Genomic DNA, 57,232 nt, shown 5'->3' on the forward strand with positions numbered 1-57,232 from the left:
CCTGCAAATCGAGCAAACTCCGCTAAGCGGAATTAGCCTCCTATTGATCCCAGCCCATGCCGGAGCCGCAGGTTGACCTGCGATCAACGCTTGTCAGGGCCATGGCTTTTTCGGATCATCGGGCGCAAGAAGACCTGCGCGGTTCGCTCACCAAGCGGGACGCGCCAACGGCAAAACACGGGGAACGCTGTGGCGGAGAGTGACAATATCGTCGTCGAGACCGCGGAGAAGATCTTCGCCGATCTCGCCGATCCGCAAACCATCAACAACGACAAGAAGAATGCCTGGCAGGCGCCGCTGTGGCGGGCGCTGAGCGAAGCCGGCCTGCCATTGTCCTGGGTACCCGATGATCTCGGCGGCTCCGGCGCGAGCCTTGCCGACGGCTTTACCCTGCTGAACGCCGCCGGCCGTTTCGCGGTCGCGGTTCCGCTCGCCGAGACCATGCTGGCCGGCTGGCTGCTGGCGCAGGCGAAGATCGCATCGCCCGAGGGCGAAATGACGGTGCTGCCGGCGTCGCCGAAGGACCGCATCACCCTCGATGCCGACGGTTCGCTCTCCGGCCGCGCCCGCGGCGTACCCTATGCCAAGGCGGCGAAGCATTTTGCGGTGCTGGCGCACGGCAAGGAGGGCGTCTCGATCGCCCTGGTCGATGCCGGCAAGGTCCGGATCGAGTCCGGGCTCAATGTCGGCTACGACCACAGCGACACCGTGACGCTCGACAAGGTCCAGCCCGTCACTCGCAAATCCGCGCCGAAGGCGTTTGACCAGACCACGATGATGCTGATGGGCGGCGTTGCGCGCAGCCTGCAGATCGCGGGCGCGCTGGAGTCCATGCTCGACATCTCCGTGCGCTATTCCAACGAGCGCGTCGCCTTCGAGAAGAAGATCTCGAAATTCCAGGCCGTGCAGCACAATCTCGCCCGTCTCGCCGGCGAATCCGCCGCGGCCCTTGCGGCCGCGACCTCAGCTGCCGACGCTATCGCCAATGCAACATCGTTCAACGACGAGGTCTATCTCGAAGCGGCCTCGGCAAAAATTCGTTGCGCGGAAGCGGCGGAAAAAGGCGGCGCCATCGCCCATCAGGTGCACGGCGCGATCGGCTTCACCCTCGAGCACATCCTTCACCGCTATTCGTTGCGAGCGCTGGCCTGGCGCGACGATTTCGGTTCGGAAAGCCACTGGGCCGTCGAGCTCGGCAAGCTGGTCGCAAACCGTGGCGCCGACGAATTGTGGCCGCTCGTGGCTTCGCGCTGATCAGGGAGAGAAACACATGACCGCTGCCCTCCGTTTCGACCCGATCCGCCTGCCCGAGAAGTGCGAGCAATTGCGCAAGGAAGTGCGCGCGTTCCTGGCCGAAGAGATCGCCGCCGGCACTTTCGACCCGCACAAGCCCAACCGCGAAGACACCGACGCACCGGAATTTTCCCGCCGCGTCGGCGCCAAGGGCTGGCTGGGGATGACCTGGCCGAAGAAATATGGTGGCCAGGAGCGCTCCTTCCTCGAACGCTACGTGGTGACCGAGGAGATGCGCGTCGCCAACGCGCCGACGCGGCGCTTCTTCGTCGCCGACCGCCAGAGCGGGCCGGTGCTGATCAAATACGCGCCTGAACATATCAAGATGGACATCCTGCCGCGCATTTGCCGCGGCGAGATCTGCTTCGCTATCGGCATGAGCGAGCCGAATTCCGGCTCCGACCTGTTCGCGGCGAAGACGCGTGCGACCAAGACCGACGGCGGCTATCTGATCAACGGCACCAAGATCTGGACCTCGTCGGCGCATATCGCCGACTACATGATCGCGATCTTCCGCACGTCACAGCCGACCAAGGAAAATCGTCGTCACGGTCTGACGCAGTTCCTGGTCAAGATGAAGCAGCCGGGTATCCAGGTGAACCCGATCGGCCAGATCACCGGCCAATACGAGTTCAACGAAGTCGTCTTCACCGACTTCTTCGTCCCCGACGATCACGTGCTCGGCGAAGTCGATGGCGCCTGGAAGCAGGCAACCAGCGAGCTCGCCTATGAGCGTTCGGGCCCCGAGCGCTTCCTCGAGACTTATTACGTGCTGACCGAGCTGGTCCGCGCTGTCGGCCCCAATCCAGATACGCGCAGCGCCGAAGGCATCGGCCGTCTCGTGGCTCAGCTCCATACCATGCGGCGCATGTCGGTCTCTGTTGCCGGCATGCTGCAGGCCGGCAAGGAGCCGGTGGTGGAAGCGTCGATCGTCAAGGACATCGGCACGGTCTGGGAGCAGCAGCTGCCGCATCGCGTGCGGGATCTCGCCGCCTTCGTCGAGGAGACCGCGACCAACCGCGAGACGCTGGAGCGGCAGCTCGACTTCGCCATCAAGACCGCGCCGAAACTCACCATCCAGGGCGGCACCACCGAAGTGCTGCGCGGCATCATCGCCCGCGGACTTGGTTTGCGCTAGTCGCGCGGCCTGGCCTGCGCTAATTTAATCGAGGATCACCATGAGCACCTATAAAGACATCGGCGTCGAGAGGGTCGGACATGTCGGCACCATCGAGATCCGCCGCCCGCCGCTGAACTTCTTCGACATTTCGCTGATCAACCAGATCGCGGATGCGCTCGACGAATTCGACCGCGACATCGAGATCCGCGCCTCGGTTCTGTCGGCGCAAGGCAAGGCTTTCTGTGCCGGCGCAAACTTTGGCGATCCGGCGCGGCAGGCGCAGGAAGCGCGTGAGGCCGAGAAGAAGGGTGACCCCGCCGACAATCTCGGCCCGATCAACCATCTCTACATCCAGGCCGTGCGCATCTTCCGCGCCAAGAAGCCGATCGTCGCCGCCGTGCAGGGCGCAGCCATCGGCGGTGGGCTCGGCCTTGCGGTGTCGGCAGACTTCCGCGTCACCTGCCCCGAAGCGCGCTTCTCCGCCAACTTCACCAAGCTCGGCTTCCATCCCGGCTTCGGCCTGACGACGACGCTGCCCGAGCTGATCGGCAAGAACAACGCCGAGCTGATGTTCTACACCAGCCGCCGCGTCACCGGCGAAGAGGCGTACAAATGGGGTCTCGCCAACGAGCTGGTGCCGCAGGACCAGGTCAAGGCCGCCGCGATGAAGCTCGCCGGCGAGATCGCCGAATGCTCGCCGCTCGGCCTGCTCTCGACCCGCGCCACGATGCGCGCGGGATTGGCCGACCGCGTCATGGCCGCGACCAACCACGAGCTGGGCGAGCAGACCCGGCTGCGCGCGACGGAAGATTTCAAGGAAGGCGTGAAGGCGACGGAAGAACGGCGCACCGCGAACTTCAAGGGGCGATAAGGCCAGAATGCCGTAGGGTGGGCAAAGGCGCGCGAGCGCCGTGCCCACCATCGTGCCTCCAGTGAAAAGAGCGTGGGCACGCTATGCTTTGCCCACCCTACTCTTCGCTCACTCAGCTCAGGCGAAACGTTACGCCGCCCAGTGCAAACGCGTTGCCTTCCACCGCAACCCCTCGCGCCTTCGCAGTAGCCAGCACGCGCGCGACGTCGGCTACGCGAAACTCCAGCGCGCTCATGATCTCGCTGGCACCGTTGACGAAGCGGAAGGTCGCATTGGGCAATTTTAGTTCGGTGCCTACAGGCTCGACACCGATGATCTTGCCCCAATGCTGCGCCAGCCCCTGCGGATCCGGGCTCTGCATCTCCACCACCGTCAGCGCCTGCGTCACGTCCTTGCGGATGAATTTCTGCCAGTCCGGCCCGGCCGGCGGGTACGGCCCCAAAATATCGTCGCTGCCTGCGGTGTGGTTGAACTCGATGAAGGCGGCGCGGCAGTCGCGGGGGTGGAGCTGCACGCCGTGATAGGGCACGTGGTCGATGACATTGGCGGTGCGCACGCCAAGCGCGTTGGCGGTGCGCCCGCGCTCGTCGGGATCGTTGCAGCAGAAGATCGCCATATAGCCGCCATGGCCGCCGGTCTTTTCGATGAAGCGGCCGGCCGTGGTACCGTCCTGGAAGGGCGCGACCACCTCCAGCAAGATCGTGTCGACCGGCAGCAGCGCGTTCTCCAGACCGTATTTCGCGACGTTGCCGTCACGATAGCAGACGGCGAGGCCCATGATCTCCGCGATGTCGGAGATGACGGGCGCGAGGTGCGGCGCGACCAGGCAGATCTGCCGCAACCGCAGATAGGGCGCCATGGTCATGCGCCCTTGAAGCTCGGCTTGCGCTTCTCCACGAAGGCCTTGGCGGCCTCCTTATGGTCCTCGGTATCGCTGCAGCGGGTGTGGTGGATCGCCTCGCCGTCGAAGCAATCCTCCAGCGGCAGATGCTCGGCGTTGTTGATGTTGCGCTTGATGAAGCCGAGCGCGATCGACGGGCCCTGCGCCAGCGACAGCGCGAGTTCACGGGCCGCAGTCTCGATCTCCGCGTCGGGCACGACCTTGGTCACCATGCCGATCGCGTGCGCCTCCTTCGCCGTCAGCACCGGCGACATCAGATAGAGCTCGCGCGCCCGCGCGCTGCCCAGCAACTGGGTCAAGAAGTAGGTGCCGCCGTAGTCGCCGGAGAAGCCGACCTTGGCGAAAGCGGTGGTGATCTTGCAGGATTCGGAGGCGATGCGCAGATCGCAGGACAGCGCCATCGAAAGACCGGCGCCGGCCGCGGCGCCGTCGAGCTGCGCCACGACGGGTTTCGGCATCTGGTGCAGGATGCGCGAGACCTCCATGCCGCGGCGCAGGTTCGCCATTTTCACCTCGAACGGCAGCGGCGCACGGCCTGCCGCCATCGACTTGACGTCGCCGCCGACACAGAACGAGCCGCCGGCCCCCTTGAACAGCACCGCGCGCACCTCCGGATCGTCGGCCGCCCGCCGCGCCGCCTCGACCAGCCCGGCCACCATCTCGGGGTTGAGCGCGTTCTTCCGCTCCGGGCGATTCATAGTGATGGTGAGCAGGCCGCCTTCGAGCTTTTGCAGAACCATGTCGTTCATGGGGCGTCTCCCTTGTTGTTGTTTTGCTCGGTCATTCCGGGGCGCGCCGCGTAGCGAGAGCTACGGGAGCCCCGGGATGACGATCTGTCGTGAGGCGCGCGCGTCGTCGCAACGACTCACGCCCTCATTTCTTCACGAGCGGACAGCGCGACTGCTCCAGCGGCTGGAACGCTTCGCTGCCGGGCACGGTGGCCAGCAGCTTGTAATCGTCCCACCGTCCCTTGGATTCCGACGGCTTCTTCACCTCGAACAGATACATATCGTGGATCATGCGGCCGTCCTCGCGGATCTTGCCACCCTTTGCAAAGAAGTCGTTGATCGGCGTTTCCTTCATCACCTTCATCACGGCGGCGGCGTCGGTTGTGCCGGCTGCCTTCACCGCCTTCAGGTAATGCGTGACGGAGGAATAGACGCCGGCCTGCGCCGAGGTCGGCACCCGCTTGGTTCGCTCCATGAAGCGCTTCGAGAACGCGCGCGTGTCGTCGTTGAGGTCCCAGTAGAACGCCTCGGCCAGCAGCAGGCCCTGCGCAGTCTCCAGCCCGATCGAGTCGATGTCCGACACGAAGGCCAGCAGCGGCGAGACCTTCTGGCCGCCCTTGGTGATGCCGAACTCGGCCGCCTGCTTGATGGCGTTGACGGTGTCGCCGCCAGCGTTGGCAAGGCCGATGACCTTGGCCTTGGAGGCCTGGGCCTGAAGCAGGAACGACGAGAAATCCGAGGTGTTGAGCGGATGACGCACGCTGCCGAGCACCTTGCCGCCGGTCTTAGTGACGACCGCGCTGGTGTCCTTCTCCAGATCCTGGCCGAAGGCGTAGTCGGCGGTGAGGAAGAACCAGCTGTCGAGGCCGGTTTTCACCGCTGCAAGGCCGGTCACGTTGGCCTGTCCGTAGGTGTCGAACACGTAATGGATGGTGTAGGGACCGCAGGCTTCGTTGGTGAGACGGATCGAGCCCGGACCGTTGAACATGATGATCTTGTTGCGCGCCTTTGCGATCTCGCCGGCGGCAAGCGCGGTTGCGGAAGCCGCGACGTCGTAGATCATCTCGACACCCTGGTTGTCGAGCATGTCGCGGGCGATGTTGGCGGAGAGATCGGCCTTGTTCTGATGGTCGGCCGCCAGCACCTGGATCTTGCGCCCCAGCACCTCGCCGCCGAAATCCTCCACCGCCATCTTGGCCGCGGTCTCGCTGCCGGGACCGGTGATGTCGGCATAGAGGCTCGACATGTCGAGGATGCCGCCGATCTTGAGAGGTGGCTTGTCCTGGGCCTGCACGGCGCTCGCACTGAGGGCGAACGCGGCGGCAAAAATGCCCGACAAAATTTGCTTCATGGAAAAAGATCTCCCTTATCGCGCCGTACTCTGATGGCGGCTTGGTTATTGCTCTTGGTTATAGTTGATGGCAATTGCTGTTGCCGCAATCATGCCGCATGCGCAAGAGGGCAGCAAGCGCGCGGCGCGATGCGCGCAGGGAATGCCGCGCATGTTTTCCGCAAAGCGGAATGGTGGAATGACGCAAGATGTTTCCGCGTCATTGCCAGCGTGTGAGGCAACAGCGCTCCACATTCGAAGGCCCCTTCGTCGTTGGCATCGTTTGAGTTATGATCGAAGCACAACGCAACCTCTCCGGGTCACGTGGCACGACTGCTTCATCTTATCGTCGCTTTCCTTCTCCTCGCGAACCACACCGCGCTCGCGACGCCGTGCCAGTTCGAATCGCAAGGCGAGGGCCGCGTCGTCGCGATCGTCGATGCCCGCAGTGTCCGTCTCGATGACGGCCGCGAAATCCGCCTCACCGGCATCGAGCCCACGGCGGCGACGAAGCAGGCGCTGGCCTCGCGGCTCGCGAGCCGCGACATCACACTCCGGGGCACCGACGACACACCCGACCGCTACGGCCGGCAGGGCGCGATGGTCTTCATCGGCGAGAGCGACACCCCGGTGCAGGCCATGCTGCTCGCCCAGGGCGACGCCATGGTCTCCGCCGAGATCAGCGACAAGGACTGCGCGGCTCTCCTGATGGCGTCGGAGGCCGCAGCACGGCGCCAAAAAATTGGCAGCTGGGCTGACCCGTCGGCCATAAAAAACGCGGAAAGTCCGGACGATATTTTGGCGGGGATCGGGCGTTTTGTGGTGGTCGAGGGTAAAGTCCTGTCGGTCCGGCAAGCTGGGGCAACGACCTACCTCAACTTCGGACGGAACTGGACACGTGGCTTTGCCGTGACTATTTCAAAGCGCACCCTACCGGCGTTCGAAAGCGCCGGCATCACCCTTAAGTCCTTGGAAAATAAACGTGTTCGAGTCCGGGGCTGGGTCGAGGGAAGTGTGGGGCCGCGGATCGATGTGCGGTTCGTGGGGCAGGTCGAGTTGCTGGGTGCAAACGAACCGACAGGGGTAAGGCCCTAAAGAGGGGCCAGGCACGGGTTAAACGACGTGAATGGGGTGCTAGAACGGCACGTACGGAACCAACGCCGCCGCCTGCGGGCGGCGCCGGCCGCGCTATGCCTCGTGCTGGGCACGTCGCTCGCGGGCTGCGGCGACATGGCCCGGTTCCAGACCGCCGCCGTCCCCGCCACCGTCGCGATGCCGAAGCCGAAGCCGGCCGTAGCCCAAACCCCGGCCACCGAGAAGGAGCACGAGCGGATCCTGGCAAGCTATGGCGGCACCTATGACGATCCCAGGCTCGAATCCCTCGTCAGCAAGACCGTCGACCGGTTGGTCGCCGCCTCGGATCGTCCCGACCAGGGCTACAAGGTCACCATCCTCAATTCCGGCGCGGTGAACGCCTTCGCGCTGCCGAACGGCCAGCTCTATGTCACGCGCGGACTTCTCGCGCTCGCCAGCGACACCTCGGAATTGTCGTCCGTGCTCAGCCACGAGATGGCGCATGTGCTGTCCAAGCACGCCGCGATGCGCGAGGACCAGGCGCGCCAGGCCGCGATCGTCACCCGTGTCGTTACCGACATGAGCAACGATCCGGATATCACCGCGCTGGCGCTGGCCAAGACCAAGCTCACCATGGCGAGCTTTTCGCGCAAGCAGGAGCTCGAGGCCGACGGCATCGGCGTCGGCATTTCCGCCAAGGCGCATTTCGATCCCTATGGTGCGGCACGCTTCCTCTCGGCGATGGAGCGCAATGCCGAGCTGAAAGCGGGCAAGAACTCGCTCGATCCGCGCGCGCAGGATTTCACCTCGTCGCATCCGGCGACCCCGGAGCGCGTGCAGAACGCGCAGACCATTGCGCGGCAATATACTGCGCCTGAAGGCGCCGAGCGCGACCGCGAGACCTATCTCGCGGCGATCGACAACCTCGTCTACGGCGAAGACCCCAGCGAAGGTTTCGTCCGCGGCCGCCGCTTCCTGCATCCGAAGCTGGGCTTCACCTTTCAGGCGCCGGACAATTTCACGCTCGACAACACCGCCCAGGCCGTGATCGGCGTACGCGAGGGCGGCGCACAGGCGATGCGTTTCGACGTGGTGCGCGTCCCGGCCGAGCAGTCGCTCGGCGACTACCTCAACTCCGGCTGGATGGAGGGCGTCGAGAAGGCGTCCACCGAAGACATCACCATCAACGGCTTTCCGGCTGCCTCCGCCGCCGCCAGGGGCGACCAGTGGCAGTTCAAGGTCTACGCGCTGCGCTTCGGCAGCGACGTCTACCGGTTCATCTTCGCGACCCGGCAGAAGTCGACCGAGAGCGAGCGCAACGCGCGCGAGACCGTCAATTCATTCCGCCGCCTGACGCTGGACGAGATCCAGGCCGCCCGTCCGCTGCGCATCAAGGTCATCACCGTGCAGCCCGGCGACACCGTGGAATCGCTCTCACACCGCATGGCCGGCGTCGATCATCCCGCCGAGCGCTTTCGCGTGCTGAACGGCCTCGATCGCACCGCGCAGGTGAAGGTGCGTGACCGCGTGAAGATCGTGGCGGATTGACGTGCGCTAAGAGCACGTCAATCCCGGGGCGCGCTTAGCGCGAACCCGGGATCTCGCTCCGCAAACTCCGCCGTTTGGATCTAACGCCCCGCGTCCATGTCGCCGGCCTCGCGCTGGCCGCTGAGCCAGAGCGCGAGCAGCGTCCAGAACGCGCCTGACAGCAGATACGCGCCCGAGGCGATGACGCCGAGATTGGTGGCGAGCAGCAGCGCGACCAGCGGAGCGAAACCGGCGCCGAACAGCCAGGCCATGTCCGACGTCAGCGCGGACGCCGTGTAGCGATAGGTCTGCTTGAAGTTCGAGGCGATCGCGCCCGAGGACTGGCCAAAGGACAGGCCGAGCAGGATGAAGCCGATCACCATGTAGATGGTCTCGCCGAACGCGCCGGCGTCGAGCAGCTGCGGGGCAAAGCCGCTGTAGATCGCAATCGCGATCGCCGATCCCATCAGCAGCGATTTGCGCCCCACCCGGTCGGCGATGATGCCGGAGGCCACGATTGCGCCGACGCCGAACACGGCAGCGACGATCTCGATGATCAGGAAGCGCACCGGGCTTTCGCGGGTGAACAGGAACACCCAGGACAGCGGAAACACCGTGACCATGTGGAACAGCGCGAAGCTCGCGAGCGGCGCGAACGCGCCCAGCATGATGTTCTGGCCTTCGCGTGCGACGGTCTCGGAAATGCGCGCGGGCTGCAATTCGCGGGTCTCGAACAACGAGGCATATTCCTCCGTCGTCACCATGCGCAGGCGGGCGAACAGCGCCACCACGTTGATGGCGAACGCGACGAAGAACGGATAGCGCCAGCCCCAGTCGAAGAAATCGTCGGCCGAGAGATTGCCGGCGAAATAGGCGAACAGCGCGCTCGCCACGATCAGCCCGAGCGGGGCCCCGAGCTGCGGCACCATCGCGTACCAGCCCCGCTTGGAAGGCGGCGCATTCAGCGCCAGCAGCGAAGCCATGCCGTCCCAGGCGCCGCCCCAGGCCAGACCCTGCGCGATGCGCGCCAGCGCCAGCAGCCAGATCGCCGCGGCGCCGATCTCGTGATAGCCGGGCAGGAACGCGAGCGCGACCGTGGCGGTGCCGAGCAGGAACAGCGCCGAGATCAGCTTGGCGGTCTTGCCGTAGGCACGGTCGACCGTCATGAAAATCACGGTGCCGATCGGCCGGGCCATGAAGGCCAGTGCGAACACCATGAAAGAATAAAAGGTGCCGTTTAGCTCACTCGCGAACGGGAACACCAGCCGCGGGAACACGATCACCGAGGCGATCGCGAAGACGAAGAAGTCGAAGAATTCCGAGGTACGACCGATGATGACGCCGATGGCGATCTCGCCGGGACTGGCCTGGTCGTGGCCGTGCTCGCCCGAGTGGAGATCTGCCATTGCGGGGGTCTGTGCCGTCGCCATGCGTGCGCCCTTAACGTCCTGAAAACCAAAGCCGACCGCCCGGCGGGGCGCCAGGCAATCCGGCTTTGTCTGACCCAACATTCCGCACTGCAACATTGGACAAATTGTCCAATGTCCGGATTGCTGCGCCGCAGCTACCCGTTGGCCCCGCAAAAGAAACTCATTCTCAAAGGCTCGGCCCGTGTCTCGTCTCAAGATCCTGGCGCTACTACCTCTGGCTGCCGCGCTCAGCGGCTGCGACTACGTCGTGCTGGCGCCAGCCGGCGATATCGCCGCGCAACAGCGCGACCTCGTCATCATCTCCACCGTCCTGATGCTGCTGATCGTCGTCCCCGTGATGGCGCTGACGGTGCTGTTCGCCTGGCGCTATCGCCAGTCCAACACGGCTGCTCGCTACGAGCCGGAATGGGATCACTCGACCGCGCTCGAGCTGGTGATCTGGTCCGCACCGCTGCTGATCATCGTCTGCCTGGGCGCGCTGACCTGGATGGGCACGCACCTGCTCGACCCCTATCGCACGCTCGGCCGCATCCATGCCGACCGCGCCGTGGACCAGTCCAAGGCTCCGCTCGAGGTCGACGTCGTCGCGCTCGACTGGAAGTGGCTCTTCATCTATCCGGACTACGGCATCGCCACCGTCAACGAGCTCGCCGCTCCGGTCGATCGTCCGATCAACTTCCGCATCACCGCGTCCTCGGTGATGAACTCGTTCTACATCCCCGCACTCGCCGGCCAGATCTACGCGATGCCGGGCATGGAGACCAAGCTCCACGCGGTGGTGAACCACGCCGGCAGCTACAGGGGCTTCTCGGCCAATTACAGCGGTGCCGGCTTCTCCGGCATGCACTTCAACTTTCAGGGCCTCGACGACAAGGGTTTCGACGCCTGGGTCGCCAGCGCCAAGTCGGCCGGCGGCTCGCTCGGCCGCGCCGAATATCTCCAGCTCGAGAAGCCCAGCCAGAACGAGCCGGTGCGGCGCTGGGGCACCGTCGATGCCGATCTCTATCGCCTGATCCTCAACATGTGCGTCGAGACCGGCAAGATGTGCCAGAGCGAGATGATGGCGATCGACGCCAAGGGCGGCAACGGCCATGAGGGCCTGAACAACACGCTGCCGCTGGCCTACGACAAATACGCCCGCCGCGGCACGGCGCTCGGGCCGGAGCCGAGCTTCGTGGCCGGCACCTGCACGCCCGATGCGCCGCAAGGCAAGACTACGGCGTCGATCACGGCTCCCGTCGACACGGCGCCGCTGCTCGGCGCCGGCCTGAAGCGGCCGGGCTTCACGCCGCTCAAGTCCTCGTCCTTCTTCCTCGGACTGCGTCCGAAGTCAGATTCCTAAAGAGATCCCCGCATGTCTCCTGATCTTCTCAAGCTCATCTTCGGCCGTCTCGGCATCGATTCGCTGCCGCTGCACGAGCCGATCCTCGTCGGCACCTTCGTGGTGGTCGCGCTCGGCGGTGCCGCGTTGCTCGGCGGCATCACCTATTTCCGCCTCTGGGGTTATCTCTGGCGCGAATGGTTCACCAGCGTGGACCACAAGCGCATCGGCGTCATGTACATGATCCTCGGCATCGTGATGCTGCTGCGCGGCTTCGCCGACGCCCTCATGATGCGTGCGCAACAGGCGATGGCGTTCGGCGGTTCCGAGGGCTTCCTCCCCTCCCATCACTACGACCAGGTCTTCACCGCCCACGGCGTGATCATGATCTTCTTCGTGGCGATGCCGCTGGTGACCGGCTTGATGAACTATGTGGTGCCGCTCCAGATCGGCGCGCGCGACGTGTCGTTTCCGTTCCTGAACAATTTCAGCTTCTGGATGACGGTCGGCGGCGCGGTGCTGGTGATGGCCTCGCTGTTCATCGGCGAGTTCGCCCGCACCGGCTGGCTGGCCTATCCGCCGCTGTCCAACATCGGCTACAGTCCTGACGTCGGCGTCGACTATTACATATGGGGTTTGCAGGTCGCCGGCGTCGGAACGACGCTGTCCGGCATCAACCTGATCTGCACCATCGTCAAGCTGCGGTGCCCCGGCATGACCATGATGAAGATGCCGGTGTTCACCTGGACCTCGCTCTGCACCAACGTCCTGATCGTCGCCTCCTTCCCCGTCCTGACCGTCGTGCTCGCGCTGCTCACGCTCGACCGCTACGTCGGCACCAACTTCTTCACGAACGATTTCGGCGGCAGCCCGATGATGTACGTGAACCTGATCTGGATCTGGGGCCATCCCGAGGTCTACATCCTGGTTCTCCCGGCGTTCGGCATCTTCTCTGAGGTGACCTCGACCTTCTCCGGCAAGCGGTTGTTCGGCTACACCTCGATGGTCTACGCCACGGTGGTCATCACCATCCTGTCGTACCTGGTCTGGCTGCATCACTTCTTCACGATGGGCTCGGGCGCCAGCGTCAACTCGTTCTTCGGCATCACCACGATGATCATCTCGATCCCGACGGGCGCGAAGATGTTCAACTGGCTGTTCACGATGTATCGCGGCCGTATCCGCTACGAGCTGCCGATGCTGTGGACGATCGCGTTCATGCTGACCTTCGTGATCGGCGGCATGACCGGCGTGCTGCTGGCGGTGCCGCCGGCCGACTTCGTGCTGCACAACAGCCTGTTCCTGATCGCGCACTTCCACAACGTCATCATCGGCGGCGTGGTGTTCGGCGCGTTCGCCGGCATCAACTACTGGTTCCCGAAGGCGTTCGGCTTCAAGCTCGATCCGTTCTGGGGCAAGATGTCGTTCTGGTTCTGGGTCACCGGCTTCTACCTCGCCTTCATGCCGCTCTATGTGCTCGGCCTGATGGGCGTCACCCGCCGGCTGCGCGTGTTCGACGATCCGAGCCTGCAGATCTGGTTCGTCATCGCCGCGTTCGGCGCTTTCCTCGTCTTCCTCGGCATCCTCTCGATGCTGATGCAGTTCGCGGTCTCCTTCCTCAAGCGCGAGCAGCTCAAGGACGTCACCGGCGATCCCTGGGACGCGCGCACGCTGGAATGGGCGACCTCCTCGCCCCCGCCGGACTACAACTTCGCCTTCACCCCCGTCGTTCACGACAATGACGCTTGGTGGGACATGAAGAAGCGCGGCTACCAGCGTCCGCTGACCGGGTTCAAGCCGATCCACATGCCCAGCAGCACCGGCACCGGCATCATCCTGGCCGGCCTCGCGACCGCGATGGGATTCGGCCTAATCTGGTACATCTGGTGGCTGGCCGCATTGAGCTTCGCAGGGCTGCTCGTCGTCGGCATCGGCCACACCTTCAACTATCACCGCGACTTCGACATTTCGGCTGACGACGTCATCCGGGCCGAGGACGCGCGCACCAAACTGCTCGCCGGAGCCAAGTAAATGACTGTCGCTGTCCATCCCACCCAATCCGGCGAGCCGGTCTTCTACCTCGCCGACGAACATCCGCATCCGGAAGGCTACAGCACCTCGCTCGGCTTCTGGATCTACTTGATGAGCGACTGTCTCATCTTCGCGATCCTGTTCGCCACCTTCGGCGTGCTCGGCGGCAATTACGCCGCCGGCCCCGCGCCGAAGGACCTGTTCGAGCTGCCCCTGGTGGCGGTGAACACCTCGATGCTGCTGCTGTCGTCGATCACGTATGGTTTTGCTATGCTGACGATGCAGCAGAACAAGGTCGCGCAGACGCAAGTCTGGCTCGCGATCACCGGCCTGTTCGGTCTCGCCTTCATCGGTATCGAGCTCTCCGAATTCGCCCACATGATCCATGAGGGCGCCACGCCGCAGCGCAGCGCTTTCCTCTCCGCCTTCTTCACCCTGGTCGGCACCCACGGCCTGCACGTCTCCTGCGGCCTGATCTGGCTGGTGACGCTGATGGTGCAAGTCCAGAAGTTCGGCCTGATCGAGGCCAATCGCCGCCGCCTGATGTGCCTGTCGATGTTCTGGCACTTCCTCGACGTGGTCTGGATCGGCGTCTTCACCTTCGTCTATCTCCTGGGAGTTCTGCGATGAACACCGATACCCACGCCGCCCACGCCGACGATCATCACCACGAAGACGGCCACGCCCACGGCACGTTCTCGACCTACATGCTCGGCTTCGTGCTCTCGGTCGTGCTGACCGCGATTCCGTTCTGGCTGGTGATGAGCGGGGCGCTGCCGAGCAAGCAGATCACTGCGCTGGTCATCATGGCCTTCGCCGTCGTGCAGATCGTCGTGCACATGATATACTTCCTGCACATGAACACGACGTCGGAGAACGGCTGGAGCATGATGGCGCTGATCTTCACCATCGTCATGGTGGTGATCGCGCTGTCGGGTTCGCTGTGGGTGATGAACCACCTCAACAGCAACATGATGCCGATGCACCAGATGAGTGGAATGAATTGAGCGAATTAGGGACCGTGACAAACATGGCAAGCGGGGCGCGCGGCAAGGCTGCACGTCCCTCCCTGTGGCTCACGGTCCTCTCGCTGACAGCCCTTGTTCTTCTCATCGCGCTCGGAATCTGGCAGATCGAGCGCCGCGCCTGGAAGCTGGCGCTGATCGACCGCGTCGAGCAGCGCGTCCACGCCCCGGCCCAGCCGATCCCCTCGTCCGCTTCATGGCCCGCGGTCAACGCCGCGAGTGACGAATACAGGCATGTCAGCCTCAAAGGCCGCTTCCTGCACGACCGCGAGACCCTCGTGCAGGCCGTCACCGAGGAGGGCCCGGGCTTTTGGGTGCTGACACCGCTCCAGCGCGACGACGACACGCAAGTCCTGATCAACCGCGGCTTCGTGCCATCGGAGCGGCGTGAGGCATCGACGCGCCTGGACGGCAATCCGGACGGCCAGGTCGAGATCACCGGCCTGCTCCGCATTTCGGAGCCGAAAGGCGGCTTCCTCCGGAACAACGTGCCTCAGCACAACCGCTGGTATTCGCGCGATGTCGCAGCGATTGCGACGGCCCGCGGCCTCCATGACGTCGCGCCGTTTTTCGTCGATGCCGACGCCGGATCACAATCCGCTGGCGGCCCGATCGGCGGATTGACCGTGGTCCGCTTTCCCAATAACCACCTGATCTACGCGCTGACGTGGTTTGCCCTCGCTTTCATGCTGGCCGGCAGGCTTTTCGTCCAGTTCGGCGGCGGGCTGTTCCGCCGCGAGCGCTTCGTCCACGAATCGGATGGCGGTCCAGATGCCGCCACCCGCAGGACGGGATCAAATGCTGGAACGATCGTCGAGCCGACCTGACGACGGGAAGACGCTTTCCCACACACTTGCGCATGATGGACCGGCCGTCACGCTGCAATCGCAGGCGGACGCGCGCAGCGAGCTGATCGGCGCCGCGCCGACCGACGATGAGACCAACCGCAAGAACATGGCGCTGCTGATCCAGCTGCGCTGGACCGCGGTGATCGGCCAGATCGTGACCATCGGCGGCGTGCATTTTGGGCTCGGCATTCCCCTGCCGCTGGAGCGGATGGGCGCAGTGATCGGCGCTCTGGTGCTGCTCAACGTCTCCAGTCTGGTCTGGGTGCGCCATCGCGCCGCGATCACCAACAACGAGCTGCTGGTCGCCTTGATGCTGGACGTCGCCGCGCTGACCGCGCAGCTCTACCTCTCTGGCGGTGCCACCAATCCCTTCACCTCGCTATTCCTGCTCCAGGTGACGCTCGGCGCGGTGCTGCTCGACGGCCGCTCGACCTGGTCGCTGGTCGCGCTGACATGCGCGAGTTTTGTCTGGCTGACGCTGGCATATCGCCCGCTGGAGCTGCCGCCCAACCCATTGAGCGAGACTTACACGCTCACGGTCGCCGGCATGCTGCTTGGGTTCGTGCTCAACGCCGTGCTGCTGGTCGTGTTCGTCACCCGCATCAACAGGAATTTGCGCGAGCGCGACGCGCATCTGGCCGCGCTCCGCCAGCATGCGGCCGAGCAGGACCACATCGTCCGCATGGGCCTGCTCGCCTCCGGTGCAGCCCATGAGCTCGGCACGCCGCTGGCCTCGCTCTCCGTCATCCTCAGCGATTGGCGCCGCATGCCGGATCTTGCCGCCGATCAGGAGCTCGCCGAGGACCTCGCGGAGATGGAAACCTCGCTGCAACGCTGCAAGTCGATCGTGACGGGCATCCTGGTCTCGGCGGGCGAAGCGCGCGGCGAAGGCTCGTCGCCGACGACGGTGACGGCGTTCGTCACCGCCCTGGTCGACGAGTGGCGCGACGCACGCTCGGCGCGGACGCTCTACTTCGTCAATACCTTTGGCGAAGACGTTGCCATCGTCTCGGATGTTGCTTTGAAACAGGTGATCTTCAACGTGCTCGACAATGCCTATGAGGTCTCGCGCGACTGGGTCGAGCTCGTGGCCGAGCGCGAGGGCGACAATCTCGTGCTGTCGATCAGTGACCGCGGCCCGGGCTTTGCGCCGGAGATGCTGGCGCAGCTCGGAAAGCCCTATCAATCGAGCAAGGGCCGCGCCGGCGGCGGGCTCGGCCTGTTCCTGGTGGTGAACGTGGTGCGCAAGCTGGGCGGCACCGTGACCGCCGAGAACCACAGGAAGCGCGGCGCCACCGTCCGCCTCACGCTGCCGCTCGCAACGCTCGCGATCGGAGGGAATTTTGACGCCTGACCGTTCGCTCATCGTCGTCGAGGACGACGCGGGTTTTGCACGCACGCTGAAGCGCTCGTTCGAGCGCCGCGGCTACGAGGTCGTGCTGGCGGCCTCGATCGAGGAGGTACGCACCGCTCTGGACGAGCGCTCCTTCGGCCATGCCGTGGTCGACCTCAAGCTCGGCGGCGCTTCGGGCCTTGCCTGCGTCGAGCTCTTGCACACGCATGACCCTGAAATGCTGATCGTGGTACTGACCGGCTTTGCCAGCATCTCGACCGCCGTGGAGGCGATCAAACTCGGCGCCTGCCACTATCTCGCAAAGCCCTCGAACACGGACGACATCGAAGCCGCATTCACCAAGGCCGCCGGGAATGCCGAGGTCGCCCTCGACGCACGGCCGACCTCGATCAAGACGCTGGAATGGGAGCGCATCCACCAGACCCTGATCGAGACCGATTTCAACATCTCGGAGGCGGCCCGGCGATTGGGCATGCACCGGCGCACGCTGGCACGGAAGCTCGAGAAGCGGCCGGTGAAGTGAACCGTCCGCAACTCTCAACGCCGTCTACCCCCCCCAAACAAAAAGCCCGGCCGAACGGCCGGGCTTTTGATCTATTGCGATCGACGCGACGAAAGCGCTTACGCAGCCTCGTCGGCAACGGTGGTGTCGTCGCCATCGGTGTCGTCGGTATCGCCCTCGGCATCCGCCTCGCCTTCGGCGGTTTCGGACTTGGCACCGCGGCGCGGGCTCTTGGCGAGCTGGGCCTCGATCTCCTTGACCGCTTCGGTCTCGGTCGAGTGCTGCACCACCGCGATCTCGCGGGACAGACGATCGAGCGCCGCTTCATAGAGCTGGCGTTCGCTGTAGGACTGCTCCGGCTGCGATTCCGAGCGGAAGAGATCGCGCACGACTTCCGCGATCGCGACGATGTCGCCAGAATTGATCTTGGCTTCGTATTCCTGGGCGCGGCGCGACCACATGGTGCGCTTGACGCGGGCGCGGCCCTTGAGCGTCTCCAGCGCCTTCTTCACCAGCGCCGGCTCGGACAGCTTGCGCATGCCGACATTGGCGACCTTGGCGGTCGGCACGCGCAGCGTCATCTTGTCCTTGATGAAGTTGATGACGAACAGCTCGAGCTTCGCGCCGGCAATCTCCTGCTCCTCGATGGCCAGGATCTGGCCGACGCCGTGAGCGGGATAGACGACGAATTCATTGGCCTTGAAGCCCTGGCGCTGGGTCACGACCTTCTTTTCCTCGACCTTCGGCGCAGCGGCCGCCGGCTTCACAGCGGGCTTGGCGGCAGCGACGGGAGCCTTGGCAGGAGCAGCAACGGGAGCCTTCGACGCGGCGGGCTTCGCAGCAGGAGCCTTGGCAGCAGGGGCCTTGGCAGCGACAGGCTTGGCGGCAGGCTTTGCAACGGTCGCTTTCGCGGCCGGTTTGGCAGTCTTGTTAGGCATTGCGCTTCTTTTGTTCTTCGAGGACTTTGCAGCCGGCGGCGCCTTGGCAGCGGCCCGACCCTTGGATGCGCTACGGCTGGCCGCGGCGACTTTTTTGGCCTCCTTATGGGAAGCCCTCGCTGAAGTACTCTTTTTACGCGTTTTCTGTGACACAGCCTGCGCGCGGAAACTGCCACGCCCCTGTTCGACATTTGGTTTCACGGGAACCCAGCGGGGCCAACGGGGCTGACAGGGTTCGGCTTAATGTGCCCATTATAGCACATTTCCCGCAAAAATCAATGATTTAGGGGTCTTCAGGGCTGGTTTTCAGCGGCAGCGACGCTATTAGGGTTAAGTTTGAGCCCGATTTAGTCGCCGGAGCCGGGGTTCGGGGAAAAATATTTCTCGAACTTGCCTTCCGCGCCGTCGAATTCCTTGGCGTCGGCAGGTGATTCTTTCTTCTGGGTGATGTTCGGCCAGCTCTTGGCGTACTGGGTGTTCACTTCCAGCCACTTTTCGAGGCCCGGTTCCGTGTCCGGCTTGATGGCATCGGCGGGGCATTCCGGCTCGCACACGCCACAATCGATGCACTCGTCCGGGTGGATGACGAGCATGTTGTCACCCTCATAGAAACAGTCGACCGGGCAGACCTCGACGCAGTCGGTGTACTTGCACTTGATGCAGTTTTCAGTGACGACGTAAGTCATCCAACGCTCCGAAAAGCTCTTTTAAAAGTCGCGGCTTGCGTAGCGCGGATGGCCGGGCGCCGCAAGGTCGGGAAGGCCCGATCATGACGGCTTTGCGCGTTTGATCGACCAAGAAATGAATGCAAAGCGCAATTAATTGCGCATCCCGAGCTCTTCGTAGAGCACGCGCGCCGAGGCGGCATCGCCGCGGCGTTCGCTGAAGCCTGTCACCTTCAACACGCGCACGGTGCGATCGAGCGCGACGGTGATGACGTCGCCGAGCTTGATCGCATGGCCCGGCGCCTTTTCGCGCTCACCGTTGACGCGGACATGACCGGATCCAACGAGTTCGGCCGCCGAGGTCCGCGCCTTCACCACCCGCGCGTGCCACAGCCATTTGTCGAGGCGCTGCCGCTCGGTCGTGGCTCTATTCCTTCCGACGCGTTTTCTTCACGCGCACCGCTCCGCACTTCGCTTGAAAACGCTATGCTACTCCTTGCGCCCGGAAAGCTGCTCCTTCAGCGCGGCGAGTTTTGCGAAGGGCGAGTTCGGATCGGCGGGACGGTCGCGTTCGCGTGGGTTTGCGCTCGAGGCGTAGGGACGCAGCGACGGACCGCCCTGGCGGTCGCGGCCTTTGTCGCGATCCCGGCCGCGGTTGTCACGGCCCTTGTCGCGATCTCCGCCGAACTTGCCCTTGTCGCGATCGCGTCCCTTGTTGTCGCGGTCCTTGTTGTCGCGATCCTTGCCCTCGAAGCGGCGGTTCTTGTCGTCGCGCCCCTCGGGACGCGGCGCGCCTTCGCCACCCTCGCGCGGCTTGCGGAAGTCTCTGCCACCGTCCCTCCGATGCCCACCACGATGACCCGGCTTCGCGCCGTCGGCGGTTTCGCCGGGCGCGGCGCTCGCTGCACCGGGTGCGGCGCCAGCTTCAGCGCCGGCCTGCGGACGCTGGTTCTGGTGACGCTGGTGGCGATGGCGCTCGTGGCGCGGCTTGCGGTCTTCGTGACGGCCGCCGGGACGCCAGACCTCGATCAGCTCGGGCTCGGCGGGCGTCGCCGCAGCTTCAGGCGCGGCGGCGTCGGGTGACGCGGCAGCTTCGGTTGCGGCCGTCTCGGCCGGGGCGGCTTCGAGGCCGGCGGACTCGACGGGCGCAGTGGGCTCTTCCGCCGGCGGTGCAATGCCGGGCGCGTCTTCGGGCGTGACGGGGGCCTCGGGAGAGGCCACCAGCGCCGGCTCAGCCTCCTGAGCCGGCTCGTCCTGCGGCTCCATGCCGGGTGCGTCTTCGACGGTGACCGGCTCGGCGGCAGCTTCGGTGGAAGCCTCCGCCGGCAGGCCGGCAACGGCCTCGGCCGCAGTCTCTGTCGAGGTCTCGTTCGAGGTTTCCGCGGTGCCTTCAGCCGGGGGCGTCTCGGTCGCGACGGTTTCAGACACGGATTGCTCGGCCACGGCCGGCTTTGCCGGCAGCGGCGGACGCTTCTCCATGCGATAGCCGAGGGCACGCAGCACCGAGGCGAAATCTTCGCCGGCGGAGCCCGTGAGCGAGGTCATCGCCTGCGTCACCACGAAACTGCGGCCGTCGAAGGCGCCGGCCGGCTTCTCACCGGATGCGTTCTCGCGCCAGGCCAGCGCCGGGCGGATCAGATCGGCCAGGCGCTCCAGGATGTCGACACGCACGGCGCGCTCGCCGGCCTGCTTGTAGCCGAGCACGCGATAGGCATCGCGCGGCAGCGCCTTGTCGACCGGGAACGAGGTACGCCCCGAGGAGGCCAGATGCTGCGCGCCTGAGAGCGAGGACAGATCGACATTGTCCTGCTTCAGCGCCCACAGCAGCGCGGCCAGCGCACGCCCGGCAGGCTTGAGCAGGCCGGGGAAATAGATGTGATAGGCGCCGAACCGGACGCCGTATTTGCGCAGCACCGCGCGCGAGGGCTGGTCGAGATCCTTCAGCTCGTTGGCGATCTTGGGACGCTCGAGCACGCCGAGGGCCTCGACGAGCTGATAGGCGATGCCGCGGGCGATGCCGGTGACGTCCTCGGCCTTGGACAGCTCGAACATCGGCCCGAGCAGCTTCTCGACATGGGTCTTGAGCCAGAGCTCAAGCCGGGCCTGCACCTTGTCGCGGGGGGCGCCGGTCAGGCGCTCGTCGGAGATGATGCGGATGCGCGGATGCAGCGCGTCCTCTGCGGCAGACAGTCGCGCCACCGCGTCGCCGGTCCAGCGGATGATGCCTTCCGAGGTCAGCACGAACTGATCGTCCGGCGCGTTGCCGAGCTTTTCGGCGCGCGTGTTGATCTCGCCGGCGAGCACCGCTTGCGCTGCAGCCTGCAAGGCTTTCGCATCGGAGCCGGCTTCCGCCGCATCCGGTGCAAAGGTGAAGCCATCGAGACGGCCGATGACATGGCCTTCGACGATGACTTCGCCGGTCTTGCCGATTTCAGTATTCAAGCTCGTGTTCTCCCGCAGGCGGCGCATCAATACACTGGTCCGGCGATCAACGAAACGCTCAGTCAAGCGTTCATGGAGCGCATCCGATAATTTATTTTCGACCTCGCGGGCAATTCCCTGCCAGCGTTCGGGGTCTTTCAGCCAGTCCGGACGGTTGGCGACGAAGGTCCAGGTGCGGATCTGCGCGATTCGGGCCGACAGCGTGTCGATGTCGCCGTCGACGCGGTCGGCCTGAGTGATCTGGGCCTCGAACCAGGCATCGGGGATGCAGCCCTTCCGCATCAGGAAGCCGTACAGCGTGGTCACCAGCTCGGCATGGGCGGCCGGCGACAATTTTCGATAGTCGGGGACCTGGCAGGCCTCCCACAGCCGCTCCACGGCCTCCTTGCCATGCGCGACATCGCGCACTTCGGCGTCGCGGGCGGCGTGCTCGAGCACGCGCATGTCCTCGGCAACAGGCGCGCGCGTCAGGGCCTCGTGGCCGGGGCCGAGGTTCAGGGACACCTGGAGCGCGCCGAGCGAGGCAAAATCCAGCCTAACGTTGCGCCATTGCAGCATCTTCACGGGTTCGAAAGTGTGGTTCTGCAGCGCGTTGACGAGCTCGGGCTCGAACGGCGCGCAGCGGCCGGTGGTGCCGAAAGTGCCGTTGCGCGTTGCGCGCCCCGCGCGGCCTGCAATCTGCGCGAATTCGGACGGCGTCAGCCGACGGAACTGGTAGCCGTCGAACTTGCGGTCGGAGGCAAACGCGACGTGGTCGACGTCGAGATTGAGGCCCATGCCGACGGCGTCGGTGGCGACGAGATAATCGACGTCGCCGTTCTGGAACATCGCCACCTGCGCATTGCGCGTGCGGGGCGAGAGCGAGCCGAGCACGACGGCGGCGCCGCCATGCTGGCGGCGGATCAGCTCGGCGATGGCGTAGACCTCGTCGGCCGAGAACGCGACAATCGCAGTTCGGCGCGGCTGGCGCGTGATCTTGCGGTCGCCGGCGAATTCCAGCTGCGACAGCCTGGGCCGCGTGATCATGGAGACGCCCGGCAGCAGCCGCTCGATGATCGGGCGCATGGTGGCAGCGCCCAACAGCAGCGTCTCGTCGCGGCCGCGGCGGTTGAGGATGCGGTCGGTGAAGACGTGGCCGCGCTCGAGATCGCTGGCGATCTGGACCTCGTCGACGGCGAGGAAGGAGACGTCGAGGTCGCGCGGCATCGCCTCGACGGTCGACACCCAATAGCGCGGGCTCTTCGGCTTGATCTTCTCCTCGCCGGTGACGAGCGCGACCGCGTCGCTGCCGACCCGCGCGGCAATCTTGTTGTAGACCTCGCGCGCGAGCAGGCGCAGCGGCAGGCCGATCAGCCCCGAGGGATGCGCGAGCATCCGCTCGATGGCGAGATGGGTCTTGCCGGTGTTGGTCGGGCCGAGCACCGCGGTGACGCCGGCGCCAGGCACGCGATCGGAAAGCGCGCGCTCGAAAGCGAAGGGGGAGGAGGAAAAGGGCATCTGGGGGATTAGTTAGTGCCTGATTGGGCGAATGTCAGTGCTGTCTGGTGCGCGTCGCTGCTCCTCATCCTGAGGAGCGCATCAGCGCGCCTCGAAAGATGAAGGCCCGGCTGCCGGTGCCGTCGCCAAGCTCCTTGCCCTTCGAGACGGCCGCTTGCGCGGCCTCCTCAGGGTGTGGGGCGCACCAAACGTGGGAGCCCCTCCCCAAATCCCGCGCAACTGTCTCACTTTGCGACGCTTTTCCCGTTGGTCTTAAGCTTCGGAACGACTCTAGAACGAATCGCGGCCGAATCGCTGACTCCCCCTGGAGTCCTGTTCCGTTCACCGCAACATGTCGCGGGACTCTTATTGGCTGCGACTAGATGGAGTTTTGGGCCGCCGTACAAGTGACGTTTCGATGGCGCAAACCGTTAAGTTGGGGACGGCGCGGAGTCGAATCAGAATCGGGGAGGAGTCAAATGGATTCCCGGGGCCTCGTCATGCGCGGGCTCGACCCGCGCATCCATCGCAACACGAGCGTCTGTCCAAGGGATGGATGGCCGGGTCAAGCCCGGCCATGACGGCTGCCCTGACCCTTTTTTGCGAAAACAACCCCATGCACAGTAGGCATGCCATTGAATTTGCTTTGTTTTTTTCCAGCTCCGACGGGTCATTCCGGGGCGGCGCGCAGCGACGAGCTACGGTGCGCCCCGGGATGACGGCGAAGAAAGAACGCACCCGCCGCCACCGCTTACTGCGTCTTGGCGACCTTGGGCGGCTGTGCCGTGGTGATGAAGCTGGTGGCTTCCAGCATGGCCGGGCCGAGCGGCGTCGGCACTTTCAGCCAGAACGGGACCAGGATGCGCGTGCCCGCCACCGGCGCGAAGGCGATCTCGATGTTGCGCTGGGCGGCGAGGTATTTGATCACGGGGCGATCGGGGATGTAGCCCGCAACAGGCACGAAATAGAGCGAACAGACCACCACCGGGCCCTTGTAGCCCTTCTCGGCCTTCACGGTCTCCATGCGCTTGAAATCAAGCTTGAGGTCGTAGCGCATGCGGCCGTCGAACACGGGGGCCGAGCTGTGGCAGGCCTCCGGCGAGACCGGGTCGCCAGTGCCCGATACCCGCAACAGCGAGGCCGTCATGGGGTCCCAGACGCCGCGGCGGTGCGCCTCGGTGACGACGATACGATCGGGATCGACCGGCGGCTCCGGCAGGATGGCAAAATCCTTCACATTGCCCTTGTCGAGCGTGATGCGGATCTCTTCGGTCTTCTTCGAGGTGGTGGTGGAGGCCTGATAGCCGGTCGCAACCAGCGCGCCATTGACGACCCGCCCCTGGCTGGCGCCGGTGCCGGACCCGCCCGTGAACGACTTCAGCAGCCCCGAGGTGCCGCCGGACGCGGCCGCCGCGAACACATCGTCGTTGATCTCGATGTTCCAGGCGCCCTTGCCGACGGGAATGCCGGCCAGCGAGGCCTCATATTGCGCCTCGAGCTTGCCCTGCGCCGCCGCCGGCACTGCGCCCCACGCCACCGCCAGGCCGCAAAGCACCGCCAGCCATCCAGCAAAGCGCGGGCGGACTGAGCGCTGTTCGGGCGCAAAAAGTAGCGTTGTGGGCACGAAACAATCCAATCGGGGCGCGACGGCTGTTACTTAAGCCAAAAACAGCGGCAAACAATGTGTCGGAGCGTGTCAATCCGGGAACTCCGCCGGACTCTTCGGCGGCGAATACGCCCTTTATGTGATGTTAAGGCGCGACAAACACTGCCGTTTTGGTGATTGGGGGTAGCCGCGGGCTCCGACACCTCTCCCGCTTGCGGGAGAGCACAGGCCGCCTTCGGCGGCCGTCCTCCGGAGAACGCCGAGGCGGAGCCTCGGCTATGGCGCAGCGCGGGTGAGGGCTCTTTCCTCTGGGGGGCACCATCCGTAATGATGTCTGCCCCCCAGAGGAAAGAGCCCTCTCCCCACCCTCTCCCGCAAGCGGGCGAGGGAGCGCACCATCCGAGCGGCCCCCAAAAGACCGCCCAAAACCTTGACGTCCCGCCCCTTCCCCCCTATACGTCCGCCGCTCCCTGCAAGGACAAAAGAATTCGCCCCCGTGGCGCCCAGAATGGCGGCCGCAAATCGTTGGGGGTTTCAGGATAAGGATTGATGCCATGTCTCGCCGCTGCGAACTGACGGCCAAGGGCCCCCTCGTCGGCCACAAGGTCAGCCACTCCAACATCAAGACCAAGCGCCGCTTCCTGCCGAACCTGGTCAACGTGACCTTCATCAGCGAAGCCCTGGAGCGCAACGTGCGCCTGCGCGTCTCAACCAACGCGCTGAAGAGCGTCGACCACAATGGCGGCCTCGACGCCTACCTGATCAAGGCCAAGGCCGACGTCCTGTCGCCCCGCGCCCTCGATCTGAAGCGCGCCATCCAGAAGAAGGTCGGCCCGACGCCGGCGCCGGAGAAGAAGGCGAGCTGAGCGATTTAGAATTGGGCGGGGGCTTGCGTCGCGAGGCGTAGGCTTAGCCGAGTAAGAGTTTGCGTTGCGGCCGGATCGGAAGATCCGGCCGTTTTTTGTTTTTGGCGGTACGACAGTAGTACAACGACGAAAGTGCACTTGCCCGCAATGGTGGCACCGAGCATCCTGCGGTTGAGCACGTCGCAGATCGGGGCGGAGGATGGACGTCGCCACTGAATTTAAGTCGAAGATTCTTAGCCGCAGCAAAGAGCCCGACGAATACCGAATTTACCGAGCAGGTCTCGAATGGGATCTGACCGATCCAATTGTCATTGATCGACCGGAAGACTTTAAGTCGACGCCGAGGTGGAGCGATCGTCTCACTCCGTACCATCACCAAGTAACCAACCTCATTACATTCTGCCGTCGTCTTCCCGTGACTCTGCTTGCAGACGACGTTGGTCTTGGAAAAACGATCAGCGCTGGCCTGATCATCAGCGAACTCGTCGTTCGATCACGACTGTCCAAAGTCCTAATCGTCTGTCCAAAAATTCTTGCTCAGCAATGGAAGGAGGAACTCGAAGCGAAGTTCAACATTCCAGGCATCGTTGCATTCGGGAGAGATCTACTGGATGCGGAGCCTGATGAAGTCGGTGCGGTAATCACAACATACAATTCAGCTCGATTGTATCTTGAACAGCTTCCTGAAGACCGCTTCCAGATGCTTGTCCTAGACGAAGCGCACAAGCTCAGGAACCTTTACGGGGTCCCTAACGCCCCGCAAGTGGCGAAACGCTTCCGAAAGGCCCTGGAGGAACGACGATTTCCCTACGTCCTAATGTTAACCGCAACACCCATCCAAAACCGCTTGTGGGATCTATATTCTCTCGTAGATCTACTGACTGTCGCACGTGGACATGACAACCCCTTCGGCAGCGAAGGCATGTTCATCCGGAAATTTGTTGCTGATCCGCGGGAGGGGGCACGACAGCTAAAGGAAGAGGCGAGAGACGAATTTCGATCGATCGTTTACGGTTACATGTCCCGTGTCCGTCGAGGTGACGCGAAGCTTTACTTCCCTGAGCGAAAGGTTTTGAGACACGAAGTCGATCCCACTGCCGCAGAGCTTCAGCTCATCAAGGCAATTGCCAAACCGATTCAAAAGCTCAATCGACTCACCCAAATCTCGATACTACAGGCGCTGACGAGTAGTCCTGAGGCGCTCTCGGCTCAGTTAGAGAACATGGCGCGGAACGGGACGGCTCCGGCTGACCTTGCAGCGACCGTCAAAGGTATCGTGAGCAAGATGCCTCTGACGGCGAAGCTCCACGGCCTCAACAAACTGATAGAAAAGCTAAAGAAAGAGAATCCAGAGGGTTGGAGACTGGTCGTATTCACGATCCGACGAGAAACTCAAACGACAATCCAAAACTTCCTAGAAGGCCATGGACTGAAGGTCGGCATAATTAACGGCGACTCGGGAGAACGGAATCAGGAGACCATTAGGCTCTTCCGTGGAACGCCTCCACGCTACAGAGTCTTAGTATCAACCGAAGCGGGTTCCGAAGGCGTCAATCTTCAGATCGCGAACGTGCTCGTCAACTACGACCTGCCTTGGAATCCGATGATTGTCGAACAGCGAATCGGGCGCGTGCAGCGCCTCGCTTCGACGCACGCATTTGTAAGCATCTACAACGTCACTTTAAGAGGAACTTTTGAGGATTACATCGTCGGTAGACTGATGGAAAAACTTCAGATGGCGTCACACGCCGTTGGAGACGTAGAGGCTCTTCTGCAAGGCGCCGATGTCGGCGACGGTGATGAAGACGGCGGATCAGGCTTTGAGGACAAAATCTTAGATCTTGTGCTTGCCGCATTAGCAGGCAAGGACGTCGAAAAAGCTACCAAACTTGCCGAAAAAAGCATTGAGGACGCCAAGCTAGAGCTTGATCGCGAAGAGGCAAACATCAACTCCATGCTCGGAGGCACGGAGAATTCTGAATATGACGGTCCACGCACGCCGACACTCCCCGAAAATGAAAGGTCGCTAGATCCGCGCGAGTTCACGTTGGCCGCACTCAAGTTCCTCAAAATCCAACTGACTGAGGAGACTAATGGACTTCTTCGCGCTGAAGAGAATGGGGGACGCGAATACATCAGATTTGCCGACCCGGCCGATCCAGCCAGACGAACCACGCTATACGCACCGGGAGCGCCAGCCTTCGAGCGCCTTGTTAATCGCGTCGTTGCGAGCGGACTACATAAAGTAGAGGATCTTGACCAAGATCCGACGCGAGCATCCCGCGAAACTGCCCAAACTTGGGTTAGCCAATTCGGGGGACAGTTCGTGTCCTCGGAAGCCACAGATGCCGTCCGAATGTTCGATGGGTCAGCTCTCTTGCGTGTTCGAGCTACGGTGGCTCACGATAGCTACGAGCGACTTGTGGGCGTCGACTGCAAGAATCAAGATCATCGGAGTGAGCGCGGCAAGACCGCGATCAATCCAATTCCAAAGGCAGTCGATAGACCTCAATCCCTTGGCATCGACATCGACACGCTTCAGAGAGCCGCGATGTCGGATGACGGCATTTCTGAATTCTCACGCTTCTACTTGGAACGTCGAGAACATGAGACCGCACGCACATCCGATACCCGCAAGCGCAAGAAGCTGGAAGACGAGTTTACCCCTCGGCTTGAAATGACCCTCGTCGGACTCGACGGCAGAGTGCATCGGGAAATCGGCGTAGAGGTGAGATATACTATCGACTCGGAACACGAATACGAGAGTCTTCTCGTAGTTCGCCCCCACGATGGGACACTCGTTCGAGCCCCCGAACTGAGCTTATGCTCTAAGTCTGGAAAGACTGTGCCTAGCCATTGCTTGGCCAGATGTGACGTGACCGGCGCCTACGTGCTCCAACACCTCCTCACAAAATCAGAAACGAGCGGGCGGCTTGTTCTTCCAGAATTCACGATTTTCTGTGCGCTCAGCGGAAAGCGCATTCTTCGTGAAGAGGCAGAATTATCTGCTGTATCTGGAAATCTAGTTTCGGCCGACCTCCTCAAAACGTCCGCGATGAGCGGAAGGAAGGCCGAAGCAGAGTATTTTCGCGTATGCTCGTTTACGAAGTTAGATTTTCTCGCCGACGAATTGGCTGTCAGTGAAATCTCCGGAAGAGACTATAGGCGCGACGAAGCAATGAAGTCGTCAGTCTCCGGAAGGACAGGCCACAAGCATGAATTTGCCCTATGCCACGAGACGCGCCTGCCCATGGCGATGGACGAAGCAGAAAAATGCGAGATAACCGGCCATCTTGTGAGAGCCGGAGTTCTTGAGAAATGCGAGATCACCGGCAAGATGGTTTTGCCAATTGGCCTCGAAAAATGTTCGCTAACGGGCAAACGAGCGCTCAAGCGCTACTTCGTTAGCAGCAGTCTATCAAGTCTCCGATTCTTGGAGCAGGTTGCCCAGCGATCATCGACCGGAACGTTCTGCACACCGGCCGAACGGCGAACATGCGCGTGGAGTGGCCGTGCCTCCCACCCAGATGACATTCGAAACTGCGAGCTGACTGGCCTCTCGATCCACCTTGAGTTCATGACGCCAAATGCGCCTTACCGACTTCAGCCTCTGATCGAGATGCTAAATGGTGTCCGCCGAAATTCGGACGGCATCGAAAAATGGCCCGAACTTGCTAGCCGGCTCGCGTTAGCCCAAAACGGCGGAAAGTATCGGGTGGAAGCTGCAATTGCATCACCAGACAATCGGCACCTGGCGACGTCCTCTGAATCACGAACAATGCTGGGTCTCCGCGTGTTTCAAGTCGGCGCTCTTTACGACGTTTCAGCGAATACCATTGTCGGACGCATCTGTGTTGGAAAACGTGGCAGGGATAGTTGGATAGAAATCGATCGCTGATTTTTCTTTGGGGGAACAAATGGATTTGAACCTTTCGCTATTGTCGGCATCGTGTGGAATTAGCTTAATCGCAGCCATACTCTCGCTCCTCAGCTACCTATCTTATCGTCGATTGGCTCAAGAATTGTCGCTGGCCGCGCTTGGCAGACTACTTCGCGAAGAGACGGAAGTGCTTCGCCGAGCAACTGAGGATCAATCAAGGAGCGTCCGGGAGGAACTCGCCAACCTACTAGCCAAATTTCAAGAAGCGATCATCGTTGGCTTCAGCAGCCTTGGACGAGGTATCAACGAACAGATCAAGGAGTTTTCGACCCGGCTCGATAGCGGAAATTCATCGATTGAGCTGCGAGCCGATGGCATCGCATCCAAGTTGGACGCTGACATCGAGAAAATGAGATCGGAGGCAGTCACAAATCGAGATAATCTTCGAGGCATGATCGAACAGAAGCTTGAGCAGAACTTGACGGGACACGCCGAGACGGCTCGCATCCTGAAAGACGAACTCAGTAACAGCTTCCACCGGCTAGGAACTAGCGTAAGTGACTCGCTTACTCAATCGAGCCAATTGCAGAGCGAACGGCTCGGCAATGTCAATGACACTCTGTGCTCCCTCACTGAAAGACTGGAGAAGGCACAAGAAGGAATTCGCACCACGGTGGAAGCACGTCTTGAGGTCATTCGTAGTGACAACGCCGCAAAACTTGAGCAAATGCGTGCTACTGTCGACGAAAAGCTTCACGATACTTTGGAGCAACGACTTAATAATAGCTTCAAACAAGTCAGCGATCAGCTCGAACAGGTCTTTCGCGGCTTAGGAGAGATGCAGAACTTGGCCACGGGTGTCGGCGACCTCAAGCGTATGATGACAAATGTAAGGGCTAGAGGCACTTGGGGAGAGGTCACATTATCCAGCATCCTCGAACAGGCGATGGCGCCCGAGCAGTATGAAAAGAACGTCGAGGTAAGGCCCGGGAGCAACCAGAGGGTCGAGTTTTCAATCAAACTTCCGGGTGGCGAAGGTGGCCCGCTCTGGCTGCCAATCGACGCGAAATTTCCGACCGAAGATTTTGAGCGATTAGTGGACGCATCAGAGCGTGGCGATGTAGAGGCAGTCGACCTAGCCGGCAAAGCCTTGGAGACACGTATTCGGCAAGCTGCGAACGATATCGCAACAAAATACATTCATCCGCCATTCAGCACCGACTTTGCGGTAATGTTTCTACCTACTGAAGGCTTGTACGCCGAGGTCATCAGGAGGCCCGGCCTTTCAGACTTTCTCCAGCGCGAGAATCGAATTCTCGTAACTGGACCTACAACCCTGCTTGCACTTTTGAACAGCTTGCGCATGGGTTTCAGGACCCTCGCCATTCAAAAGCGATCTAGCGAAGTCTGGCAAATTCTCGGCGCAGTAAAGACCGAATTCGAAAAATACGGTTCGATTATCGATAAAGTACAAAAGAAGCTACAGGAAGCTTCAAACACTATTGATGGGGTATCGATTCGGAAGCGTGCGATCGACCGAAAGCTACGTTCTGTAGAAATGCTGCCGGAAATTGAAGTGACGGCACTTTTGGCGACGCCAAACTCAGACGAGCCTGAACCGTCAGCAATTGAGGAATTGCAATCGGTCGAGACTGACGCTTAGCAGGAGCGATCTCGAAAGCTTACGCTTCATAGGCATATTGGCGGAACAGACCACACTACGCTGGCGATCCGCGGCCCCCTACCCCCGAAAATCAATGCTCCGCAGCACGATCCCCGGCGGTGTCCCCTCAAACTCCGTCGCCTGATACTTCCGTTCGACGCAGGCTTCGATGCGGTCGCGCAGGCGCATGAACTGCTCTTCGCGCTCACTGGGCCTGGCGCGCGGGCCGCGCTCGAGGTCGTCCATGGCGGAGGTCGAGATCGCGCAGGCGAATTCCTTCGGCCCGTCCTGCATCGAGAACTGGACGATGCCGCGATCCTGGTCGTGGGCGATGAAGCGGCTGGTGGTGAGTGTCATGGGGGACTCCTGTCTTACGATGGGTGCGCGCCCGCATCCGCCTTCGCCGAAGCTTCGGCGAGACAGGAGCGGGAGAGGTGCAGCGAGACCGCCGCCGGGACCGGCTTCAGCTGTCGCCGCTGAGCTTGGCGAAATCGTCGAACAGGGCGGCGACCAGCGCGCGGTGGCGGGTGTCTTCGGTGGGCAGGCTGGCGGCATAGAGGTTGAGCAAATAGCGCGCCTTCACCGCGGCCTCCGCCCACGAGGTGGCGGGCGCCGACATCATGCGGTTTTCGAGGTCGGCCTCGCGCTCGCGCAGCTCCCTGACATTGTTCTCGACGTCGGCCAGCGCGCGGCGCAGGTCGGTCGCCTTCTGGGCGGCCATGCCGCGATGCTTGTCGAGGTCGACGGGGATGTCAGTCATGGGCGCGGCTCGTCTCCTGGGAATTGCGCGTCGGCCGCCTGCGCGTCGGCAAGGTCGACCGAGCCGATCGACAGCATCTCGGTTGCGCCCCGCACGCCTTCGGACGGCACGGTGATCATGGTGGCAATGCGGCGCCAGGATGCAAACGACAGGCCGTCGATCATCTCCTCGTCGGTGACGACCTCGTAGGCGCCGGCCGGCAATTCGCGCGCGATGCCGCGAATGTGGACCGGATGCCTGAATGTGATGGTTTCGCGCCGCGAGCGGATGGTCATGAAAGCCTCCCTTGCGCTGGTCAGGCCCCAACCGACGTGGCTACGCGGAGCATGCGCCGGTTGGCCCATAATAGCCAGCATTATCGCGATCCGCGCCTGCCTTGGCGCCGCGTCACGCCCGCGCGCGCGGCGTTTTAGGCCTCGCTATCGGTTTGGCGCGGGCGTAGGCTCGCCTGCATCAGCGCATGCTTCCGCCTCGCAACGGGTGGGAGCCGAGAGTCACATGCGCCGGGGCCGGTGCCCTGTTCCGTGAACGCGACCGGCGAACAGGCCGGCGCGAAAATGTCTCGTGCGGCCAACTTCGACGCAAAGGCCTGCAAGGCCAACGAGCCCGCCCTTCGCGCGGGTGCTGCAATCGGACGAACTCGAACCCCCAAGACTCGAACCCCCAAGAGTCGAACTCAAACACTCGAACCCCCAAAGAGGAGACTGACGTCATGGCCAAGGGACAGCAAAAGGGCAATCGCGAAACCAAGAAGCCGAAGAAGGAAAAGGCCAAGGTGATCGCCGCCGCGCCGAACCGCAAGGACGCCGCCTGGCAGCCGGATTTCGGGCCGGGGAAGAAGAAGTAGGGCGCGTCTTTCGCCATTCTGCGCCTCACGCAGGACGAATTTCGATCGCGCGATCTCGCTTGCGGCCATCCTTCGAGACGCCCGCCTTCGGCGGGCCCTCAGGGATGAGGAGCGGAGTGCGTGGCGGCAGCATCAACGAGCGACAATGCTGTTCAGCCTCATCCTGAGGAGGCGCGTCAGCGCCGTCTCGAAGGACGAGGCGTGCGCTCCGGCAGCGCAAAGCGTTGGCGCCGCGAAGGCAGAAGCGCCGTCTCCTCCCCGTCGCGCTTTTCGGCTATGCTCGCCCGGGTAGCATCACCGGGAGGGGTTGACCTGTGGAGCGCGAGCGCAAATCCGAGTCGAAAAATCTCGTCATCTGCTGTGACGGCACCGGCAACGAGATCTCGGAGAACATCTCCAACGTCCTGAAGCTGTATCGCTGCCTGCGCAAGACCGACCGGACGCAGCCGCGGCAGATGGCGTTCTACGATCCCGGCGTCGGGACGGTAACGGAGCCGACGACGTGGCACCGCTTGAAAGCCAATATCAATCTGGTGCTGGGGCTCGCCACCGGCTACGGGCTCGATGACAACGTGCTCAGCGCCTATTGCTTCCTGGTCGAGCAATATGCGCCGGGCGACAGGATCTATCTGTTCGGCTTCTCGCGCGGGGCCTACACGGTTCGCGTGCTGGCGGGGCTGATCCACAAGGTCGGGCTGATCAGGCCGGAGCAGGCCAACCTCGCAGGCTCGGGGCTCATCGCCTATAAGCAATATTCCGGCACCGGGCACGGCAACGACGTCGAGGACCTCAGCGACGTCGATTTCGACGAGCAGGGGCCGCTGCCGAAGGACCAGTTCGACCTCGCCGCCCAGTTCGCGCGCATCACCTCGACGCGCTGGCCGACCATCCATTTCATCGGCGTCTGGGACACCGTGGCGAGCGTGATCGTGCCGCGGCGCGATAATTTTTTCTTCCTGTTCAGCCTGGAGGAGCTCGCCTTCACACGGCGCAATCCGAGCGTCAGGACCTTCCGGCAGGCGATCGCGATCGACGAGCGGCGTCGCATGTTCCGCCTGAACAAATATGAGGAGCCGCAGGAGTTCTGGAGCAACCGCTATGTGCCCGACGAAAAGAAGGTGCCGCAGGACATCCTGCAGGTGTGGTTCGCCGGCGTGCACAGCGACGTCGGCGGCGGCTATCCGGAGGCTAGAAGCGGCGACTCCAAATATCCGCTGATCTGGATGATCGCGGAGGCGGAGAAGGCGGGGCTGAACTTCAACCACGCGACCATCAGGCAGCTCGCCTGGGGCATCCAGCGCAAGAACTCGCCGTTCCAATATGTCGCGCCTGATTACACCGGGAAGACCGGCGTGCTGCACGATTCCATGACGGCGGGCTGGCGGGTTCTGGAGTTCTTTCCGAAGCGCGCGAAGTTTCGGGAGTGGCCGGAGCGGAAGGTGTTTCTCGGCCTGTACATCCCCGATTGCGAGCCGCGCCTGATCCCCGAAGGCGCCCATGTGCATGAGAGCGTGCTGAAGCGGATCGCGGTGGAGCCGGACTACCGACCGGTGAATTTGCCAAAGGACTATTTGACGGTGCCGATGCCGGTGGAGCTTGCTCCGCCTCTCCCGCTTGCGGGAGAGGCCGACGCGCTCGCAGGGCGCGGCGGGTGAGGGTTCTCACCACTCGGGGGCGCCCTCCACAATTCTCGACAATCCCGATGCGGAGACAGCCCCCACCCCAACCCTCCCCCGCAAGCGGGAGAGGGAGCCGACCGCCGATGCGGCCGCATCTTGCACGCCAGATGCGATAGCCCTGCCTGGAGGCGGGAGGGCCCCACCCTGTTACCTTCGCTTTCTGCCCTCGCCGCTACTTTTCATTAAAATTCTCCCGCCCGCTTTAGCCGGATCGCATCGATTCATCCGCATCATTCTGCACAGGATCCGCCGCTACGCCTGCGGAATTGGAGGAGAGTGCCAATGTATCCGCGTAAATATGCCCGCGTGAAGCCTGCAGGGCTGGTGTCGCGCCAGGCCAAGATCATCACCGACCCGCGCGCGCCTGTGATCACCTGCACGCTGATCGACTATTCGCCCGGCGGCGCCTGCGTCGATCTCGGCGGCCAGGTGAAGATTCCCGACAGATTCGAGCTGCTGCACGTCAACACCAAAAAACGCTGCCGCATCGCCTGGAAGCGCGGCACGCGGGTGGGCGTGGTGTTCTAGCGGGACGTCTTGCTTACCTCCCTGGGAGGGAGAACAGAAAGCTACTTCCGCATCCTCGCTTTCGCGCCGCCGACGATCTGCATGGCGACGCCGGCGATCCAGCCGAGCAGGGCAAGCCAGGTCCATGCCAGATGCGGCTCGAGGCGAAGCACGATGACGGCGACGGAGGCGAGCGCGGTGAGCGTGGCGCAGAGCGTGCCGGCGGCACTGAGGAATTCGGCGGCGTCGATCTCGCTATGCGCCTCGTCGAACGGCAGTTGCGGCGTGTCGATGCCGAGATAGAAGCCGACGAAGCCCAGCACCATCATCAGCAGCAGAAAGCCCTGCGTGGTGAGCGCCGATATCGCCGCTCCCACATAGGCGCCGACGAACAGCCCGCACGCCGCGCCGGCCATCGCAAGCCCGACGCGCTCGAACACATGGGCGGTTTTGCGAACACGAAAACGCATGGCGGGCCTCCGCGAGGAGTTGGGTGGAGGCAAGGTTAGGCCAGTTTTGCGCGAGGTGGAAGCTGAGGAGATTTACGGAGGGGGTGAGTCGGCACCTCTCCCCGTCTTTACGACGTTCTTGCGGGGAGAGGTCAAGAAGCTACCGCGCCCCGAATGTGGTCTTGCCGAACAGCGCCTTCTGCGTCGAGGGCTGCGAGCGCCAGTATTGCGGCGGGGCTTCGACCTCGCCGCCGACATCGGCGGCCGCGTGCCAGCCCCAGCGCGGGTCGTAGAGCATGCCGCGGGCGAGCGCGACCATGTCGGCCTTGCCGGATGCGACGATCTCCTCGGCCTGCTTGCCCTCGGTGATCAGGCCGACGGCGATGGTCGGCAATCCGGTCTCGCGCTTGATGGCCTCTGCGAACTGCACCTGATAGCCGGGGCCGAGCGGAATCTTCTGCAGCGGCGAGACGCCGCCGGAGGAGGCATCGATCCAGTCGACGCCGCGCGCCTTCAGCGCTTTTGAAAATTCGATGGTCTGGGCCAGGTCCCAGCCGCCCTCGACCCAGTCGGTCGACGACACCCGCATGCCCACGGGCTTGTCGTGCGGAAACACCGCACGCACCGCGTCGTAGATCTCGAGCGGGAAGCGCATGCGGTTTTCGAGCGAGCCGCCATATTCGTCGGTGCGCTTGTTGGAGATCGGCGACAGGAACTGATGCAGGAGATAGCCGTGCGCGCCGTGCAGTTCGATGGCGTCGATGCCGATGCGCTCCGCGCGCTTCGCGCTGTCGACGAAGGCGTCGCGGATGCGCTTGAGGCCCGCGGCGTCCAGCGCCAGCGGCGCGGCCTCGCCCTCCTTGTGCGGCAGCGCCGACGGCGCCACCGTCTGCCAGCCGCCCTGGGCCACCGGAATCAGCTGGCCGCCGTCCCAGGGCCGCGCGCTGGAGGCCTTGCGGCCGGCATGGGCAAGCTGCATCGCGATCGCGGTGGTGGAATGCTTGCGCACCGAGGTGAGGATCTGCTTCAGCGCGGCCTCGGCGGCATCGCTGTAGAGCCCGAGGCAGCCCGGCGTGATGCGGCCGATCGCCTCGACATGGGTCGCCTCGATGCAGAACATCGCCGCGCCCGACAGGCTGAGATTGTTGATGTGGGTGAAGTGCCAGTCGGTGGCGACGCCGTCGTCGGCCGAATATTGGCACATCGGCGATACCACGACACGGTTCTTCAACGTCAGGCCGCGCAGCTTGATCGGGGAAAACAGGACGCTCATGCGGGGAGTTCCAGTAAGAGGGGCAATGCGAGGAGTGTAGTGAGCGACGCGCGGATTGCCAGCCGTGCGGGGGAATGGCGGGTAGCCCCGGCGTGCATTCCGGCAATCATTCGTCGCGAGACGGCGCCGCCGCCTATTCCACCAGCGTGAATTGCAGCAACAGGGTTCGCTGCAGCATCGAGAAATTGTCGTCGGAGATCAGCGTCAGCACGGTCTCGCCCTCGCTCGTGACGTGGGCGTCGATGCCTTCCATGTTGTCGACCTCGTGGCCGAGATCGGCGGCGAACAGCGCGGGGCCGTCGACCAGCGCACCCGGCGCGATCGACTTCAGCGGAATCGAGCGGATGCGGATGTTGACGCCGGTGAACCAGGAGAATTTGCGCTCGAGGATCAGAAGCTCGCCGGAGGGCAGCAGCACGGCATCGCTGATGTCGTATTTCTCGGTGCGCCGCACGCTGAACTGGCCGGGCGTGGGACCGCCGATCAGGAAGGCTGTGAGGTTGCCGTCGGCGTCCAGCCCGCGCTCGGAGAAGGCGATCAGGGTGCCCGCCAGCGGCATGTTCCGGTCTTTGCCTTTGGGCACGACGACCAGCGCCTCCAGCCCCTTGTTGGAGGGCAGCTTGCGGATTCCCGCCGGCACCGGCACCACTTCGCCGCGCGCGCGCGTGCCGCCTTTGGAGAAATCATAGCGCAGGATCTGGTTGACGCGCTCGAGCCCGACATAGACGACGTCACCCTCGCGCGTGATCGCTTCCGAATCCCACCACAGCCGCTTTTCCGTGATCGGCCGCCCCTCGGCGCCGAGCAGCGGCGCGGCCTCGACGTCGTCGAGCCCGGCCATCTTGCCGCCGGAATAGCGGATGCGACCGGTGAACCAGCCGCCCTGGTCGGAGACCGCGAGGAAGCCCTCGCCCTTGGCGTCCAAGCGGATGCCGGACAAGCCGCCAAAGCCGCGATAGGGCGAGGTCAGCACCAGGCCGCTGCGATAGTCCAGCGAGCCGAAGCGGGTGCGCGTGCGGTCACGCGGCTCGAAATTGGGAATGGCGCGTGCGTTGACCTCGACGCTGACAGGCTCGACGACGGCGTTCTCGACCTGCAGCGCGCGCGGCGGCGGCTCGGTCGCCACCTGCGCCCGCGCCAGGCGGGAGACTGCGAGAGTGGAAAATCCCGCCGCCGCATAGCCAATAAAGCTGCGACGGGACGATTGCGTGCTCACGAATGCAATTTGCGTCGCGGGCGGCCGGGTGCTTGCGTCGGCGCGGTGTTGGTCTCGCTGAAGAGCTCCGCGAGCTTCTCGGTGATGGCGCCGCCGAGCTCCTCTGCGTCCACGATCGTCACCGCGCGGCGATAGTAGCGCGTCACGTCATGACCGATGCCGATCGCGATCAGCTCGACCGGCGAGCGGGTCTCGATCTCCTCGATGATGTGGCGCAGATGCCGCTCGAGATAATTGCCGGGATTGACCGACAGCGTGGAATCGTCGACCGGCGCACCGTCCGAGATCATCATCAGGATCTTGCGCTGCTCGGGCCGGCCCAAGAGGCGCTTGTGCGCCCAATCCAGCGCCTCGCCGTCGATGTTCTCCTTCAGCAGCCCCTCGCGCATCATCAGGCCGAGATTCTTTCGCGCACGGCGCCAGGGGGCGTCGGCGGATTTGTAGATGATATGGCGGAGATCGTTGAGGCGGCCGGGATTGGCCGGCTTGCCGGCGGCAAGCCACGCCTCGCGCGATTGCCCGCCCTTCCAGGCGCGCGTGGTGAAGCCGAGAATTTCGACCTTGACGCCGCAACGCTCCAGCGTGCGCGCGAGAATGTCGGCACAGGTCGCCGCGACCGTGATCGGGCGCCCGCGCATCGAGCCGGAATTGTCGAGCAGCAGCGTCACCACGGTGTCGCGGAACGTCGCCTCCTTCTCGTGCATGAAGGACAGCGGCTGGTAGGGGTCGATCACCACGCGCGACAGCCGCGCCGGATCGAGGATGCCCTCTTCCAGATCGAACTCCCAGGCGCGGTTCTGCTGCGCCATCAGCTTGCGCTGCAGCCGGTTGGCGAGGCGGGCGACGATGCCCTGCAGATGCGCGAGCTGCTTGTCGAGATAGGCGCGCAGCCGCTCCAGCTCGTCGTGGTCGCAGAGGTCTTCGGCGGCGATGACCTCGTCGAACTTGGGCGCGAAGGCATGGTATTCCGGCCCGCGCGGCTCGTTCTTGCCGCTCGAGTTCGGACGCGTCGCCTCGCCCGGCGTCTCGTCGTCGCCGAGCTCGCCGTCGTCGAAGGTGTCGGAGGTCGAGGCCTGCGCGCTTTCCATCGCGCTCTCGCTCATCTCTTCCGAACTCGCCTGCGCCTGGTCGGCGCTCATCTCCTGCGCGGCGTCGGAATCGGGCGAGCCTTCGGCGCCGGACTGATCGTTGTCGCCGTCCTGGTTCTCGTCGTTCTCGTCATCGTCTTCGCTGTCGGCGGAGCGCTCGTCGCCGATATCGAGCGCCGTCAGCAGATCGTGCACGGCATCGCCGAACCGGGTCTGATCCTCGACCAGGGTATCGAGCCGGTCGAGCCGCTTGCCGATCTTGTCTTCGAGAATGGGACGCCAGAGATCGACCATCTTCTTCGCGGCGGTCGGCGGCGCCAGGCCGGTCAGGCGCTCGCGCACCAGCATCGCCAGCGCGTCCGCCAAGGGCGCGTCGGCGCGGTCGGTGATCTCGTCGAACTTGCCGCGATGGAAATGGTCGTCGAGCATCGCGGTGAGGTTCTTCGCAACGCCCGCCATGCGGCGCGCGCCGATCGCCTCGACGCGAGCCTGCTCCACCGCCTCGAACACGCCGCGCGCCTGCGGATTGCCCGGCATCAGCTTGCGATGCAGCTTGGCGTCGTGGCAGGCGATCTTCAGCGCGATGGAATCGGCGTGTCCCCGCACGATCGCGGCGTCGCGCTTCGTCATCTTGCGCGCGGGCTCGGGCAGCCGGGCCTTGCCCGGCGCGAGGCCCGGCCGCTCAGCGGCGAAGCTGACATCGAGCTCGGGCGACTTCGCGATCGCCTTCAGGCAGGCCGCAACCGATCGCTTGAACGGCTCGGTCGGGGCTTCCTTGGTGTTACGGAACTTGCTGTTGGAGGTGGTCATTTCACCCTATCCGTCGTCCCGGCGAAAGCCGGGACCCATAACCACCGGCCGTTGTCGGCCAGGAAAACCATCGGCGTCGCATCATCGAGAGACCTCGCGGTAATCGCCCCGGCCTCGGCCGGGACGATACCGAGAGAGATCAGGACAGCGCCACATTTACCGAGGATTCCGGCAGCTCGGCGTTGAAGCAGCGCTGGTAGAACTCGGCAACCAGCGGACGCTCGAGCTCGTCGCATTTGTTGAGGAAGGTGACGCGGAACGCGAAACCGATATCGCTGAAGATGTCGGCGTTCTCCGCCCAGGTGATCACCGTGCGCGGGCTCATCACCGTCGACAGATCGCCATTGGCGAAGGCGTTGCGGGTGAGGTCGGCGAGGCGCACCATTTTGTTGACGATGTCGCGGCCTTCCTGGGTGCGATAGTGCTTGGCCTTCGCCAGCACGATCTCCACTTCCTCGTCGTGGCTGAGATAGTTCAGCGTGGTGACGATCGACCAGCGGTCCATCTGGCCCTGATTGATCTGCTGGGTGCCGTGATAGAGGCCCGAGGTGTCGCCGAGGCCGACGGTGTTCGCGGTGGCGAACAGCCGGAACGACGGATGCGGCTTGATCACCTTGTTCTGGTCGAGCAGCGTCAGGCGTCCCGAGACTTCGAGCACGCGCTGGATCACGAACATCACGTCCGGGCGGCCGGCGTCGTATTCGTCGAACACCAGCGCGACGTTGTGCTGCAGTGCCCACGGCAAAATGCCGTCGCGGAATTCGGTGACCTGCTTGCCGTCGCGGACCACGATGGAGTCCTTGCCGACGAGATCGATACGGCTGATGTGGCTGTCGAGGTTGACGCGCACGCAGGGCCAGTTCAGGCGGGCCGCGACCTGCTCGATATGGGTGGATTTGCCGGTGCCGTGATAGCCGGTCACCATCACGCGGCGGTTGCGGGCAAAGCCGGCGAGAATGGCGAGCGTTGTGGCGCGGTCGAAGCGGTAGTCGGAATCGACTTCGGGCACATGAGGATCGACTTCGGAATAGGCGGGGACTTCGAGATCGCTGTCGATCCCGAACACCTGACGCACCGACACCTTCATGTCGGGCAGACCGGAAACTTCCTCAACTTTGGACATGGCGGCGGTCGTCATCAATCCTCCGAGGTCCCGGGCGGTCCCGAAACCGGTTATTCGCACGTTGGCTGCGGCTGGGTGCTGAATATCAACTTATCAGAGACAGCTGGCCGGCAGAAGCCCGCCCTCCAATCAAAGTTCCACTGTCTTTTCATTTAGATAGGCAAGGAACGCAGTTTTTGGAGGGCTGCCTTGCGAATCACGCTCGAATTTCGGGCGGGAGGGCGGCCCTGCCTGCGCGAATGGCACTTTCGCCGGCTCCGCTTACTTATGTAGGGTCCAAGCCCCAGTGCTCCAACCCTCCACAGAGACGACGTGACGTCCTTCCTCGATCCCCTCATCTCGTTCGTCTCGGCCCATCCGTGGCTGGCCTATCTGACCCTGTTCCTGGCGGCCCTGCTCGAAGCGGTCCCGGTGGTGGGATCGGTCATCCCCGGCTCGACCATCATCCTGGCGCTGAGCGCCCTGATCCCGGGCGGGGAATTGAAGCTGCAATGGGTGCTGCTGGCGGCGGCGGTCGGCGCCGTGCTCGGCGACGGCTCGGCCTACTGGATCGGGCACCGGCAGCAGCGCGAGATCCTCAACACCTGGCCGCTGACCAATTATCCCCGCGTGGTCGCCGAGAGCGAAAGCTTCTTCCACCGCTTCGGCACCTGGGCGGTGTTCTTCGCCCGCTTCGTGCCGCCAATCCGCGCCTTCGTGCCTGTGACATCAGGCGCGCTCGGCATGGCGCCGGCGAAGTTCTACGCGGTGAACATCCCGGCGATCCTGGTCTGGGCGCCGGCGCACGTGCTGCCGGGCGTGCTGGCCGTGTCGGCCCTGCATGAATATGCCGGGCTGCATCACGATGGGCATGTCGGCAAGCATATCTGGATGCTTGCCGTCATCGGTGGTGCGACCATTTTGGGGCTGGCGATCTGGTTCATCCGCCGGCGGAACGGCAGCGGGATCGCGCGAGCCAAGCCACAAGCGTAGGACAGGTGCTCTTTCGCGCTGGCCAACACATAACCGGCCTCTACGAGGTAACGAGCGGTACCGTGCGGCTTGCGCGCGTTGATCCCAAGTGGCGCGAGACCGTTCTTTACGTCGGGGCCTCCGGGGAAATGCTCGCCGAGGCCTCACTGTTCGCCTCGGCCTCAAGGGCAGGATCAGGCTTGCACAACCGCCATCGCACATATGATCCGGATCATATGTGAAACGGAGCCCGGGGCGTATTCGGGCAACAAGGCGCGGTAAGAGTCATTAGTGGATTTGGTCCGTCCGGGGTCGCTGCCGGAGCGGCTGACCGTGCAGCGGCTCAGACGCAGCGCTTGAACACGCTGAATTGGAATGATTGATCCGCTCCCCAAGGGGTTGCATGGATATGCCTCGCGTATCGACAAGCTCGAAAAGGGGCCCAAGGATTTTGCCAAGGCTCGCCGGGTCGTACCGCACTATTTGAAGGCCACTGCACCGCTCTGGACCATCAAGCGCGAAGGTCGCAATGATGGCGTACCCTCCCACTTTCAAGGCCCTCCGAGGCACGGCCCCCAAGGCGGGCCTTGGCTGGCTGAAGTGCGGCATCGGATAGATCGAGAACGGTTACATCCTCAAAGCCTCGATCAATGAGATGATCAACCAGACGTGACGCGCCACCACCAATGTCTATGATGGCCGAAGCAGGTGTCGCGCCAACTTGTCCAATCAGGTCGATTGAAGGGGCTGGGCTCTCCTGAAACCAGCTGACTTCGTTCTCGCCCTTCTGGGTATAAACGCCCTCCCAACGGGCTTGACGGCCTTCACTTTGCATCGCTTGTTCCTTTACCCGGGACCGAAGGCAAAATCACGCAAGTCGGCTTCACCGCGAGAAGCCGATGACCCGCACCTGTGAGTATGCTCTGGACCACTGGATTCCACGACGGCCGTCCTCCGCCCCGGCGCGGGTCCCACATAGCGCGCCGGCGGGCGGATCATCTTGCCGAATTGCAACTGCTCGCTGGCATGGCCGATCCTAGCCGACGCTGCGCGTCGTTACGAACATCGCGAGCTCTCTGCCCGCCGGCAGAGCACGCATCGCCGAGCGCCGCGACTCCATCATCGATGTTGACCAACTCGCCGGTCGCTTCCGCGAGCCACTCGGGACGTCGCAGGTGGATCTGCGTGGCACGCCGCGGTGTCGAACGGCTTCGCTTCCGCCTTGTCCTTGTTCGGCGCACGCGTGACACCCAACCTGTGAATTCAAATCCAAGGTGCTGAGATCAGCGCCCGGCTACTGCGCGCGTGGGACCGAATGTATTTCAACCATCGACGCCGGACATTGGGTCCGGAGAACAGGTCCGACGGAAAGGTCCGTACGATGGCTTTGAACGACATTCTGCCCAGCAAGCTTGGCTTTGGTGCTGCGCCGCTCGGCAACATGTTCCGCGACATTCCCGAGGCTGAAGCGCTGGCGACAGTCGAGGCTGCCTGGAACGATGGCATTCGCTATTTTGACAATGCTCCTTTCTACGGCGCCGGCCTCGCTGAGATACGCATGGGCCAGGCGCTCGCTGGCAAGCAGCGCGAAAACTATGTCATCAGCACCAAGGTCGGCCGCATCGTTCTCGACGAAATCGAGGGAAGCCCGCGCGACTACGGCGAAAAGGGCGGCGTGTTCGCGCATGGCCGCCCGAACAAGGTCGTCAACGACTATAGCGAGGACGCGACCTATCGTTCGATCGAGGACAGTCTGAAGCGGCTCAGGACCGATCACATCGACATCGCCCTGGTCCACGACGTCGCGCAGGATTTCTACGGCGATGAATGGCTGAGCATGTTTGAAAGCGCCCGAAAAGGCGCCTTCCGGGCCCTGCAAAGGATGCGGGACGAAGATGTGATCAAGGCCTGGGGCCTAGGCGTGAACCGGGTCGAACCGATCGAACTCCTGCTCGAACTCGACGAACCGCGCCCCGACGCCTTCCTGCTCGCCGGCCGCTATACGCTGCTCGACCACGACCGGGCGCTCCAGCGCGTCATGCCGATGGTGGCCGAGCGCAAGCTCGGGATTATCGTCGGTGGCCCCTACAGCTCGGGCGCGCTCGTCGGCGGCCCGAACTTCGAATATGCACCGGCAACAGCGGCGATCATCGCCAAGGTCGCAGCGATCAAGGCGATCGCCGATCGTCATCGGATCAGCATGAAGGCGGCCGGCCTCCAGTTCGCGCTGGCCAACCCCGCTGTGGCGGCCGTGATTCCAGGAGCCAGCCAGCCAAGCCGGATTGCAGAAGACCGCGCAGCACTGGAGCAGACGATACCCGCCGACTTCTGGCGCGAATTACGTGCTGCGGGTCTGGTCAACCCGGCCGCCCCCCTTCCTATCGCGGTCTAACCCCACAGGCTCAACACCAGCAACGCTCGCCGGTCGAAGCCCCGCTTCGCCCGGCTGGCCCCTCGCGTCCTCAATCGACGCGCTTCGATCCAACCAAGAGGAGAAAAACCATGCGTGACCTTGAAACGGACAAAGCAGCGGATCCCAGCCGCCGCAACATGTTGCTGACCGCCGGCGCCGCGATGATCGCGGGAGCCGCGACAGCGGGCCCGGTGCGGGCTGCCACGACGCCGGGCCGCGGGATCGACGGAATGTCGGCAGCCGAACGCAATGCCGGTCCGCTGCCGGTCCGCCTGCAGGGCGTTCAGCACTTCGGCTTGACGGTGCAGAACATGGAGCGCGCCTTCGAATTCTACACCGAGGTGCTGGGCGGCACGGAGGTGTTTCGCCACGGCGACTTCCAGGGTGATCCCGTACAGAACACGCTGCTCGCCGACCAGGAGATCCGCGCAAACGAACTGCATGTCGATCCGCAGACGATCGGCGTGCCGAACCTTCGCGACGGCGATCAGCGGCTCGACGTACGTTTCGTCCAGTTCGATAATGTCGTCATCGAGCTGCTGCAGTATCGCAACGCGCAGGAGCCGATGGGCAGCGCCAACAGCTTCGCGCCGCCGGTACAGAACATGAGCCCGGCCTACCCGCGCATGATGCACATCTGCTTCTACGTGCGCGACGATGTCGACTTCAACAAGTTCATCACCGACCTCGAAGCTGAATCCGCGCGCCGCAGAATGACGCAAGTGCGGGCCAACCGCATCATCCGTGTCCGGACCGAGGCGGAGCGCAAGAGTGCCCCCGAGAACACTAACACCAACAAGGTGACGGTCGCCCCATCGGATGGCTGGGAATTGATCTATTGCAAGGGCCCGGAGGGCGAACAGCTCGAATTCGTGAAGGCGCTCGGACCGGTGAAGCAGCGCTTCGCCAACGCCCTCGCCGCTCGGCAACGGACGCTGACCGGACAGTGACGAGCCGGCACAGCTGGCTGCCGTCTGCTTCTCTCTCTGCAAAAGGAATCAGGACAATGAATCTCGGATTTGCAAAATCATGTGTGCTCGTCACCCTGCTTGGAGCCGGCGCGATTGCCGCGTCCGCTCCGGTGCGGGCCAAGGAGGCGAGCGGCATCCGCTACGCCCAGATCCCGACCGGTGCATACTCGATCGTCGCGGAGGTGCGTGCCAAGCCCGGCAAGGAGGCCGAGCTGCGTGCGGCCACGTTGCCGCTGATCGCACAGGTGCGCAGCGATCCCAAGAACCTCGTCTATTTTCTCCAGGAGGACCGGGAGCATCCCGGCCATTTCGTCTTCTACGAGATCTTTGCCACGAAGGACGACTTCGAGGCACACAACGCCATGCCCTACGTCAAGGACTGGTTCGCCAAGCTTCCGGCGCTCGCCGAGGGCGGCGTCCAGGTCATGCGCATGGAAATCCTCGGACGCGACCGGCGCTGAGACGTTGCGCGGCCGGGGCAAACTCCACGCCTCGGCCGCTTCTCATTATTTTTCGGCGAGGAAGTGCTGCATGCGCGGCACTGCGAAATCGAGGAAAGCCCGTACCCTCGCCGGCTGCAACTGCGCGCCGCGGAACAGCGCATGGATCTCGTCGGTTACACCTATATCGCTGTCAGCAAGGAGCTCGACGAGTTCGCCACGCGCGATGGGCCCGCGCAGATGATAGTCGGCCGCCCGGACGATACCGACTCCGGCGATCGCCATACGGCGAAGCGTCTCAGCGTTGTTGGCGAGCAGGGACCCGCTGAGCATGCGTTCGACGATGCGTCCGCCTTCGCGCATCGGCCACAGCGGCATCGCGCGTCGGAAGTTGAAACCCAGGCAGTTGTGACGGACGAGGTCCTCCGGCGTTTGCGGCGTTCCGTGACGGGCGAGATAGGCGGGGGAGGCGACGATGCGCCGCCGGGTCTCGCCGATCCTGCGCGCCATCAGGTTGGAATCCGCCAGCTTGCCGACGCGGATCGCGACATCGGTGCGGTCGAGATAGAGATCGACCACCTCGTCCGACAGCGACAGATCGACGACGATACGCGGGTAAGCCTGAAAGAAAGCGGGCAGGATCGGCTCGAGCGCTGCCGTGCCGAACGTCACAGAGGCGTTAACGCGAACGATCCCTTCGGCTTCCGCGCCCCCCTGCGCGATCTGCTGCTCGGTCTCATCCAGCGAAGCGAGCAGCGCCTGGCTGCGCTCAAAATAGAACTGTCCCTCGCCCGTGAGCGCGAGCCGGCGCGTCGACCGCTCGATCAGGCGTACGCCGAGCCGGGCCTCCAGCCGGGCGATCAACTTCGAGACCGTGGACGGCGTCATCAGCATGAGACGGGCAGCTTCAGAGAAACTACCCGCCTCCACCACGCGTACGAACACCAACATCTCGCCCGCACGATTATCCATGCTGCTCCTGCACCCGGGTTTCAGAAATTGCGCTGCAATCTAGCAAAACGACGCCGCAAAGTCGCGCCAGCTTCGCTGCTGGAAGTCCTGCATGTGAACGCACGCCCTTAGGACTTCGCTTCCGCGCCCCCCGTCCTCCGCCCCGGCGCAGGTCCCACATAGCGCGCCCTTGGCCTGATCAGTTTGCCGAACTGTAACTGCTCGCTGGCATGCGCGATCCAGCCGACGCTGCGGGCCATCGCGAACAGAGCGAGCTCGCTGCCGGCGGGCAGGCGCAGCGTATGCACGAGCACGGCGAGCGCATAGTCGATGTTGACGAACTCGCCGGTCGCTTCCGCGATCCGCTCCGGCACTTCGCGCGTGAACTTTCGTGGCGCGCCGGCGCGCGAGAGCGCGTTGAGCAGCGATTGCGCGCGGGGGTCGCCGCGCTTGTAGACGCCGTGGCCGAAGCCGGCGAAACGTTCGCCGAGCGCGACGCGCTCGCGCACCATCGGGGCGACGTCGCGGTCGACCAGGGTCTTGACGAGCTGCGAGGCCAGCACGCCGGCGCCGCCATGCTTGGGGCCTTTCAGCGCGGCGAGACCGGCGATCACGGCATCATAGAGGTTCAGGCCGGTCGAGGCCGCGCAGCGCGCGGTGAAGGTCGAGGCGTTCAGTTCGTGATCGGCCAGCAGCACCAGCGCGCGACGGATCAGGTCGGGGGCGTGCTTGTTGTCGGCGGCCCAGGCCTTTGCGATCTGCTGATGCAGCGGCTCGGGTGACGGCTCTGAATTGAGCATGGTGGCGACGAGAAGACGGACGATACGTCCGCCGACCATGGCGCGGCCATCCGGTGCACGCGTAAACGCGCGGGGATCGACGCTCGCGGCCAGCGCGAGCACGGCGATGGCACGGTCGATCGGCGCGGCCCGGCGCGCGGCTTGCCCGATCATGCGCATCTCCTCGGAGAGCGCAGGCTGATTGTCGGATGCGAAGGGATCGACCTCGGAGACGTCCCAGAGCAGCGTCGCCGTGTGCTCCAGCGTGTCGTTCTCGGCGAGATCGACGCAGTTGACGCCGCGATAGATCGCGCCCTCCTCGGTGATGGTCGAGATCTCGGTGTCCATGACCGGCAGGTCGGCATCGAAGCTGCGCAGGCCGCGCGGCTCGGGCGATGGCACGCGGCGCTCCTTCAGGGCGCGGACGTCCTCGGCTCGGTAGCGGTTCTTGCGGGAGTCCGGCGTCGGCTCGGAGCGGATCAGGCCGCGGCTGACATAGGCGTAGAGCGTGGCTGGCGAGATCGCGAGCTCGGCCGCGGCCTCGCGGGCGGAGAGATAGAGCCCCTCGGGATTTTTCATATTGATTTATGTAATCAAGATTGATCAATCTGTCGAGAGGCCCGAATTTCCGTGGTGCAACGCAAAAGGAGATTTGGGCCATGAACATCCACCTCACCAAGAGCCAGATCGGGCTGGACGGCGTTCCGGCGGCGGAGACCGTGTTGAGCCATGTCGACGGCGAGCGCGGCGAACTGATCATCGCCGGCGAGCAGGTCGGCCGCCTGGCCGCTATCTCGAGTTTCGAGGGCGTCACTGCCCGGCTCTGGAACGGCGCCAGCAAGACCACCCTCACCGAAGCCGAAGTGCGCTCACACCTGGGCGCGGCACGCGAGCGCGCCTTCGCGCGGCTGCCGGACCTGCTGCCGGCGACGCGCGGCATGAGCGTCGTCGACGGGTTTCGCGCGGCGGTCGCAGGCCTTCGCGCTGAGAACGGGCTGGAGCACGATGCGACGATCGTCGGCGCATTTCCCGTGATCGCGGGCGCGCTGGTCCGGCGCGCCGGGGGGCTCGAGCCGGTCGCGCCCGATCCGAATGCGAGCCATGCCGCCGACACCTTGCGGATGCTGCGCGGCGCCACGCCTGAGACGCGCGAGGTCGCCGCGCTCGATGCCTATCTCGTCACCGCCAGCGACCACGGCATGAACGCCTCGACCTTCACCGCGCGTGTGGTGGCCTCGACGCAAGCCGATCTGTTCGCGGCGGTGACGGCGGGCTATTGCGCGCTCACGGGCCCGCTGCATGGCGGCGCGCCGGAACCGGTGCTGGAGATGCTCGACGCAATCGGCTCGCGCGAGCGCATTCAGCCGTGGGTCGATGCGGCGCTGGCCCGTGGCGAGCGGATGATGGGCTTTGGCCATCGCGTCTATCGCGTGCGCGATCCGCGAGCCGATGTGTTGAAGACCGCGGTCGAGGCGCTGGCCTCCAACGGCACCGATTTGCCCTTTGCCGGCGAGGTCGAGGCCTATATCCGCAGCGCGCTGCGCAAGAAGAATCCGGAGCGGCCGCTGGAGACGAATGTCGAGTTCTTCACCGCGATCCTGCTCGATGCGCTGGCGATTCCACGACAGGCGTTCACGCCGATCTTCGCAGTGGCGCGCGCCGCAGGCTGGACCGCCCATGCCCGCGAGCAGCAGCGGACCGGGCGGCTGATCAGGCCGAGCTCGTCCTATGTGGGCGCGATGCCGGAAGTTTGAGAGCGGATGTCTTTGCGAATCCGGAAATCGTAGCAACCATTAAGGTTCTCCCGATTTTCCGCAAGCATGACGCCGGGCTTGCAGCCGTCAAGGTGTGGCCTGGCGGCAGCGAGTTTGACGCGGGGCGTTCGCGACGGCCAACCTTGACGGCCGCGGCGCACGGCGTCGTCCAGGCGGAAGGTCGGGACGAAGAAACGGCCGCCTGATCGAACAAAGAAACGCGATCAGGTGGCGGGCAGCTTGGCAGTTTGAGGCGCTTCGGCGATCCACGGAGTTCCGCGGGCGACCACGGCGTTGATCGTGACGAGCAACTTTTTGGCGCAAGCGACCAGCGCGCATTTATGAGATTTTCCGGCGGCGATCAGCCTTGTATAGAGAGCCTTCATCTGCGGGTTCCATCGGGAGGATGCCGGAAGAGCCGCGTTGTAGAGCGCCCAACGCAGCCGCTCACGGCCACCTTTGATGTGACGGGCACCGGATCGTTCGCCGCTATCGTCGTCGTAAGGCGCCAGTCCACTGAGAGCTGAGGCCCGTTCGCGTGTGATGTTGCCGATCTCGGGCATCCTGATCAGGACGGCAGCCGCGGTCGGCAGACCGCAGCCGGCGACGCTGTAGATCAGATCGAGCCGTGCGGCGAGATCAGGATGCTTGCGGATCGCCGCCAGCAGCGCCTTGAACTCGGCTCGTTTGGACTTTGCCAACAGCGCGATCTGCGCCTTCCAAACCCCTTGAATCCGCTTGTCGCGGCAACTCTCGAGCCGGTTCTTCAGCCTTGCGATGTCTTCCGTGATCTGATCGATCATGGTCAGATGCTCGGCAAAGGGCTGCAACCGCGGATCCGGTGCAGGATGGATCGTCTTGACCGCGGCAGTGCACGTCGCGATCAGCGCCGCGTCGATCCTGTCGTTCTTAGCCAGCAGCAGACGGAACGTGGCATAGGCGCGGACCTGCTTCGGCTGAAACAGCACGACGACGAAACGCTTGCGCCGCAGCTCCGCAACGACCGCCTGCTCGTAGCCTCCACTTGCCTCGATCCCGACCCTCTTTACCTTGCGGCACTTCAACCACTCCACCAGCGCCTGGTGACCTCTTGCCGTGTTGTCGACCCGCAACTGCTCAGAGTTGCCATCGATCGCCACGTCGAGCTTGCGTTTGCCGGTATCGATCCCGGCACAGATCGTGTTACGCTTGGCCATCTTCCTCGACCCTCCCTTGTTATGCGAACCTGAAGTTCGTTCAACCATGCGGGTCCCGATGAAGTGCCGACCGCGATCTTGCTACGAAACGCAGCCCTCAAGGCTTCGGTGGGCATCGATCCGATCGATCGGCGGCCCAGCCAGGGTGGCCACCCGGGCTGGGCCATTCCTCACGGAACGGCGCCAATCCTATACCGATGCGCTAATACAAGGGTGGGTAAAGGCGCGAAGCGCCGTGCCCACCATCGCTCTCGATCGCAAAGAATGCGTGGGCACGCTTATGCTTTGCCCACTCTACGAGACTACAAACCTCGTCAAAACTGTCCATCGTCGCGCTTCTCGCGACATGCGACTAAAGGACTCAACGTCCAACTGGAACATGGAAGGCGCGCCGCGCATTCATGCTCGCCCCAATAAAACTCTTCAGGGGCGAACAAGAAAAGGAATGATAATGAAGAAGCTCACTTGCGCCCTCGCTGCGGGAACGCTGCTCGCTCTCTCGTCACTCGCAGCACCAGCCAATGCGCTGCCGGCTCACCCTATCCCCAGCGCATCGGTTTCCGGGGACGTCGTGAACGCACGCTATCATTACGCTCCGCGAAGAGTCTGCACCGTACGCACCGTCGTCACGCGCGGCTATCATGGACGCCGCATCGTCAAGCGCGTTCGCGTTTGCCGGAGCAGGTGACATTGAAGGTGCCGTCCGCTCACCAGCGGGCGGCATCCGGCGCGGTGAGGCCTTACGCCTCCCGCACCACGGTCTTCAGATAATTATACGCCTTGATGATTTCGATCAGGCGATCCTCGGTGGAGCGGTCGCCGCCATTGGCGTCGGGGTGGTGCTGCTTCACCAGCGCCTTGTACTTGGTCTTGACGTCGGCGAGCGTGGCGCTTGGGCCGAGGCCCATGACATGGAGCGCCTTGCGCTCGGCGTTCATGACCTTGCGCGTCTCGGCCTTGGGCGGAGCGTCCGGACCCTTCCGCCAGCCGGTGCGGCCGTTGAGCTCCTGGAACATACTGAAGGGATCGAAGGCGCCATCGATCTCGGCTTCCGCGCCCTTCTTGACGCCGCCATTGGCGCCCATCTTCCAGGTCGGACGATGGCCGGTCAGCGCGTCCTTCTGGTAGCGCGCGACGGCGTCGGCATTCATGCCGGAGAAGAAATTGTAGTTCTGGTTGTACTCGCGCACATGGTTCAGGCAGAAGTGCCAGTACTCGCGCTGGTTCTCGCGGCCCTTCGGCGCACGATGCGCGCCCTTGTTCTGGCATCCGGCCCATTCGCAACCGACCGCGGTGTCGCGCGGCTTCACTTCCGGCTGCTTGCCCCGCGGCTTGACGCGGATGGAGTCGAAGAACTTTGATGAATCGATCGGCATGGCTGACTTTGACTACGCAATGCAAAAACCTTCAAGTCTTGACATTGCAATTAGCTGACCACGGGTAGCCGAAGTTTCACTTCGGCGTCTTTGAAGTACGGCCGCCAAGGTGGCCTACGCAATTGACGGGGCGCTAGCGCACGTTTTAATGGCACTCATGGTTATGAAAGACACTATCAGCAACAAGTTGCAGGAAGCTTTCACGCCGGAAAGCCTGCAAGTCGTCGACGAGTCACATTTGCATGAGGGCCATTCCGGCCATCGGCCGGGCGGTGAGACGCACTTCCGCGTCTATATTGTATCCGATGCCTTCAAAGGGAAGAGCCGGGTCGAGCGCCATCGCCTGATAAATTCGGCGCTGGCCGCGGAACTGGCAGGCAGCGTGCACGCGCTGGCGATTCAGGCCAAGGCACCGGGGGAAGGTTGATCCGCCTACCCTCCAGGGGAGGGCAAGGAGTCAAAACGACGTCCCCGCCCGTCGCGGCTTGGCCCCTTCCAGCTCCGCCTCGCGCGGCACCGGTGAAATACGGAGCGCGGTGATGCGGTTGCGCTCGCGGCGCAGGACGCGGAAGCGGAAGCCGTGGAAGGTGAAGCTCTGGCCGCGGTCGGGGATCGAGCGCGCCTCGTGGATGACGAGGCCGGCGACGGTGGTTGCCTCTTCATCGGGCAGATGCCAGTCCAGGGCGCGGTTGAGGTCGCGGATCGGCACCGAGCCGTCGACCACGACCGAGCCGTCCGGCTGGGCCCGCACGCCGGCAACCACGACGTCGTGCTCGTCGGAGATGTCGCCGACGATCTCCTCGAGGATGTCTTCCAGCGTCACCAGGCCTTCGACCTCACCGTACTCGTCGACGACCAGCGCGAAATGGGTCTTGCGCCGGCGGAATGCCTTGAGCTGCTGGGATATCGGCCGCATTTCCGGCACGAACCAGGGCGGCAACATGATGGTGGTGACGTCGATGCGCGAGGTATCGCCGTCGGACGCACGGATCGCCCGCAGGAGATCCTTGGCATGCAGAATGCCGATGATGTTCTCCGACTTGTCGCGCCACAGCGGAATGCGGGTGTATTCGGTGGCCAGCACCTCCCGCACCAGCTCCTCGGGCGGCAGATCGGCATTGATCATCACCATGGCGGTGCGGTGAACCATCACATCGGACACCGTCAGCTCGCCAAGACGGAAGACATTGTGAATGTACTCGGCCTCACCGCTCTCGATCTTGCCGTGCACGGCCGATTCCTCGACCAGGCCCTCGATCTCGGAATCCGTCAGGATTTCGTGCTGCGAAAACTCCTGGACCCCGATCAGACGCAGGATCGTGCTCGAGGCCGCGTTGAGGCACCAGCTCAGCGGATAGAACACGAGGTAGGAGACATGCAGCGGATACACGATCCACTGCGACACCGGCATCGGCTCCCTGATCGCAAGCGTCTTCGGTACCTGTTCGCCGATGACGATGTGCAGCGAGGAGAAAACCAAAAAACCCGCCACGAACGAGGTGAAGTGCAGCGTGGCCTCCGACAATCCGAACGGACGGAGGACCGGGCTCAGCAGGGCGGAAACGGTCGGCTCGCCGATCCAGCCAAGCCCAAGGGAGGCCATGGTGATGCCGAGCTGACAGCAGGCGAGATAGGATTCGATGTTTCCCATCATGGTCTGCAGCAGGCGCGCGCCGAAGCGGTTCTGCTCGACCATGGCCTTGACGCGAAAGCCGCGGCTCTTCACCAGCGCAAATTCCGCCGCCACGTAAAACGCGTTGGCGGCGAGCAACAGGACCGCAAGCAGCAGATTGATCGAGATCGAACTCATGTTTGCCTCGCGGCCGCCTTGACCTTCCGCGCGCCTTCGCGGGCGGCCGATCCAAACGGCCCCGCCATCACTGCGACAATTTCGACTGCAGGAAATCGCGCACCAGCGTCGGCTCGACATCCTTTGCTATCACGGCGCGCCCGACAGCCTCCAGCAGGATGAAGGTGAGCTTGCCGCGCGTGACCTTCTTGTCCTGCGCCATCAGCGCCATCAGCGCGTCGGCGTCGGCAAGCCCCTCCTGCGCGAAGCCCGCGATATCCTGCAGGCGCGTCGGCAGGCCGGCCTCGATCAGATGCCGTTCGACGCGCGAGGCCTCGGCTTCGCCGATCATGCCGAGCCTGGCCGAGAACTGCGCGGCCAGCGTCATGCCGATGGCAACGCCCTCGCCGTGGAACAGACGGTCGGAGAACCCGGTCGCGGCTTCCAGCGCGTGGCCGAAGGTGTGGCCGAGATTGAGCAGCGCGCGCTCGCCGGTCTCGCGCTCGTCGCGCGAGACCACGCCGGCCTTGGCGCGGCAGGAGGTCGCGATCGCATGCTCGCGCGCCGAACCGCCCTTGACGATGTCGGAATGGTTTGTCTCCAGCCAGGTGAAGAACGCCTCATCCCCGAGCACGCCGTATTTGGCGACCTCGGCATAGCCGGCGCGAAACTGCCGCGGCGACAGCGTGTCGAGCACGGCGGTATCGGCAACGACCAGCACCGGCTGGTGGAAGGCCCCCAGCAGGTTCTTGCCCTGCGGCGAGTTGATGCCGGTCTTGCCGCCGACGGATGAATCGACCTGCGCCAGCAGCGAGGTCGGCACCTGCACGAAATCGACGCCGCGGCGCAGGATCGCAGCCGCAAAGCCGGCGAGATCGCCGACCACGCCGCCGCCGAGCGCGATGACGAGGTCGTTGCGTTCGATCCTGGCGGCGATCAGGGCTTCGCTGACCTTTTCCAGGCCGGCATAGGTCTTGGAGATCTCGCCTTCCTCGACCACGATGCGCGAGGTCGGGATGCCGCTCGCGGCGAGCGAAGCCTCCGTGGGCTCGAGCCAGTGCTTTGCCACCGTGCGATCCGTCACGATCGCCGTGCGCACGCCGGGGCGCAAGGCCGCGACCCGTTCGCCGAGCGAGGCCAGCACGCCGCGGCCGATGACGATGTCATAAGCGCGATTCCCCAACGCGACCTCGACATTGACGGGATCGGAATGTTTCAACGGCGCAGTCATCTTGACGCACTCACAACGTCGGCAGTTGGTTGGGCGGCTTGGTCACCGCAGAGATGCGCGCGCAGCGCCTCGATGGTCTCATCGACGATTTTGTCGTGCGGCACGTCGCGCGAGGCGATGGTGAGGTCGGCGTGGGCGTAGACCGGCTCGCGCTCGGTGAGGAGGCGCGTCACGGTTCCCTCGGGGTCGGCGGTCTGGAGCAGCGGGCGGTCGGCGCGGCGCCGCACACGGCGCATGATGACGTCGTGGTCCGCCTTGAGCCAGACCGACACCGCCTTCGCGGCGATGCGCGCGCGCGTCTCCTCGCGCATGAAGGCGCCGCCGCCGGTCGCCAGCACCACCGGCCCGCCGTCGAGCAGCCGCGCGATCACCCGCGCCTCGCCGTCGCGGAAATACGCCTCGCCGTGGCGCTCGAAGATCTCCGGGATGGTCATCTGGGCCGAGGTCTCGATCTCGGTGTCGGCATCGACGAAGGGCAGCCTGAGCCTGACAGCCAAACGGCGGCCGATGGTGGATTTGCCCACCCCCATCATACCGACGAGCACGATCGAGCGCGCCCCGAGCGCCGACAGGATGTCGGTCTCTAGCGAAGCTGGTATCGGCAAGGCGGCGTCGGTCATGAATCTCGCTCGATCTGCCGCCAAAGGCGGCACGCTTTGGCCACCTATACGACCCCAACGGAGCCCTCGCCAGAGGACTCTTGCCACGAAACGGCGAACATGTTGGATGATTTCATTGGTTAATTTGCCAGCCGGACCCCAGATCGATGCCCAGCCTGTTCCGCTTCCTGACGGTCGTCGCCGTGATCGCAGGCATCGTCTATGGCGTGGTCTTCGCACTGGCCAATTTCGTCAGTCCCAAGTCGCGGGAAATGACGGTGACGATTCCGCCGGACAAGTTTCTCAAGAAATAGGAGCTAGCTTCCAGGGCATGCGCAACCCGCCCTCAGATGCCAAGCTTACCGGCCTGTTCCTCGACATGCTCGCGGCGGAACAGGGCGCCGGGCCCAATACGCTCGACGCCTATCGCCGCGACCTCACCGATTTCTCGAAATTTCTGGGCCGCATCGGGCACAGCTTTGCAGACGCCGAGACGCAGACGCTGCGCGACTACCTCGCCGATCTCGACAGTCGCGGCTTCAAATCCACCAGCGTCGCGCGGCGGCTGTCGGCGATGCGGCATCTCTACCGCTTCCTCCTCAACGAGCGCATCCGAGCCGAGGATCCCGCCGCGATCCTGTCCGGCCCCAAGCGCGGCCGCGGCCTGCCGAAGGTGCTGTCGATCGCCGATGTCGACCGCATGCTGACACGCGCCAAGGAATTGAGCGAGGCGGAGGATACTTCGCCGTCGAAGCGGCTGCGGTCTTTAAGGCTCTACTGCCTGCTCGAGGTGCTCTACGCCACGGGCCTGCGCGTCTCCGAGCTGGTGGCGCTGCCGCGCTCGGCGGCCAAGCGCGACGCGCGCATGATCGTGGTGCGCGGCAAGGGCAACAAGGAGCGGCTGGTGCCGCTCAACGAGGCCTCTCGGCAGGCGATGGCGGATTATCTCGCCGCGACGGAGGCCGCGAAGACGGAGAAGAAAAAGGACAGCCTCGCCGCCTCGAAATGGCTATTTCCCTCGTTCGGCGAGAGCGGGCATCTGACGCGGCAGCATTTTGCCCGCGACCTCAAGGAGCTCGCGGTCGCCTCGGGCTTGCAGGCGCGGCTGGTCTCCCCGCACGTGCTGCGCCACGCCTTTGCCAGCCACCTCCTGCACAATGGTGCCGATCTGCGCATCGTGCAGACCCTGCTCGGCCACACCGATATTTCCACGACGCAAATCTACACCCATGTGGTGGAGGAGCGGCTGAAGAGCCTGGTGCGCGACCTGCACCCGCTGGCGGAGAAGTGAGACTGTAGCCCGGGTGGGCGCAGCGACATCCGGGTCCGGTCGTGCCTTACGCGCCATCCCGGATATCGCTGCGCTCATCCGGGCTACAGGCCAAGGGTAACACCCGAAACCGCCTTGACTTCGGCCACATCTCCGCAGAAAGAGCCGGTGCCTCCGCATGATTTGATGGACTGGCTCACGAGCACACAGGTCAACTCATTGAAGAAGCTACAGTTCTTTCCGCCGATCTAAATCCGCTTCGCTCGCCAGCCCCGTCCTCCCTATATTGAGTTGATGCAAGACCAGATGCGCAGCTATCTCGACTTCGAAAAGCCCGTCGCCGAGCTCGATTCCAAGCTCGATGAGCTCAGGGTCATGGCGGCCGCCGGCACCGACATCGCCGACGAGATCGGGCGGATCGAGGACAAGGCGGCGCAGGCGCTGGCCGACCTCTATCAGAACCTGACGCCGTGGCAGAAGACGCTGGTCGCGCGGCATCCGCAGCGACCGCATTTCAACGATTTCATCAAGGGGCTTATCACCGAGTTCACCCCGCTCGCCGGCGACCGTAAGTTCGGCGAGGACGAGGCGCTGGTCGCAGGCTTCGGCCGCTTCCGCGGCGAAGCGATCTGCGTGATGGGCCAGGAAAAGGGCGATTCCACCGAGAGCCGCATCAAGCACAACTTTGGCATGGCGCGGCCGGAAGGTTATCGCAAATGCGTGCGGCTGATGGAGATGGCCGAGCGGTTCGGCCTGCCCGTGCTGTCGCTGGCCGATTCCGCCGGCGCCTATCCCGGCATCGGCGCCGAGGAGCGGGGCCAGGCCGAAGCCATCGCGCGCTCGACCGATGCATGCATGGCGCTGACCGT

The 57,232-nt window shown here is 63.9% G+C and carries 51 protein-coding genes and 2 pseudogenes (1 of these 53 running past the window's edge); 27 read left to right on the plus strand and 26 right to left on the minus strand.

The features are described from left to right. The first annotated feature begins 189 nt into the window (after positions 1-189). The 3 genes from IVB24_RS00305 to IVB24_RS00315 are packed head-to-tail and all read left to right on the plus strand — an operon-like array spanning position 190 to position 3,284. Positions 190-1,254, plus strand: a complete 1,065-nt coding sequence (locus IVB24_RS00305) for an acyl-CoA dehydrogenase family protein (RefSeq protein ID WP_247771699.1) — start codon at positions 190-192, stop codon at positions 1,252-1,254. A gap of 16 nt (positions 1,255-1,270) precedes the next feature. Continuing rightward, entirely contained in the window at positions 1,271-2,431 is a 1,161-nt protein-coding gene (locus IVB24_RS00310; RefSeq protein ID WP_008133127.1) for an acyl-CoA dehydrogenase family protein, read from the plus strand. A gap of 40 nt (positions 2,432-2,471) precedes the next feature. Then, entirely contained in the window at positions 2,472-3,284 is an 813-nt protein-coding gene (locus IVB24_RS00315; protein WP_094973437.1) for an enoyl-CoA hydratase/isomerase family protein, read from the plus strand. A 112-nt stretch (positions 3,285-3,396) separates the two neighbouring features. Here the strand turns inward: IVB24_RS00315 and IVB24_RS00320 are convergent, their stop codons facing one another. The 3 genes from IVB24_RS00320 to IVB24_RS00330 all read right to left on the minus strand — a co-directional run bounded on the left by IVB24_RS00320 (position 3,397) and on the right by IVB24_RS00330 (position 6,264). Then, positions 3,397-4,143, minus strand: coding sequence for a hypothetical protein (locus IVB24_RS00320; protein WP_247774258.1), 747 nt, complete (start codon positions 4,141-4,143; stop codon positions 3,397-3,399). Positions 4,144-4,145: 2 nt separating this feature from the next. Further along, positions 4,146-4,934 carry an enoyl-CoA hydratase gene (locus tag IVB24_RS00325; RefSeq protein ID WP_247771700.1) on the minus strand — a complete coding sequence of 263 codons (789 nt, stop codon included), beginning with the start codon at positions 4,932-4,934 and terminating at the stop codon, positions 4,146-4,148. A gap of 124 nt (positions 4,935-5,058) precedes the next feature. Continuing rightward, positions 5,059-6,264: an ABC transporter substrate-binding protein gene (locus tag IVB24_RS00330; RefSeq protein WP_094973440.1), complete on the minus strand. Its 1,206-nt coding sequence runs from the start codon at positions 6,262-6,264 to the stop codon at positions 5,059-5,061. A 312-nt stretch (positions 6,265-6,576) separates the two neighbouring features. On the opposite strand from IVB24_RS00330, the gene IVB24_RS00335 reads away from it, so the two are divergent. Next, the gene (locus IVB24_RS00335; RefSeq protein WP_346771387.1) at positions 6,577-7,338 is read left to right on the plus strand and encodes a thermonuclease family protein; all 762 of its coding nucleotides are present in this window, start codon (positions 6,577-6,579) and stop codon (positions 7,336-7,338) included. 135 nt (positions 7,339-7,473) lie between these two features. Next, entirely contained in the window at positions 7,474-8,865 is a 1,392-nt protein-coding gene (locus IVB24_RS00340) for a M48 family metalloprotease (RefSeq protein ID WP_247774259.1), read from the plus strand. A gap of 80 nt (positions 8,866-8,945) precedes the next feature. Here the strand turns inward: IVB24_RS00340 and IVB24_RS00345 are convergent, their stop codons facing one another. Next, complete coding sequence (locus IVB24_RS00345; RefSeq protein ID WP_094973441.1) at positions 8,946-10,274, minus strand: MFS transporter; 1,329 nt, start codon at positions 10,272-10,274, stop codon at positions 8,946-8,948. 181 nt (positions 10,275-10,455) lie between these two features. On the opposite strand from IVB24_RS00345, the gene cyoA reads away from it, so the two are divergent. Genes cyoA through IVB24_RS00380 form a run of 7 tightly spaced genes read left to right on the plus strand, consistent with a single transcriptional unit; the run spans position 10,456 to position 17,376 of the window. Beyond that, positions 10,456-11,616: a ubiquinol oxidase subunit II gene (gene cyoA, locus IVB24_RS00350; protein WP_094973442.1), complete on the plus strand. Its 1,161-nt coding sequence runs from the start codon at positions 10,456-10,458 to the stop codon at positions 11,614-11,616. A gap of 12 nt (positions 11,617-11,628) precedes the next feature. Then, a complete protein-coding gene (gene cyoB, locus IVB24_RS00355) occupies positions 11,629-13,626 on the plus strand; it encodes a cytochrome o ubiquinol oxidase subunit I (RefSeq protein ID WP_247771702.1) in 1,998 nt (665 codons plus the stop codon). After that, positions 13,627-14,256: a cytochrome o ubiquinol oxidase subunit III gene (gene cyoC, locus IVB24_RS00360; protein ID WP_094973444.1), complete on the plus strand. Its 630-nt coding sequence runs from the start codon at positions 13,627-13,629 to the stop codon at positions 14,254-14,256. Continuing rightward, positions 14,253-14,633 carry a cytochrome o ubiquinol oxidase subunit IV gene (cyoD, locus tag IVB24_RS00365; protein ID WP_094973445.1) on the plus strand — a complete coding sequence of 127 codons (381 nt, stop codon included), beginning with the start codon at positions 14,253-14,255 and terminating at the stop codon, positions 14,631-14,633. Before cyoC ends, cyoD begins: the two co-directional genes overlap by 4 nt. Then, complete coding sequence (locus IVB24_RS00370) at positions 14,630-15,478, plus strand: SURF1 family protein (RefSeq protein WP_247771703.1); 849 nt, start codon at positions 14,630-14,632, stop codon at positions 15,476-15,478. Before cyoD ends, IVB24_RS00370 begins: the two co-directional genes overlap by 4 nt. Continuing rightward, positions 15,450-16,853, plus strand: a complete 1,404-nt coding sequence (locus IVB24_RS00375; RefSeq protein WP_162308320.1) for an ATP-binding protein — start codon at positions 15,450-15,452, stop codon at positions 16,851-16,853. Before IVB24_RS00370 ends, IVB24_RS00375 begins: the two co-directional genes overlap by 29 nt. Then, positions 16,843-17,376: a response regulator transcription factor gene (locus IVB24_RS00380; protein ID WP_140482221.1), complete on the plus strand. Its 534-nt coding sequence runs from the start codon at positions 16,843-16,845 to the stop codon at positions 17,374-17,376. Before IVB24_RS00375 ends, IVB24_RS00380 begins: the two co-directional genes overlap by 11 nt. A gap of 98 nt (positions 17,377-17,474) precedes the next feature. On the opposite strand, the gene IVB24_RS00385 is transcribed toward IVB24_RS00380, so the two are convergent. The 5 genes from IVB24_RS00385 to IVB24_RS00405 form a co-directional block, all read right to left on the minus strand. Next, positions 17,475-18,293, minus strand: a complete 819-nt coding sequence (locus IVB24_RS00385; protein WP_247771704.1) for a CarD family transcriptional regulator — start codon at positions 18,291-18,293, stop codon at positions 17,475-17,477. A 347-nt stretch (positions 18,294-18,640) separates the two neighbouring features. Further along, complete coding sequence (gene fdxA / locus IVB24_RS00390) at positions 18,641-18,979, minus strand: ferredoxin FdxA (RefSeq protein WP_094973449.1); 339 nt, start codon at positions 18,977-18,979, stop codon at positions 18,641-18,643. Between the two features lie 132 nt (positions 18,980-19,111). Further along, a complete protein-coding gene (locus tag IVB24_RS00395) occupies positions 19,112-19,336 on the minus strand; it encodes a S4 domain-containing protein (protein ID WP_247771705.1) in 225 nt (74 codons plus the stop codon). A gap of 111 nt (positions 19,337-19,447) precedes the next feature. Further along, entirely contained in the window at positions 19,448-22,897 is a 3,450-nt protein-coding gene (locus IVB24_RS00400; protein ID WP_247771706.1) for a helicase-related protein, read from the minus strand. A 730-nt stretch (positions 22,898-23,627) separates the two neighbouring features. Further along, positions 23,628-24,437 carry a DUF3108 domain-containing protein gene (locus IVB24_RS00405; RefSeq protein ID WP_247774260.1) on the minus strand — a complete coding sequence of 270 codons (810 nt, stop codon included), beginning with the start codon at positions 24,435-24,437 and terminating at the stop codon, positions 23,628-23,630. 599 nt (positions 24,438-25,036) lie between these two features. Here IVB24_RS00405 and rpmB point away from each other — a divergent pair. The 3 genes from rpmB (at position 25,037) to rmuC (ending at position 30,891) form a co-directional block, all read left to right on the plus strand. Beyond that, positions 25,037-25,348 carry a 50S ribosomal protein L28 gene (gene rpmB, locus IVB24_RS00410; protein WP_247771707.1) on the plus strand — a complete coding sequence of 104 codons (312 nt, stop codon included), beginning with the start codon at positions 25,037-25,039 and terminating at the stop codon, positions 25,346-25,348. Between the two features lie 199 nt (positions 25,349-25,547). After that, positions 25,548-29,246, plus strand: coding sequence for an SNF2-related protein (locus tag IVB24_RS00415; protein ID WP_247771708.1), 3,699 nt, complete (start codon positions 25,548-25,550; stop codon positions 29,244-29,246). A 19-nt stretch (positions 29,247-29,265) separates the two neighbouring features. Continuing rightward, on the plus strand, positions 29,266-30,891 hold the full coding sequence (gene rmuC / locus IVB24_RS00420; RefSeq protein WP_247771709.1) for a DNA recombination protein RmuC: 1,626 nt from the start codon (positions 29,266-29,268) through the stop codon (positions 30,889-30,891). A 78-nt stretch (positions 30,892-30,969) separates the two neighbouring features. On the opposite strand, the gene IVB24_RS00425 is transcribed toward rmuC, so the two are convergent. The 3 genes from IVB24_RS00425 to IVB24_RS00435 form a co-directional block, all read right to left on the minus strand. Further along, the gene (locus IVB24_RS00425; RefSeq protein ID WP_247771710.1) at positions 30,970-31,248 is read right to left on the minus strand and encodes a DUF1488 family protein; all 279 of its coding nucleotides are present in this window, start codon (positions 31,246-31,248) and stop codon (positions 30,970-30,972) included. A gap of 106 nt (positions 31,249-31,354) precedes the next feature. Beyond that, entirely contained in the window at positions 31,355-31,651 is a 297-nt protein-coding gene (locus IVB24_RS00430; RefSeq protein ID WP_247771711.1) for a hypothetical protein, read from the minus strand. Then, positions 31,648-31,926, minus strand: coding sequence for a hypothetical protein (locus IVB24_RS00435; protein WP_247771712.1), 279 nt, complete (start codon positions 31,924-31,926; stop codon positions 31,648-31,650). Before IVB24_RS00435 ends, IVB24_RS00430 begins: the two co-directional genes overlap by 4 nt. Positions 31,927-32,363: 437 nt before the next feature. Here IVB24_RS00435 and IVB24_RS39995 point away from each other — a divergent pair, with 437 nt between their 5' ends. From IVB24_RS39995 to IVB24_RS00445, 3 genes are all read left to right on the plus strand, one after another. Beyond that, a complete protein-coding gene (locus tag IVB24_RS39995) occupies positions 32,364-32,498 on the plus strand; it encodes a hypothetical protein (RefSeq protein WP_256471549.1) in 135 nt (44 codons plus the stop codon). Between the two features lie 314 nt (positions 32,499-32,812). Beyond that, on the plus strand, positions 32,813-34,153 hold the full coding sequence (locus tag IVB24_RS00440; RefSeq protein WP_247771713.1) for a DUF2235 domain-containing protein: 1,341 nt from the start codon (positions 32,813-32,815) through the stop codon (positions 34,151-34,153). A gap of 306 nt (positions 34,154-34,459) precedes the next feature. Next, a complete protein-coding gene (locus tag IVB24_RS00445) occupies positions 34,460-34,705 on the plus strand; it encodes a PilZ domain-containing protein (protein WP_162308859.1) in 246 nt (81 codons plus the stop codon). 41 nt (positions 34,706-34,746) lie between these two features. Here IVB24_RS00445 and IVB24_RS00450 read toward each other — a convergent pair whose 3' ends face one another. The 5 genes from IVB24_RS00450 to cobS all read right to left on the minus strand — a co-directional run bounded on the left by IVB24_RS00450 (position 34,747) and on the right by cobS (position 40,658). Then, positions 34,747-35,154 (minus strand): hypothetical protein, encoded by a 408-nt coding sequence (locus IVB24_RS00450; RefSeq protein ID WP_094973540.1) that lies wholly within the window; start codon positions 35,152-35,154, stop codon positions 34,747-34,749. Between the two features lie 139 nt (positions 35,155-35,293). Then, positions 35,294-36,406, minus strand: coding sequence for an NADH:flavin oxidoreductase/NADH oxidase (locus IVB24_RS00455; protein ID WP_247771714.1), 1,113 nt, complete (start codon positions 36,404-36,406; stop codon positions 35,294-35,296). Between the two features lie 133 nt (positions 36,407-36,539). Continuing rightward, entirely contained in the window at positions 36,540-37,622 is a 1,083-nt protein-coding gene (locus IVB24_RS00460) for an esterase-like activity of phytase family protein (RefSeq protein ID WP_247771715.1), read from the minus strand. Next, complete coding sequence (cobT, locus tag IVB24_RS00465) at positions 37,619-39,520, minus strand: cobaltochelatase subunit CobT (protein WP_166476816.1); 1,902 nt, start codon at positions 39,518-39,520, stop codon at positions 37,619-37,621. The genes IVB24_RS00460 and cobT overlap by 4 nt, the downstream gene beginning before the upstream one ends. A 139-nt stretch (positions 39,521-39,659) precedes the next feature. Further along, positions 39,660-40,658 (minus strand): cobaltochelatase subunit CobS, encoded by a 999-nt coding sequence (cobS, locus tag IVB24_RS00470; RefSeq protein WP_094973544.1) that lies wholly within the window; start codon positions 40,656-40,658, stop codon positions 39,660-39,662. 297 nt (positions 40,659-40,955) lie between these two features. On the opposite strand from cobS, the gene IVB24_RS00475 reads away from it, so the two are divergent. Then, a complete protein-coding gene (locus tag IVB24_RS00475; RefSeq protein ID WP_247771716.1) occupies positions 40,956-41,615 on the plus strand; it encodes a DedA family protein in 660 nt (219 codons plus the stop codon). A gap of 322 nt (positions 41,616-41,937) precedes the next feature. Here the strand turns inward: IVB24_RS00475 and IVB24_RS00480 are convergent. Both IVB24_RS00480 and IVB24_RS00485 read right to left on the minus strand, forming a co-directional pair. Further along, positions 41,938-42,429 (minus strand): annotated as a pseudogene (locus tag IVB24_RS00480) (SAM-dependent methyltransferase). Between the two features lie 116 nt (positions 42,430-42,545). Then, a pseudogene (locus tag IVB24_RS00485) lies at positions 42,546-42,760 on the minus strand (citrate synthase); the annotation flags it as partial. 215 nt (positions 42,761-42,975) lie between these two features. On the opposite strand from IVB24_RS00485, the gene IVB24_RS00490 reads away from it, so the two are divergent. The 3 genes from IVB24_RS00490 (at position 42,976) to IVB24_RS00500 (ending at position 45,439) form a co-directional block, all read left to right on the plus strand. Then, on the plus strand, positions 42,976-43,986 hold the full coding sequence (locus tag IVB24_RS00490) for an aldo/keto reductase (protein WP_247771717.1): 1,011 nt from the start codon (positions 42,976-42,978) through the stop codon (positions 43,984-43,986). 110 nt (positions 43,987-44,096) lie between these two features. Continuing rightward, positions 44,097-44,957, plus strand: coding sequence for a VOC family protein (locus tag IVB24_RS00495; RefSeq protein ID WP_247771718.1), 861 nt, complete (start codon positions 44,097-44,099; stop codon positions 44,955-44,957). Positions 44,958-45,013: 56 nt separating this feature from the next. Then, positions 45,014-45,439 carry a putative quinol monooxygenase gene (locus IVB24_RS00500; RefSeq protein ID WP_247771719.1) on the plus strand — a complete coding sequence of 142 codons (426 nt, stop codon included), beginning with the start codon at positions 45,014-45,016 and terminating at the stop codon, positions 45,437-45,439. Positions 45,440-45,484: 45 nt separating this feature from the next. Here IVB24_RS00500 and IVB24_RS00505 read toward each other — a convergent pair whose 3' ends face one another. Both IVB24_RS00505 and IVB24_RS00510 read right to left on the minus strand, forming a co-directional pair. Continuing rightward, entirely contained in the window at positions 45,485-46,390 is a 906-nt protein-coding gene (locus IVB24_RS00505; protein ID WP_140482194.1) for a LysR family transcriptional regulator, read from the minus strand. Positions 46,391-46,497: 107 nt separating this feature from the next. Further along, entirely contained in the window at positions 46,498-47,727 is a 1,230-nt protein-coding gene (locus tag IVB24_RS00510; protein ID WP_247771720.1) for a citrate synthase family protein, read from the minus strand. An 80-nt stretch (positions 47,728-47,807) separates the two neighbouring features. Between IVB24_RS00510 and IVB24_RS00515 the strand changes: the two genes are divergently transcribed. Next, positions 47,808-48,902 (plus strand): citrate synthase/methylcitrate synthase, encoded by a 1,095-nt coding sequence (locus tag IVB24_RS00515; RefSeq protein WP_247771721.1) that lies wholly within the window; start codon positions 47,808-47,810, stop codon positions 48,900-48,902. A gap of 224 nt (positions 48,903-49,126) precedes the next feature. Here IVB24_RS00515 and IVB24_RS00520 read toward each other — a convergent pair whose 3' ends face one another. Beyond that, positions 49,127-50,098 carry an IS110 family transposase gene (locus IVB24_RS00520; protein WP_247769734.1) on the minus strand — a complete coding sequence of 324 codons (972 nt, stop codon included), beginning with the start codon at positions 50,096-50,098 and terminating at the stop codon, positions 49,127-49,129. Positions 50,099-50,838: 740 nt separating this feature from the next. After that, positions 50,839-51,474, minus strand: a complete 636-nt coding sequence (locus tag IVB24_RS00525; RefSeq protein WP_094973551.1) for a DnaJ domain-containing protein — start codon at positions 51,472-51,474, stop codon at positions 50,839-50,841. A 157-nt stretch (positions 51,475-51,631) separates the two neighbouring features. Here IVB24_RS00525 and IVB24_RS00530 point away from each other — a divergent pair, with 157 nt between their 5' ends. Next, complete coding sequence (locus IVB24_RS00530; RefSeq protein ID WP_094973552.1) at positions 51,632-51,901, plus strand: BolA family protein; 270 nt, start codon at positions 51,632-51,634, stop codon at positions 51,899-51,901. A 30-nt stretch (positions 51,902-51,931) separates the two neighbouring features. Here IVB24_RS00530 and IVB24_RS00535 read toward each other — a convergent pair whose 3' ends face one another. The 3 genes from IVB24_RS00535 to IVB24_RS00545 all read right to left on the minus strand — a co-directional run bounded on the left by IVB24_RS00535 (position 51,932) and on the right by IVB24_RS00545 (position 55,114). Next, entirely contained in the window at positions 51,932-53,284 is a 1,353-nt protein-coding gene (locus IVB24_RS00535; RefSeq protein WP_094973553.1) for a hemolysin family protein, read from the minus strand. A gap of 67 nt (positions 53,285-53,351) precedes the next feature. Further along, positions 53,352-54,494 carry a 3-dehydroquinate synthase gene (gene aroB / locus IVB24_RS00540; RefSeq protein WP_247771722.1) on the minus strand — a complete coding sequence of 381 codons (1,143 nt, stop codon included), beginning with the start codon at positions 54,492-54,494 and terminating at the stop codon, positions 53,352-53,354. Then, positions 54,491-55,114, minus strand: coding sequence for a shikimate kinase (locus IVB24_RS00545; RefSeq protein WP_247771723.1), 624 nt, complete (start codon positions 55,112-55,114; stop codon positions 54,491-54,493). Before IVB24_RS00545 ends, aroB begins: the two co-directional genes overlap by 4 nt. Before the next feature lie 146 nt (positions 55,115-55,260). Here IVB24_RS00545 and IVB24_RS00550 point away from each other — a divergent pair, with 146 nt between their 5' ends. The 3 genes from IVB24_RS00550 to IVB24_RS00560 all read left to right on the plus strand — a co-directional run. Next, entirely contained in the window at positions 55,261-55,407 is a 147-nt protein-coding gene (locus IVB24_RS00550; protein ID WP_014439243.1) for a hypothetical protein, read from the plus strand. Between the two features lie 17 nt (positions 55,408-55,424). Then, complete coding sequence (gene xerD, locus IVB24_RS00555; RefSeq protein ID WP_247771724.1) at positions 55,425-56,384, plus strand: site-specific tyrosine recombinase XerD; 960 nt, start codon at positions 55,425-55,427, stop codon at positions 56,382-56,384. Positions 56,385-56,657: 273 nt separating this feature from the next. Continuing rightward, positions 56,658-57,232 carry the 5' portion of an acetyl-CoA carboxylase carboxyltransferase subunit alpha gene (locus IVB24_RS00560; RefSeq protein WP_094973557.1) on the plus strand. Its footprint extends 388 nt past the window's final position, so only the first 575 of its 963 coding nucleotides appear in the window; the start codon lies at positions 56,658-56,660; the stop codon falls past the right edge of the window.

It is taken from the genome of Bradyrhizobium sp. 192, assembly GCF_023100965.1.
In the GTDB taxonomy this organism is placed as follows: Bacteria; Pseudomonadota; Alphaproteobacteria; order Rhizobiales; family Xanthobacteraceae; genus Bradyrhizobium; species Bradyrhizobium symbiodeficiens.

What these genes read in the sequence shown, in the direction of transcription:
- IVB24_RS39995 (WP_256471549.1), top strand. Translation starts at nt 32,364, where the DNA reads ATGGCCAAGGGACAGCAAAAGGGCAATCGCGAAACCAAGAAGCCGAAG.
- IVB24_RS00385 (WP_247771704.1), bottom strand. Translation starts at nt 18,293, where the DNA reads ATGCCTAACAAGACTGCCAAACCGGCCGCGAAAGCGACCGTTGCAAAG.
- IVB24_RS00375 (WP_162308320.1), top strand. Translation starts at nt 15,450, where the DNA reads ATGCTGGAACGATCGTCGAGCCGACCTGACGACGGGAAGACGCTTTCC.
- IVB24_RS00520 (WP_247769734.1), bottom strand. Translation starts at nt 50,098, where the DNA reads ATGGCCAAGCGTAACACGATCTGTGCCGGGATCGATACCGGCAAACGC.
- IVB24_RS00550 (WP_014439243.1), top strand. Translation starts at nt 55,261, where the DNA reads ATGCCCAGCCTGTTCCGCTTCCTGACGGTCGTCGCCGTGATCGCAGGC.
- IVB24_RS00515 (WP_247771721.1), top strand. Translation starts at nt 47,808, where the DNA reads ATGAACATCCACCTCACCAAGAGCCAGATCGGGCTGGACGGCGTTCCG.
- IVB24_RS00450 (WP_094973540.1), bottom strand. Translation starts at nt 35,154, where the DNA reads ATGCGTTTTCGTGTTCGCAAAACCGCCCATGTGTTCGAGCGCGTCGGG.
- IVB24_RS00415 (WP_247771708.1), top strand. Translation starts at nt 25,548, where the DNA reads ATGGACGTCGCCACTGAATTTAAGTCGAAGATTCTTAGCCGCAGCAAA.
- IVB24_RS00510 (WP_247771720.1), bottom strand. Translation starts at nt 47,727, where the DNA reads ATGAAAAATCCCGAGGGGCTCTATCTCTCCGCCCGCGAGGCCGCGGCC.
- aroB (WP_247771722.1), bottom strand. Translation starts at nt 54,494, where the DNA reads ATGACTGCGCCGTTGAAACATTCCGATCCCGTCAATGTCGAGGTCGCG.
- xerD (WP_247771724.1), top strand. Translation starts at nt 55,425, where the DNA reads ATGCGCAACCCGCCCTCAGATGCCAAGCTTACCGGCCTGTTCCTCGAC.
- IVB24_RS00345 (WP_094973441.1), bottom strand. Translation starts at nt 10,274, where the DNA reads ATGGCGACGGCACAGACCCCCGCAATGGCAGATCTCCACTCGGGCGAG.
- IVB24_RS00425 (WP_247771710.1), bottom strand. Translation starts at nt 31,248, where the DNA reads ATGACACTCACCACCAGCCGCTTCATCGCCCACGACCAGGATCGCGGC.
- cyoC (WP_094973444.1), top strand. Translation starts at nt 13,627, where the DNA reads ATGACTGTCGCTGTCCATCCCACCCAATCCGGCGAGCCGGTCTTCTAC.
- cyoB (WP_247771702.1), top strand. Translation starts at nt 11,629, where the DNA reads ATGTCTCCTGATCTTCTCAAGCTCATCTTCGGCCGTCTCGGCATCGAT.
- IVB24_RS00525 (WP_094973551.1), bottom strand. Translation starts at nt 51,474, where the DNA reads ATGCCGATCGATTCATCAAAGTTCTTCGACTCCATCCGCGTCAAGCCG.
- IVB24_RS00445 (WP_162308859.1), top strand. Translation starts at nt 34,460, where the DNA reads ATGTATCCGCGTAAATATGCCCGCGTGAAGCCTGCAGGGCTGGTGTCG.
- IVB24_RS00530 (WP_094973552.1), top strand. Translation starts at nt 51,632, where the DNA reads ATGGTTATGAAAGACACTATCAGCAACAAGTTGCAGGAAGCTTTCACG.
- IVB24_RS00400 (WP_247771706.1), bottom strand. Translation starts at nt 22,897, where the DNA reads ATGCCCTTTTCCTCCTCCCCCTTCGCTTTCGAGCGCGCGCTTTCCGAT.
- IVB24_RS00535 (WP_094973553.1), bottom strand. Translation starts at nt 53,284, where the DNA reads ATGAGTTCGATCTCGATCAATCTGCTGCTTGCGGTCCTGTTGCTCGCC.
- IVB24_RS00490 (WP_247771717.1), top strand. Translation starts at nt 42,976, where the DNA reads ATGGCTTTGAACGACATTCTGCCCAGCAAGCTTGGCTTTGGTGCTGCG.
- IVB24_RS00505 (WP_140482194.1), bottom strand. Translation starts at nt 46,390, where the DNA reads ATGGATAATCGTGCGGGCGAGATGTTGGTGTTCGTACGCGTGGTGGAG.
- IVB24_RS00435 (WP_247771712.1), bottom strand. Translation starts at nt 31,926, where the DNA reads ATGACCATCCGCTCGCGGCGCGAAACCATCACATTCAGGCATCCGGTC.
- IVB24_RS00340 (WP_247774259.1), top strand. Translation starts at nt 7,474, where the DNA reads ATGGCCCGGTTCCAGACCGCCGCCGTCCCCGCCACCGTCGCGATGCCG.
- IVB24_RS00500 (WP_247771719.1), top strand. Translation starts at nt 45,014, where the DNA reads ATGAATCTCGGATTTGCAAAATCATGTGTGCTCGTCACCCTGCTTGGA.
- rmuC (WP_247771709.1), top strand. Translation starts at nt 29,266, where the DNA reads ATGGATTTGAACCTTTCGCTATTGTCGGCATCGTGTGGAATTAGCTTA.
- IVB24_RS00495 (WP_247771718.1), top strand. Translation starts at nt 44,097, where the DNA reads ATGCGTGACCTTGAAACGGACAAAGCAGCGGATCCCAGCCGCCGCAAC.
- cobT (WP_166476816.1), bottom strand. Translation starts at nt 39,520, where the DNA reads ATGACCACCTCCAACAGCAAGTTCCGTAACACCAAGGAAGCCCCGACC.
- IVB24_RS00330 (WP_094973440.1), bottom strand. Translation starts at nt 6,264, where the DNA reads ATGAAGCAAATTTTGTCGGGCATTTTTGCCGCCGCGTTCGCCCTCAGT.
- IVB24_RS00430 (WP_247771711.1), bottom strand. Translation starts at nt 31,651, where the DNA reads ATGACTGACATCCCCGTCGACCTCGACAAGCATCGCGGCATGGCCGCC.
- IVB24_RS00545 (WP_247771723.1), bottom strand. Translation starts at nt 55,114, where the DNA reads ATGACCGACGCCGCCTTGCCGATACCAGCTTCGCTAGAGACCGACATC.
- IVB24_RS00325 (WP_247771700.1), bottom strand. Translation starts at nt 4,934, where the DNA reads ATGAACGACATGGTTCTGCAAAAGCTCGAAGGCGGCCTGCTCACCATC.
- IVB24_RS00455 (WP_247771714.1), bottom strand. Translation starts at nt 36,406, where the DNA reads ATGAGCGTCCTGTTTTCCCCGATCAAGCTGCGCGGCCTGACGTTGAAG.
- fdxA (WP_094973449.1), bottom strand. Translation starts at nt 18,979, where the DNA reads ATGACTTACGTCGTCACTGAAAACTGCATCAAGTGCAAGTACACCGAC.
- IVB24_RS00310 (WP_008133127.1), top strand. Translation starts at nt 1,271, where the DNA reads ATGACCGCTGCCCTCCGTTTCGACCCGATCCGCCTGCCCGAGAAGTGC.
- cyoD (WP_094973445.1), top strand. Translation starts at nt 14,253, where the DNA reads ATGAACACCGATACCCACGCCGCCCACGCCGACGATCATCACCACGAA.
- rpmB (WP_247771707.1), top strand. Translation starts at nt 25,037, where the DNA reads ATGTCTCGCCGCTGCGAACTGACGGCCAAGGGCCCCCTCGTCGGCCAC.
- IVB24_RS00315 (WP_094973437.1), top strand. Translation starts at nt 2,472, where the DNA reads ATGAGCACCTATAAAGACATCGGCGTCGAGAGGGTCGGACATGTCGGC.
- cobS (WP_094973544.1), bottom strand. Translation starts at nt 40,658, where the DNA reads ATGACGACCGCCGCCATGTCCAAAGTTGAGGAAGTTTCCGGTCTGCCC.
- IVB24_RS00320 (WP_247774258.1), bottom strand. Translation starts at nt 4,143, where the DNA reads ATGGCGCCCTATCTGCGGTTGCGGCAGATCTGCCTGGTCGCGCCGCAC.